40 protein-coding genes, 1 tRNA gene and 2 pseudogenes are annotated in these 50,210 nt (G+C 44.5%); 19 read left to right on the forward strand and 24 right to left on the reverse strand.

Features of this window, described 5'->3' with window-relative positions:
• Positions 1 to 90 precede the first annotated feature (90 nt).
• The 3 genes and pseudogenes from MHN09_RS14060 to MHN09_RS14070 form a co-directional block, all read left to right on the forward strand.
• Positions 91 to 447, forward strand: a pseudogene (locus tag MHN09_RS14060) (DUF6641 family protein); the annotation flags it as partial.
• A gap of 199 nt (positions 448 to 646) precedes the next feature.
• The gene (locus tag MHN09_RS14065) at positions 647 to 1,054 is read left to right on the forward strand and encodes a DUF2787 family protein (RefSeq protein ID WP_187447840.1); all 408 of its coding nucleotides are present in this window, start codon (positions 647 to 649) and stop codon (positions 1,052 to 1,054) included.
• Positions 1,055 to 1,119: 65 nt separating this feature from the next.
• The gene (locus MHN09_RS14070) at positions 1,120 to 1,416 is read left to right on the forward strand and encodes an RNase H1/viroplasmin domain-containing protein (RefSeq protein WP_080986439.1); all 297 of its coding nucleotides are present in this window, start codon (positions 1,120 to 1,122) and stop codon (positions 1,414 to 1,416) included.
• Between the two features lie 73 nt (positions 1,417 to 1,489).
• On the opposite strand, the gene MHN09_RS14075 is transcribed toward MHN09_RS14070, so the two are convergent.
• Positions 1,490 to 2,224 carry a hypothetical protein gene (locus MHN09_RS14075; protein WP_049588284.1) on the reverse strand — a complete coding sequence of 245 codons (735 nt, stop codon included), beginning with the start codon at positions 2,222 to 2,224 and terminating at the stop codon, positions 1,490 to 1,492.
• The gene (locus MHN09_RS14080) at positions 2,217 to 3,326 is read right to left on the reverse strand and encodes an ATP-binding protein (RefSeq protein WP_049588282.1); all 1,110 of its coding nucleotides are present in this window, start codon (positions 3,324 to 3,326) and stop codon (positions 2,217 to 2,219) included. The genes MHN09_RS14075 and MHN09_RS14080 overlap by 8 nt, the downstream gene beginning before the upstream one ends.
• Before the next feature lie 267 nt (positions 3,327 to 3,593).
• On the opposite strand from MHN09_RS14080, the pseudogene MHN09_RS14085 reads away from it, so the two are divergent.
• From MHN09_RS14085 to MHN09_RS14110, 6 genes and pseudogenes are all read left to right on the forward strand, one after another.
• Positions 3,594 to 4,488, forward strand: a pseudogene (locus tag MHN09_RS14085) (WYL domain-containing protein).
• Entirely contained in the window at positions 4,485 to 5,057 is a 573-nt protein-coding gene (locus MHN09_RS14090; RefSeq protein ID WP_239241150.1) for a hypothetical protein, read from the forward strand. Before MHN09_RS14085 ends, MHN09_RS14090 begins: the two are co-directional and overlap by 4 nt.
• 28 nt (positions 5,058 to 5,085) lie before the next feature.
• Complete coding sequence (locus MHN09_RS14095) at positions 5,086 to 6,738, forward strand: class I SAM-dependent DNA methyltransferase (RefSeq protein WP_239241173.1); 1,653 nt, start codon at positions 5,086 to 5,088, stop codon at positions 6,736 to 6,738.
• Entirely contained in the window at positions 6,728 to 8,128 is a 1,401-nt protein-coding gene (locus tag MHN09_RS14100) for a restriction endonuclease subunit S (protein WP_239241152.1), read from the forward strand. Before MHN09_RS14095 ends, MHN09_RS14100 begins: the two co-directional genes overlap by 11 nt.
• 5 nt (positions 8,129 to 8,133) lie before the next feature.
• Complete coding sequence (locus tag MHN09_RS14105; protein WP_239241174.1) at positions 8,134 to 11,442, forward strand: HsdR family type I site-specific deoxyribonuclease; 3,309 nt, start codon at positions 8,134 to 8,136, stop codon at positions 11,440 to 11,442.
• A 70-nt stretch (positions 11,443 to 11,512) separates the two neighbouring features.
• A complete protein-coding gene (locus MHN09_RS14110) occupies positions 11,513 to 12,343 on the forward strand; it encodes a hypothetical protein (protein ID WP_239241154.1) in 831 nt (276 codons plus the stop codon).
• 61 nt (positions 12,344 to 12,404) lie between these two features.
• Here the strand turns inward: MHN09_RS14110 and MHN09_RS14115 are convergent, their stop codons facing one another.
• The 11 genes from MHN09_RS14115 to MHN09_RS14165 form a co-directional block, all read right to left on the reverse strand.
• Positions 12,405 to 12,611, reverse strand: coding sequence for a hypothetical protein (locus MHN09_RS14115; RefSeq protein WP_239241156.1), 207 nt, complete (start codon positions 12,609 to 12,611; stop codon positions 12,405 to 12,407).
• A 183-nt stretch (positions 12,612 to 12,794) separates the two neighbouring features.
• Entirely contained in the window at positions 12,795 to 13,346 is a 552-nt protein-coding gene (locus MHN09_RS14120) for a hypothetical protein (protein ID WP_239241158.1), read from the reverse strand.
• A gap of 11 nt (positions 13,347 to 13,357) precedes the next feature.
• Entirely contained in the window at positions 13,358 to 14,506 is a 1,149-nt protein-coding gene (locus MHN09_RS14125; RefSeq protein WP_239241159.1) for a hypothetical protein, read from the reverse strand.
• Between the two features lie 617 nt (positions 14,507 to 15,123).
• Positions 15,124 to 15,210, reverse strand: a tRNA-Leu gene (locus MHN09_RS14130).
• 326 nt (positions 15,211 to 15,536) lie between these two features.
• Positions 15,537 to 16,634, reverse strand: coding sequence for a HupE/UreJ family protein (locus MHN09_RS14135; protein ID WP_239241160.1), 1,098 nt, complete (start codon positions 16,632 to 16,634; stop codon positions 15,537 to 15,539).
• A gap of 28 nt (positions 16,635 to 16,662) precedes the next feature.
• Complete coding sequence (locus MHN09_RS14140; protein WP_239241161.1) at positions 16,663 to 17,733, reverse strand: hypothetical protein; 1,071 nt, start codon at positions 17,731 to 17,733, stop codon at positions 16,663 to 16,665.
• A gap of 62 nt (positions 17,734 to 17,795) precedes the next feature.
• Complete coding sequence (locus MHN09_RS14145) at positions 17,796 to 18,374, reverse strand: Ig-like domain-containing protein (protein ID WP_239241162.1); 579 nt, start codon at positions 18,372 to 18,374, stop codon at positions 17,796 to 17,798.
• Positions 18,375 to 18,385: 11 nt separating this feature from the next.
• Positions 18,386 to 19,978 (reverse strand): DUF4331 domain-containing protein, encoded by a 1,593-nt coding sequence (locus tag MHN09_RS14150; protein WP_239241163.1) that lies wholly within the window; start codon positions 19,976 to 19,978, stop codon positions 18,386 to 18,388.
• A gap of 153 nt (positions 19,979 to 20,131) precedes the next feature.
• The gene (locus MHN09_RS14155; RefSeq protein ID WP_049588265.1) at positions 20,132 to 20,869 is read right to left on the reverse strand and encodes an anti-sigma factor; all 738 of its coding nucleotides are present in this window, start codon (positions 20,867 to 20,869) and stop codon (positions 20,132 to 20,134) included.
• A complete protein-coding gene (locus MHN09_RS14160) occupies positions 20,866 to 21,399 on the reverse strand; it encodes a sigma-70 family RNA polymerase sigma factor (protein ID WP_014977297.1) in 534 nt (177 codons plus the stop codon). The genes MHN09_RS14155 and MHN09_RS14160 overlap by 4 nt, the downstream gene beginning before the upstream one ends.
• Positions 21,400 to 21,550: 151 nt before the next feature.
• Positions 21,551 to 23,626, reverse strand: a complete 2,076-nt coding sequence (locus MHN09_RS14165; RefSeq protein WP_343300029.1) for a TonB-dependent receptor — start codon at positions 23,624 to 23,626, stop codon at positions 21,551 to 21,553.
• 175 nt (positions 23,627 to 23,801) lie between these two features.
• Here MHN09_RS14165 and MHN09_RS14170 point away from each other — a divergent pair, with 175 nt between their 5' ends.
• Positions 23,802 to 24,386, forward strand: coding sequence for an RDD family protein (locus MHN09_RS14170; protein WP_080986437.1), 585 nt, complete (start codon positions 23,802 to 23,804; stop codon positions 24,384 to 24,386).
• A gap of 102 nt (positions 24,387 to 24,488) precedes the next feature.
• Here MHN09_RS14170 and lptG read toward each other — a convergent pair whose 3' ends face one another.
• Both lptG and lptF read right to left on the reverse strand, forming a co-directional pair.
• Positions 24,489 to 25,550 (reverse strand): LPS export ABC transporter permease LptG, encoded by a 1,062-nt coding sequence (lptG, locus tag MHN09_RS14175; RefSeq protein ID WP_239241165.1) that lies wholly within the window; start codon positions 25,548 to 25,550, stop codon positions 24,489 to 24,491.
• Positions 25,551 to 26,651: an LPS export ABC transporter permease LptF gene (gene lptF / locus MHN09_RS14180; protein WP_014950603.1), complete on the reverse strand. Its 1,101-nt coding sequence runs from the start codon at positions 26,649 to 26,651 to the stop codon at positions 25,551 to 25,553.
• Between the two features lie 263 nt (positions 26,652 to 26,914).
• Here lptF and pepA point away from each other — a divergent pair, with 263 nt between their 5' ends.
• From pepA to MHN09_RS14195, 3 genes are read left to right on the forward strand one after another with little or no spacing between them, the layout of a single operon-like run.
• Complete coding sequence (pepA, locus tag MHN09_RS14185; RefSeq protein ID WP_014950602.1) at positions 26,915 to 28,420, forward strand: leucyl aminopeptidase; 1,506 nt, start codon at positions 26,915 to 26,917, stop codon at positions 28,418 to 28,420.
• 6 nt (positions 28,421 to 28,426) lie between these two features.
• Positions 28,427 to 28,849 (forward strand): DNA polymerase III subunit chi, encoded by a 423-nt coding sequence (locus MHN09_RS14190; protein ID WP_061486488.1) that lies wholly within the window; start codon positions 28,427 to 28,429, stop codon positions 28,847 to 28,849.
• Between the two features lie 35 nt (positions 28,850 to 28,884).
• Entirely contained in the window at positions 28,885 to 31,659 is a 2,775-nt protein-coding gene (locus tag MHN09_RS14195) for a valine--tRNA ligase (RefSeq protein WP_239241167.1), read from the forward strand.
• A 213-nt stretch (positions 31,660 to 31,872) separates the two neighbouring features.
• Here the strand turns inward: MHN09_RS14195 and MHN09_RS14200 are convergent, their stop codons facing one another.
• Both MHN09_RS14200 and MHN09_RS14205 read right to left on the reverse strand, forming a co-directional pair.
• On the reverse strand, positions 31,873 to 34,545 hold the full coding sequence (locus MHN09_RS14200; protein WP_239241169.1) for an ATP-binding protein: 2,673 nt from the start codon (positions 34,543 to 34,545) through the stop codon (positions 31,873 to 31,875).
• Positions 34,546 to 34,600: 55 nt separating this feature from the next.
• On the reverse strand, positions 34,601 to 35,884 hold the full coding sequence (locus tag MHN09_RS14205) for an extracellular solute-binding protein (protein ID WP_014977289.1): 1,284 nt from the start codon (positions 35,882 to 35,884) through the stop codon (positions 34,601 to 34,603).
• A gap of 187 nt (positions 35,885 to 36,071) precedes the next feature.
• Between MHN09_RS14205 and MHN09_RS14210 the strand changes: the two genes are divergently transcribed.
• Positions 36,072 to 36,920, forward strand: a complete 849-nt coding sequence (locus MHN09_RS14210; RefSeq protein ID WP_014950598.1) for an SPFH domain-containing protein — start codon at positions 36,072 to 36,074, stop codon at positions 36,918 to 36,920.
• A gap of 71 nt (positions 36,921 to 36,991) precedes the next feature.
• Positions 36,992 to 37,198, forward strand: coding sequence for a hypothetical protein (locus tag MHN09_RS14215; protein WP_039235341.1), 207 nt, complete (start codon positions 36,992 to 36,994; stop codon positions 37,196 to 37,198).
• A 56-nt stretch (positions 37,199 to 37,254) separates the two neighbouring features.
• Here the strand turns inward: MHN09_RS14215 and MHN09_RS14220 are convergent, their stop codons facing one another.
• The 3 genes from MHN09_RS14220 to MHN09_RS14230 form a co-directional block, all read right to left on the reverse strand.
• Positions 37,255 to 38,067, reverse strand: a complete 813-nt coding sequence (locus tag MHN09_RS14220; protein ID WP_239241170.1) for a choice-of-anchor H family protein — start codon at positions 38,065 to 38,067, stop codon at positions 37,255 to 37,257.
• Between the two features lie 116 nt (positions 38,068 to 38,183).
• Positions 38,184 to 38,582 (reverse strand): ribonuclease E inhibitor RraB, encoded by a 399-nt coding sequence (rraB, locus tag MHN09_RS14225; protein WP_014950594.1) that lies wholly within the window; start codon positions 38,580 to 38,582, stop codon positions 38,184 to 38,186.
• A 32-nt stretch (positions 38,583 to 38,614) separates the two neighbouring features.
• Complete coding sequence (locus tag MHN09_RS14230) at positions 38,615 to 39,340, reverse strand: 1-acylglycerol-3-phosphate O-acyltransferase (RefSeq protein WP_239241171.1); 726 nt, start codon at positions 39,338 to 39,340, stop codon at positions 38,615 to 38,617.
• A 205-nt stretch (positions 39,341 to 39,545) separates the two neighbouring features.
• Between MHN09_RS14230 and MHN09_RS14235 the strand changes: the two genes are divergently transcribed.
• Positions 39,546 to 40,685: an HD domain-containing phosphohydrolase gene (locus MHN09_RS14235; protein ID WP_075176830.1), complete on the forward strand. Its 1,140-nt coding sequence runs from the start codon at positions 39,546 to 39,548 to the stop codon at positions 40,683 to 40,685.
• 62 nt (positions 40,686 to 40,747) lie between these two features.
• On the opposite strand, the gene glnG is transcribed toward MHN09_RS14235, so the two are convergent.
• From glnG to glnA, 4 genes are all read right to left on the reverse strand, one after another.
• Complete coding sequence (gene glnG, locus MHN09_RS14240; RefSeq protein WP_187447669.1) at positions 40,748 to 42,157, reverse strand: nitrogen regulation protein NR(I); 1,410 nt, start codon at positions 42,155 to 42,157, stop codon at positions 40,748 to 40,750.
• Positions 42,147 to 43,232 carry a nitrogen regulation protein NR(II) gene (gene glnL / locus MHN09_RS14245; RefSeq protein ID WP_014950590.1) on the reverse strand — a complete coding sequence of 362 codons (1,086 nt, stop codon included), beginning with the start codon at positions 43,230 to 43,232 and terminating at the stop codon, positions 42,147 to 42,149. Before glnL ends, glnG begins: the two co-directional genes overlap by 11 nt.
• Positions 43,233 to 43,362: 130 nt before the next feature.
• Positions 43,363 to 43,980 carry a DUF4124 domain-containing protein gene (locus MHN09_RS14250; protein WP_231506564.1) on the reverse strand — a complete coding sequence of 206 codons (618 nt, stop codon included), beginning with the start codon at positions 43,978 to 43,980 and terminating at the stop codon, positions 43,363 to 43,365.
• A gap of 248 nt (positions 43,981 to 44,228) precedes the next feature.
• Positions 44,229 to 45,638 (reverse strand): glutamate--ammonia ligase, encoded by a 1,410-nt coding sequence (gene glnA, locus MHN09_RS14255; protein ID WP_168462823.1) that lies wholly within the window; start codon positions 45,636 to 45,638, stop codon positions 44,229 to 44,231.
• Positions 45,639 to 46,095: 457 nt separating this feature from the next.
• Here glnA and typA point away from each other — a divergent pair, with 457 nt between their 5' ends.
• From typA to MHN09_RS14270, 3 genes are all read left to right on the forward strand, one after another.
• Positions 46,096 to 47,928 (forward strand): translational GTPase TypA, encoded by a 1,833-nt coding sequence (gene typA, locus MHN09_RS14260; RefSeq protein ID WP_239241172.1) that lies wholly within the window; start codon positions 46,096 to 46,098, stop codon positions 47,926 to 47,928.
• Positions 47,929 to 48,289: 361 nt separating this feature from the next.
• The gene (locus MHN09_RS14265) at positions 48,290 to 48,667 is read left to right on the forward strand and encodes a response regulator (RefSeq protein WP_014950586.1); all 378 of its coding nucleotides are present in this window, start codon (positions 48,290 to 48,292) and stop codon (positions 48,665 to 48,667) included.
• A 263-nt stretch (positions 48,668 to 48,930) separates the two neighbouring features.
• Positions 48,931 to 50,106: a PatB family C-S lyase gene (locus tag MHN09_RS14270; RefSeq protein ID WP_039226147.1), complete on the forward strand. Its 1,176-nt coding sequence runs from the start codon at positions 48,931 to 48,933 to the stop codon at positions 50,104 to 50,106.
• Positions 50,107 to 50,210: the final 104 nt, after the last annotated feature.

Here is a 50,210-nt window from a genome sequence, read left to right on the forward strand (position 1 = left end):
CTATTACGCCGCCAATCAGGTGGATCGATTACGGCACAAATGGGGTGGGTCCATTACGCCGCCAATGGAATGGATCCATAGCGGTGCCAATTAACAAGACTAGAGCAACAGAGAGAGATGGCGCAATGCCTTATCGATAACAAACGTTTTGAGGCGTTTAAGGAAAAGAAAGTTAAGAACCCTGAAACAGGTGAAATCACCATTCAGCGCAGACCCACCACCGTTCGACCGTGGTATTACGATAGTGACGAATACTACTATCTTGAAATAAAAGTAGGTAATAAACCTATTGAACTTCAAAAGGGTAAACCTGCGATAGATGTTGGCGATAAAGCCAAGCTACCTGAGATTATCGATACCATTATTCAGGCGATTGAAAAAGGTGAGCTTGATAGCGCTTTACTCAAACCAGCTGTTCCTAAAAAGGTGAGGCCAAAAGGTCAATAAAAGTAGAACCGCTGAAAGGGTGATAATCAGTATCGCCCTTTCTCTTTCCGTGGTTCAGCAGTCAAAGGCTAAATGGCAAACCATCACGCTTTGTTTCTACAAGCAACTTAACGCTGCCTATACAACTAAATTAGCTTTTTACGCGACTGGCTTCGACAAAAGGCCAACCTATTTCAAATTAACATCAAGGAACCAAATTATGCGCATTCACAGCGAAGGGCTAGCTTTGCCTGTTACCCACAAGTTTACTAACGCAATAACGGTTATGCTGAACGAAAAGGGCATTTTGGGTAATAGTGTAACTATTAACTTTCGTGACCCGACTTACTCAGCCGAGAATGGAGGTTTTCATCCTGTCGAAATTAGACTGGAACGGCAGAATAACACTTGGCGCCTGTGCTATATCACAGACTTCGCTTACGTCGGGAGTGGCCCCTATGCAGAGTTAGCAAAAGACCTCGACTTTGATTTCCAAGCAGGCGTATTTCAAAACCTTTTCGGCGTTTTTCCTATCGAACAGGCAACCGATATGTATCAGATATGGGAAGGTAATTTTCTGCATTACTGGATTGAGTTGGAAGCGTTTTCGATAAACATCTCAGAATAGACTAGGCACTTTTTTTAAAACTGTAAACAGATAAGGAGCATTGAAAAACAGTGAGGATAAATATTGTGTCGAGATGTGTTTCCAATCTCAATGTTACCAGTAAGAAAGCGGCCTATTCTGTCTTTGTGGGTCGAGAGCCAGGAGTGTACGAAACGTGGAAAGAAGCTGAAGCTCAAGTCAAAGGTTACAGCGGAAACCGTTATAAAGGTTTTCCGTCACTATTAGAGGCAAGGCGTGCCTATAGATGCTTTCTCAAGGAGGCTAAGGTAGTGACTGAATCAGAAAACAAACCCCAAAAAGTTAAAAAGACAAAGCCGGGTGTTATTACCGGCGTTGACGTTCCACCTTGGAATTTGGACTAGCTAGAACGTCAAGTGCATGGAGCTGTACAGATAACCTCTGTCGTTCCATGCCGTCTATATTACAACCGCTCGGTTATTCGGTAGATAATGAGTTTATGAGCGATAGTCCAAAATGATGGACGAGAAATAGAGGTAAACCTGCCAAAATGAAGATGATTTCTGACGTTTGTACCTTTCTTTTCTGTGATAATAATATCGACAGTTGACTGGTAAGTGTTTCATGCTCTTCGTTCGTTATAAGACAAGCTTTTTTATGATTTATACACGCTAATTGTATCCAGTCAGAATGAGTTATCTTTCTCGCATCACTTAACTCTTTTGTTCCCTCTTCAGCTGAAAGGCGTTTGTATATTTTGCCTCTACAGCTACTTACGCTAATTTGGCTCGATAAAAATGATTCTGGAGTTTTTACATGCCTTGTAGCTTCGACCATAGGATAGTTGATGAAAGCGTATCCTAAATCAGTCTCATCTGAATAAAGATTAATGAATGTCTCTAGCGTTTCAAAGGAAAATTTATCATCATTGTATTCAAGATCGAAGAACAAATAAATTTCTGTGAATTTATGTCGAGATATGCCAGCTAAGGCCTCCTGATTCTTTGGTTGGGTTTTCGACTCCCGTAATAACTCAACCACGTCTAGATCAGGGTCCTCCAAAAGCTCTTCGGAAAGCTCGTAAACATCATTTCCAAAAACACAGACGCAAACCGCAGTTTCGTCTTGATCGAAAAAAGCTTTTTTCAGACTTTGATAATAATTAAGCTCGGTTTTTTCTCCCTCAAAAATCAGTAAAACGTGTCTACTCAATCCTCATTCCTCTGTATATTTTCTCTATATTATGAGCTTTCCGTAGTTCCTTATGAACCAAGCTTGAGAAAGGAGCGATTTTGTTGTCGCTAACCTCGAAATAACAATCCGGCCTGAGAAGATCATTATCGAGTAGTGATAAATTATGAGTTGTTAAAACAGTCTGACATTCTAGTTCGCTGAGCTTGTTTACAATTTTTCTCGACAGCTCAAAATGATAAAAAGCGTCAAACTCATCAATAAACGCGAACTTTATTTTTTTGTCACACAACTGCAAGTACCAATAATAAAAAATACCCAAGGATAATGTTCCCGTACTGGCTATTCTCGAAAATTCTATTGTCTTGTTCCGATACTTAAAGACAATATATTGGTCGTCTGATGCTCCCTGTACGTCGAGATTGCAATTTACACCCACTTCATTCAAAAATTTTTCGAATTCTTGGACTTTTCCTTTTCCTATTATTTCGTCTGAAAGTTTACTTGAGCTAATCCGTTGCCCTTGATATTCAGTTCGATTGAGGCTTCGAAAGAACACCATGCCGCCTACAAATTCAATAAACTTATCAAAAATATAGTTAAGTCTAGTCTCATCTAGCACAGACATACTGAGATAACGAATGATGGAGATATCAGCTCTGGATATGTCAGTTTTCAGATTTTCACTACCATCTAAATCAAAGAAAGCTTTATGACCTTCGTCTCTGTTTATTTCCGCAACTAGTTGCTTGTCTATATGGAGTGATTCATACACAAGGCTCAAATCGTCAGTTTTCCCATAGCGATATACCACCTCATGTCCTTCGATCTCAAACTCATACTCAAAGTTTGCGTGTTGCTCATCCGTATCCGCATTGAGAAAGTTATCTTTCAATGTATTTATTTGCACGGTTGAATCAGGTATGACGTGTGAAACGATATCTAATATCGCTAAACCGACATTTGATTTCCCACTCCCGTTCTCACCATAGATGACACTATGGTTTACAGTGCCGTTTTTGAGAGCATGTGTATTAAATTCATACTTGTTAGTGCTTCGCAGATCGAATTCTAGTTTGTCTTTAAAATTCCTAAATCCTTGCACCGAAAAATAAGTAAGCATCGTAGTCTCCAATATTCTGTGTCAAGATAGCACAGCTTTATCGTGCCGTAAAAAAATTACGGTACAGTTTTTATCTTTTGAATTTTAGTTGTTTCATAAGTCGCCCTACGATATTTACTCTCCTTCTTGGCCTCAACAGAAGTAGAACTTGAAGAAAGGAAGAGGGAGTTTAAGCGCCGATTCATGAGCAGTTAAATATGTATCTGCTTTACAACCGTCTCAAAATGAACCACACTGTACTAAAGTATAGAAGCGTAAACAGGGACGATGCTCGATTCAATCAGCTTTGCTCAAAAACAGCGCCTTGCCTACATCGACTTTTGCCTGTTGTTCAAAGGTGCGATTTATCGCCAGGACTTAATTAATCGTTTTCAGATCGGTTTGTCGGCAGGTTCACGCGATTTCAATATTTACAAAGAGCTTGCGCCGGATAACCTGTCTTACGATTCGCGAGAAAAGCGTTACTTCCAGACACCTCAGTTTAAAAGTGTGTTTGAGCATGATGCAAGACGTACCTTAACCAAACTCGCAAATGACATATCCGATGGGGTTGATGCAATAGGTGATATCCATTTCCCAGTAGAAGCACCGTCTAGTCTAAATGTGCCAGATATTTTTATAGTTGCTCGTCTTGTTCAGGCTATTCTGAATAACAAAGCGGTTAGTGTTATCTACACGTCACTTTCTAGTGGTTCCAATGCCAGAGAGCTCGTTCCGCACTCGATAGTGGACAATGGCCTACGCTGGCACGTTCGTGCCTTTGATCGAAAGAGTCAAAGCTTCCGAGACTTCGTGTTAACGCGCATTAGCAAAGTAACACTAAAAGACACGCCGAATGAAGATGAAAGCACCCAAGCAGATACCGAATGGCAGCGCCTTATTCCGCTTCAACTCGTGCCACATCCAAAGAATGTAGAGCACCCCCACCGCGATAGAAATGGATTATGGCATGGCGAACAAGCAATTGCTTATCGAAGTGCGAGCGGCAATGGCTGGTTACCTGTTAAGACGGTGGAATGTGGACTGCACCGAGAGCGGAACGCTAAAAGGCGCGGAGTACCAACTTTGGTTACAAAACCGGTTTACGCTAAACAACGTGCAAAACTTAGCGATTGCGCCGGGGTATGAAGCTAAAGACAACGGAAGTGGTGGTGATCAGTGATCCTCCATTGCACCAAGAAGCTTTACGCCAAGTTGCCTGAAAAAGTGAAAGTGGCAGAACAAACTGCGAGTGCTATAGGCATTCAGGCGCAGTGGCTAAACTGGCATGCAAATCTAATCACCATCCAAAGAAGACAATGTGTGATCGCGGTGCATGATGCGACACGTTTCACGTTGTTTATTCCATGCCTGACCAAGAAAGACTTCGCAAACCTCGATTGGCATTTAAACGATGTGTTTATTAACACCTTGTTGAAAAGCGACATGCCGCCTGAGCTCGTTAATGCCGCTGCGACGAACTACCAACCACTTACGTTCGATACAAACTGTAATCGTTCGGTACAAGGTACGATGAATCAGGTAGCTCAAGAAATTGATTATGGATTGTATTACAAGAATACCTCGGTAGCGGATATCAGCCCGTACCGATATAGCGCAAATTTAAGCCACAGGCCTTGCGGCGTAAAAGGTCAGAAAGAATATATTTGGCCAGATAAAGAAATGGCTCAGTTACTACAAAAATTACCAAAGAAACTAGCCGATAGTGCAGCAAATACGAACCTGCATTAGTGGCGAATGGAATAAGAATATGGACACAATGAGTAAAACAACGAAAAAGTCATCAGCGAATAAGAAAGAAATCGTGTTTGAAGAAGCATTATGGGACGCGGCCAATAAGCTCCGTGGAAGCGTTGAATCAGCAGAATACAAGCATATAGTGCTCAGCCTTATTTTTCTCAAATTCATTAGTGACAAATTCGAAGCGCAGCGAGAAAAGCTTAAAGCGGAAAGCATGGGTGACTATGTCGACATGGTCGAGTTTTACACTAAGGATAATGTGTTCTATTTGCCTGAAGAAGCTCGCTGGTCGACAGTTCAAAAGCAAGCCAAGCAAGACGATATCGCAGTAAAGATTGATACTGCTTTGCATACCGTTGAGAAAACTAACCCATCGTTGAAAGGTGCATTGCCCGATAACTACTTTTCTCGCTTGTCGTTGGACGTAAGCAAACTCGCTGCGTTGATTGACACCATTAACAACATCAAAACCGTTGCCAATGAATGCGACATGAGTGAAGAAGACCTTGTTGGACGGGTATACGAATACTTCCTCGGGAAATTTGCCGCCAACGAAGGAAAAGGCGGTGGCGAGTTCTACACGCCCAAGTCTGTGGTTACGCTAATCAGTGATATGTTAGAGCCTTACAAAGGTAAGATTTACGACCCCTGTTGCGGCTCAGGCGGTATGTTTGTGCAGTCGTTGAAGTTTATCGATAGCCACAAAGGCAATCGCAAAGATATCTCCATTTACGGTCAGGAATATACCAACACCACGTATAAACTGGCGAAGATGAACCTCGCGGTTCGGGGAATCTCTGCCAACCTCGGTGACATTGCCGCTGACACTTTCTTCAAAGACCAGCACCCAGACTTAAAAGCCGATTACATTATGGCGAATCCGCCGTTCAATCAAAAGCAGTGGCGTGCCGATAATGAGCTCACCGACGACCCACGTTGGGCTGGTTTCGAAGTGCCGCCAACAGGTAACGCTAACTATGCGTGGATCATGCTTATGATTTCCAAACTGAGTGAGCATGGCACGGCAGGCTTCGTGTTAGCGAATGGTTCAATGAGTTCTAGTACTAGTGGTGAAGGCGCTATTCGCCAGAAAATTATCGAAAACGACTTGGTCGATTGTATGATTGCGCTTCCCGGTCAGTTGTTTTACACCACACAAATTCCGGTCTGCTTGTGGTTTATCAGCAAAAATAAACGAGAAGACAAAGCGCGAGGCTACCGCAACCGCCAAGGCGAAACACTGTTTATCGATGCCCGGGAAATGGGCAGTATGATCAGCCGTGTGCACAAGGAACTGACTGCCGACGATATCGCCAAAATCGCAAACACTTACCACGCATGGCGGCAGGATAAGCAATTCATCGAACAGGCACTTGCCGAACAACTAGACGACACCCCGACACAAGAGCTTCTACAAGAGCATAAGCAGCTTAATGCTTATGAAGACGTTGCAGGTTTCTGTAAATCGGCAACCTTAGACGAAATCAAAGCCAACGATTATGTGTTAACGCCTGGTCGTTATGTTGGTGCCGCAGCTATCGAAGATGATGGAGTTCCGTTTGAAGTTAAGATGCGTGAATTAAGCCAAACCTTATTAAGTCAAATGGATGAATCGGAGCGACTAGATAATGCTATTCGTCAAAATTTAGCGGAGTTAGGTTATGGGGAATAGCAATATTGTAAGAATCGGAGATATTGCTGAAGTTTTCGATGGGCCTCACGCAACCCCAAAAAAGATTGATGTTGGACCTTTCTTTTTAAGTATTTCAAGCTTGGAGAATGGGCAACTTGATCTTTCCAAGTCAGCGCATATTAGTGATGAACAATTTGAAAAGTGGACTCGAAGAGTTACGCCTCGCGAAGGCGATGTTTTGTTTTCTTATGAGACCCGACTAGGAGAAGCCGCACTGATGCCGGGCGGCATCAAAGCATGTTTAGGTCGACGAATGGGGTTGTTGAGACCCAAGAGAAATAGAGTCTTACCTGAATACTTGCTTTATGCTTATTTATCTCCAGAGTTTCAGAAGCAAATTAAACGTAGAACAAATCATGGAGCAACGGTTGAACGAATTTCATTAAAAGAGTTGCCAGACTTCGAGATTAGAGTTCCTTCAATCGAAGAACAGCAAAAGGTAGTGCAGGTAATTAAGGCTTTCCCTCGAAAGCTTGAAGTAAACCAACAAACCAATCAAACCCTAGAACAAATGGCGCAGGCGCTGTTTAAAAGCTGGTTTGTCGATTTTGACCCAGTAGTGGATAACGCATTAGCGGCAGGCAACCCAATACCCGACGAGTTGGTCCATCGAGTCGAAGTTCGTAAAAAAGCCCATGCATTACCGGACTTTCAGCCTTTGCCAGAACATATCCGAAACCTATTTCCAAGCGAGTTTGAGCAAACAGGTGAGCCCAATGTTGGTATAAATGGATGGGTGCCTAAAGGGTGGAGTATGGCGCGACTTGGTGGTGTCATTTCAGTCAAAAGAGGAGGTTCCCCAAGGCCAATAAAAGACTATATTGTTTCAGATGGCCTACCCTGGACAAAGATTAGTGATGCTACTGGCAGTCATACACGATTTATAAAAAAGACTAAAGAGTTTATTAAGCCTGAAGGGTTATCAAAAACTACTCTATTACAAAAAGGCACTTTAATATTATCAAATAGCGCAACACCGGGGTTGCCTATGTTTTTAGATTTAGATGCCTGTGTGCATGATGGATGGTTACATTTCCCCGAAAAAAAACAACTATCTGACTTATTTTTGTTTCAGTTGTTTCAAGAGATTCGACCTCAACTTATTCAGCAAGGAAATGGCAGTGTATTCACGAATCTCAAAACGGATATTTTGAAGAATCATAAATTACCTCTGCCAACGTCAGATGTTATTGATGCGTTCGACAAAATTGTCGGTCCAATGCACATGAAACTCCATTCTTTAAGTAACTCTAATTCTTCTCTAGAGAATCTAAGAAATTATCTATTAGCCAAACTTATATCAGGCGAAATACAACTCGATTCTTCAGGAAGTAGTATCAACCAAGAGGCTGACGTACAAGGAGTGTAGCCATGCTGAATTTCACCGAAGCGCAACTGGAAGCGGCAATTATCGAGTTGCTAGAAGGGCACGGATATCCTTATGTGCCCGGCAACCAGATTTCGCGTGCGCCTACCGACATTGTTATCAGAGATGACTTGCGTGCGTTTTTAGCTAAACGGTATGCCGATGATGATATTACCAGCGGTGAAATTGACAGCATAATACGCCAAATTGAGCTTCTGCCTGCTAGTGACTTATACGAAAGCAATAAAACCTTTTGTAAATGGTTAAGTGATGGTTTTTTACTGAAACGAGAAGCGAGCAGCGAAGCAGGCAAAGCCTCCCAGAAGGACTTGTATATTCAGCTTATTGATTACGATAACGTGGTCGAATCACTGCTTCCTGCATTACTAAACGACAAACACGAAACGAGCATTATAGAACAAAACCGTCAACAAAAGGTCGCCGAGCAACAACCTGAATTTGAAATGATAGCCTCAGCCACCAAAGACAGTAATATCTATAAAATCGTTAACCAGCTTGAGATTGAAGGTGCAGAAGGCGAACTGCGCATACCTGACGGTATTCTTTATATCAACGGCTTACCTGTAGTGGTGTTTGAGTTTAAAAGTGCGATTCGTGGCGAGGAAGCAAGTATCCACGATGCTTATGTTCAGCTTACTACCCGATACCGCAGAGACATCCCCCAGTTGTTTATTTATAACGCGCTTTGCGTCATCAGCGACGGTGTAAATAACAAAATGGGTAGCTTGTTTGCGCCATACGACTTCTTTTATGCGTGGCGTAAGGTAACAGGCAACGAGTCAATTGAAAAAGACGGTATTAGTTCACTGCACACCATGTTGGAAGGGCTGTTTGATAAAGCACGTCTTCGCGATGTAATACGTAACTTTGTATTCTTTCCTGACACCTCCAAACATGAAGTGAAAATTGTCTGTCGCTATCCGCAGTATTACGCCGCCAGAAAGCTATACCAAAACATTAAAGACCACCGTAAGCCAATAGGCGACGGTAAAGGCGGTACTTACTTTGGGGCAACGGGATGCGGAAAAAGCTTCACCATGCAGTTTCTAACCCGCTTGTTGATGAAAAGTGTTGAATTTGAAAGTCCAACCATTGTGTTAATTACAGACAGAACAGACTTGGACGACCAGTTATCGCAACAATTTACCAATGCCAAAGGTTATATTGGCGATCAGTCTGTAGAGTCGGTAGAAAGCCGTTCTGATCTGCGTGCCAAACTGCAAGGCCGCAACAGCGGCGGTGTATTTTTAACCACAATCCACAAGTTCACTGAAGATACACAGCTCTTAACCGAACGTAGCAATGTGATTTGTATCTCAGACGAAGCGCACCGTAGTCAAACCAATCTCGACCAGAAACTACGTATCGTGGAAAAAGGCCCTAATGCAGGCGTGAAGCGTACTTTTGGTTTTGCCAAGTATTTGCATGACTCCCTACCTAATGCCACTTATGTGGGCTTTACAGGCACACCGGTCGACGCCACCTTGGATGTATTTGGTCAGGTCGTCGACAGCTACACCATGACAGAGTCTGTTAAAGACGAAATCACCGTGCGCATTGTGTATGAAGGCCGTGCCGCCAAAGTGGTATTGAACAACGCAAAATTAGAAGAGATTGAAGCCTATTATCAGCAATGCGCCGAAGACGGCAGTAACGAACACCAGATAGAGGAAAGTAAGAAGACTTCAGCGAATATGACCTCTATTCTGGGTGATCCTGACCGTATTGAGGCTCTGGCGAAAGACTTTGTGGCGCATTACGAGCAGCGACTCTCAGAAGGCTCAACCATTAAAGGCAAAGCTATTTTCGTGTGCGGTAGCCGTGAAATCGCTTGGCAGTTCTATCAATCACTGCGAGACATAAAGCCCGAATGGTTTGAAGTATTGGAGTGCGAAGCCGGTGCTACGCTCACAGAACAGGAGAAGAAAAAGGTTAAGCCCATGGAACGGGTAAAAATGGTAATGACCCGTGGTAAGGACGATCCTAAAGTACTGTGGGATTTACTCGGCACCAAGGACGACCGTAAAGAGCTTGATCGCCAATTCAAAAATGAAAAGTCCAATTTCAAAATCGCCATTGTGGTGGATATGTGGTTAACCGGTTTCGATGTGCCATTCCTAGACACGATTTACATCGACAAACCCATACAACGTCATAACCTGATCCAGACGATATCTCGTGTTAACCGCAAATACGAAGGCAAAGACAAGGGCTTAGTCGTTGATTACATCGGTATAAAAAGCCAGATGAATAAAGCCTTGGCCCAATATGCCAAGACAGATGAAACCAATTTTGAAGATATAGCCCAGTCTGTCGTGGTGGTGAAAGACCACCTAGACTTGCTCGCTAAGCTAACCCACGGCTTTGATGCCAGCGATTACTTCACTGGTAAACCTATTGCGCAGTTAAACTGCTTAAATAACGCCGCTGAATTCGTACTACAAACTAAAAAGCTCGAACATCGCTTCATGGCGTTGGTTAAGCGGTTAAAAGCAGCCTACGACGTCTGCTGTGGCAGTGAAAAGCTAAACCAGAAAGAACGAGACCTGATCCACTTTTATCTTGCAGTGCGTTCCATCGTGTACAAGTTAACCAAAGGCAATGCGCCAGATACCGCGCAGATGAATGCCAAAGTACGCGAAATGATCACCGAGGCATTAAAGGCTGATGGCGTTGAAGAAATCTTTAAGCTTGGACAGGGGCAGGACGGTATCGATATCTTCGACGATGATTACCTCGCTAAGATAGAAAAGATAAAGCTGCCCAATACCAAAATAAAGTTACTTCAGCAGATGTTGGCAAAAGCCTTGGGCGAGTTCAAAAAGGTCAATAAAACTAAAGCGTTTGATTTCTCAGAACGGTTTAAATCACTGGTCGAAAAATACAACGAACGCAAAGAAGAAGATGTGCTGGTGAGCAATGTACTGGAAGATTTTTCAGACGAAATCATCAACATGTACAACGACCTCAAAACCGAAATGAACTCCTTTGAAGACATGGGCATCAACTTCGAGGAAAAAGCGTTCTACGACATCCTGCTTGCCTTAGCGGCTAAATATGATTTCAACTATCCAGACGATAAATTATTGGAGCTAGCCAAGGCAGTAAAAGAAGTTGTGGACGACAAAGCCAAGTACACTGACTGGAGCCAGCGCGACGATATAAAAGCCGAGTTGAAAGTGGATTTAATCATTCTACTAGCCAAGCACGGCTACCCACCCGTTGACCGCGATGAAGTGTATAAGGAGATCTTCGAACAAGCGGAGAATTTTAAGAAGAATAGGGGACAGGTCTAAATAGTAAGACTTGTATAGTCTTGTTCGTTGTGGACTTGCATCACTATTACTGGGTAATTAAAGGATTTTTATGGCGAAGGAAAATACGAGTAGAGAGATAAGTAAAGGGTTTTACTGGTTACTAGGCTTGGTATTCGGTATTGCGCTGATATTTATGATCATTGTTTTTGGATTGTATTTCTTTACTTTTTCCGGCGAACTCGGCACTCAGGAGATGTTTGCACAGTTCGGAGATTTCATTGGCGGCTTGCTAAACCCGATTTTCTCCTTTCTGACTATAGTCCTACTCATTGGCTCATTGTTTTTGCAAAGGCAAGAACTGGGTAAAGTAGTTGAAGAGTTGGAGCTTACTAGAGGCGTCCATCAGTCTACAGTAAACATGAGTCTATATGAGCATTTACTTGAAGATTTTCAAAAAGAAGGTTCCGACACCAAAATGTCAGCCTTAAATTTCAAGGAATATTTGGATGAAAAGCTAACTCTAGACATTTCCCATAGCAATATCTACGAGATTGGAAACTTTACGCTATTTGAAATTATTTCCAATAATGGGCTTATGGATATTGCCAAGGAAAAAGGTTACTTAGCCTCTAGAGCATCAGCCACTGGTGACAATGTGACAGCATCCAGGGATTTTAAAGAAAAATTAGATTTACTTGACGCAAGTATAAAAACCATAGTTGAAAAACTTACCCAGGTAAGAGGTTTAGGATGCCCCAAATTGAGAGCAAGTGAGTTACTTGGGTTTTGTGAAGAGATTTTGGAGGACTACTACTATTCTAAGCATATCAACAAAATGGCTAAAACGAATCTGCTCAAGTACGCTCGTTTCAATGAGCTCTTGGCTGCGGTTGAAGACTACCCTGAGAATCCGATTCCTAAGGGTATAATCTCAACGTAAGTTGACTAAAAAAGCCTGACTAAATGCTAATAATATTAATATCTAAAAAACTAACTAAAACTTAGTCACTTACGCGAAAAAGGCTTGAACCATCAATTTTGGTCGCTTGACCATTTTCATAGCTGCCGAGATACTTACAGGGTAATGTTGTATTGTAAACTTCATCTTCATCAATACGATATAAAATCTGGCTAGAAAAATTATAAACGTATTCCCCATCAAATGTCCCTATGTGATTGCCTCTTGCATCATAAACTTGCTTATACATTCGTGCTCCTTTTTGACCCTAAAAATAAGCGAAACCTCGCGATTTAAGACTTTTTCTATATCGTCATAACGTCATTTAAAGTGTAAAAAACTAAATATTAGCTACTGTTAATAACCGTAACAACTATTAGCTTCTCAAACACAAAAAGTAGAAATAGACCAGTTTTAATGCCGCTTAAAGGCATCAAAATTCCTTATTTCTATCTCTTTGATTCTTAATTTTTGCTTTTGCTGTATTAGCATATAAGTCGGTCAGGGCTCCATACGTGTGCTTGAGTGTAAGACCAAGAAGCCCTAACTGGATCACTGTGATTGCACCCAGTAAAACATATAGAGTTCCTCTGAAATAACTTATAGCGGTCAATGACCATTGAAATAGTCCCAGAATTTCTTTTATGAATGGAATGCACAAGGATAGGGCAATGATTATTATGGAAATAATCATAGTACTTATAAACCCTGTAAGGGTTTTGGAGTCTTCAACAGCCTTTTTTAGTGCAGCTTCTCGCCCTGATGAGTCCGAATTCTTAGCAACTATTGCTGAACTTAATGCTCTTGGGTAAGTTATTGCTAACCATGCTCCAGTCACGCCGAAAATTATAGATGCGACAGTTCTTATGTTCTCAAAATATTTTTCTTGAACTGAATAGTCGATACTCTTTCCAGCTAAAAATAAGAGCACTGCGAATACAATCGAAATTAGTACTCCTGCAATAACCCCAATTTTCTTAGTCATTGCATTCACTTTTAAGCGACCTGTGATGAAGAGGTTACTTCTCTCAAAACAGGTAATAAAGAAATCAGCTCACTTCTTCTAGAGTTTATTGAAGCTTTAAGGTTCTCCATATCTAACAGCTGACCCGGAACTACCCATTCAACGTCGATATTTATTTTACTTTTCGCATATGACTTACTTAGCCATTCCTTTTCATCAGCACCGAAAGTATTGTTCTGAGGAAATTTAAATCCGACATCTTGCCAACTGCCGTTATCTACACCATTTTCGTAATCCGAAATTATTCGCGCTAGTTCAGATTCTGAAGGTCTGTAGTTTAACTCATATGATAAGGGAATCTCGTGTGGCATGGTGTTATCCTTACTAGTGATTCCCACCAGATTTAGTAGCTTATCGATAGTGCCATCGTGGCTAGCTTGCGATCTATCTAGACTTATTCGTCTTATAATGCCTCTTATTTGTTCTCTATTTTGTATAATTAAGTCCCGCTTTGCTGGGTTTTTATGAAGAGTTCTAGTAAAGCGGGGAACAAGGTTGGGGCTTGGACTATTTGTACCCTGTGCATAGCCCAGAAACGTATCATTTTGGTCAAACCTCACGTAGCGACTTTCGGTTTTAAGGAATGACTCGAGCCAGTATGAAAAGGGTTTCATCCCTGTGCGTGGAGTTCCAAAAGTAATTGTGGCTAATGAATTTTGGCTTGGAATAAACCAAAAATACGTTGCATACCCTGGTATTGATTGTGCTGGTAAATTCCCTTTGTGTAGAGCTCTTGCACTTAGATTGTCGACGGCAGTGGATGGGTCTAGTGCATAGACTGAATCGCCTGATTCATGAGTTTTATTCCACATCGCTCCAAAATAATCACCAGTTACGTTGTCATGCTTGATGCTAACTAGGTACGTTTCTAAGAACTCCATATCAAAATTGGGACTTACTTCATACGTGCATGTATTCTGAATAAGCCGCTGATCTGAGTTGGACCAATTGAAAATATTGTTTATTACTTCCGTAAAGGAGCCCATTTCAGGAGTTCTTGCTCGCTCTCTATATATTCCACAATGTTTTACTTTATGAAACCTAATACTTGCTTTCTCAACCACGATGAAACTCCCTTTCAATTTCTTGCTTGATTGTTTCAGATTTACCGATTTTTTCATAGTGCCAGCGAGCTGGCCTATCCGTTTACAATAACGATGAAGAGATACTTAATCAACGTATGTTCAAATCAATACGTTTGTTGTTTATCAAAAAATTGAAAAAGGCTTTTTATTATCTACATCCCCGTTTCTCATACCCGGAAGCCTACTCCCTGAATCATTCCTAAGCGAGTTCAACGTTGTTAGCTATAGCTTGTCTTCTCCTGAATTTAGGCTGGAGATTTTCTTTATCAAAACTAAAACCAGGTTAAGCATCTACAAACATCCCAGGCTTAACATGGATGAAAAGCTGATCGAATATTCCTGCACTGAAGTGCTATTACGTTCAAGCTCGTTCCCGCATGTAGCTAGTATTTTTCGCAATTATGTCTAAGCGAATAAAGCGTTCGTGTGCGTCGGAATCTTCGAGCATTAATCTCTACGGTGGTTTAGGAGTATTAGGTTTATGTTGAACTGGTTCGGATATTCCTTAAACAGTTTATCTCGCTACAATAGTAAGAGAAGTGCCATGCGTTGATTATTGAATTAACTGCTGAAAGAGGGCTATGTAGGGACACAAAAAACCGACTCAAAGGTCGGTGTGTTCAGGCTAATCGCCTTGCAAAGAATTTGAAGGATGGTACCAGAGGCCGGACTTGAACCGGCACGCTATTTCTAGCAACGGATTTTGAATCCGTCATGTCTACCAATTTCATCACTCTGGCATCAAATTTTACTATTTGCGAAGTGTAAAAACTTTGCAAATCTTTGCAAGCATATATTAGCTTGTTTTAGTCAAAAGGCGCTTACCTTTCAATGACTTGCCTTAGTTTGATTGTTAGACACTATCAGTTTTGAATCCGTCATGTCTACCAATTCCATCACACTGGCATTGTGTATGATTATCAACGTGGTGTTGATGCATGGCATTATAGCGATGCGGCGCGCCTATACAACAACTTTTTAAGCTTTTTGTGATTAAGTGCCGAAAGATTGTTCAAAAGCGTATTTTGCTTTATCTATTTCTTATTAATCAACAGAACGAGCATTTCTACCAACGCTGAAGCGTCCAATTAATCGCTACTACCGCGATTACTGACGATGCAATTGGCATTATGGCTTTTGAATATAACCTTACGTTTCTAAGTAAGATAAGTAAGGGCAATAGCAGCGTGACTATGGCAAGTTGACCCAGCTCTACCCCTATATTAAAAGCGAATACATTCATTACCAAGCTGCCCGACTGGGCATTAAGGTCGCCAAACACGCTCGCAAATCCCATTCCATGGAGTAGGCCGAACCCAAAGGTAATAAATCCTAAACGCATGATGATAGGGTACACATTGTTAAGCGCAGTTATAGCCACTGATATAGCAATGCCTAGCTCAACAATACGGCTATCTAGCGTAATAAAATCCAGTGCTGTGGCAGTTAATGTAATCGAGTGCGCTAACGTAAACGTGCTTACTAATATCACCGTACTTTTTATAATGTGCCTTTTGCTTTGCTCTTTCACCCAGCTCTTATTCTCCCTGTAAAGATTAACGGTGAGCAACGTAGCAACCAAAAACAGTATATGGTCTAGCCCAATGAAAATGTGCCAAATTCCCTGATAAACCATCTCCCCAAACTGCGAAGTCCAGCTGTTTCCTGTAGCAGAAATAGTAACATGAGAGCGTTCATCACTTAGCACATAAACACTTGTGTGATCGTTTAACGTTACCGTTGTGAGTAGCTTGTGGGTGGGAAAATCGCTAACTATGCCAGTGTATTGTATCGATACTTCGTTTACATATACGCAATTTACCGACAGCGGGTATACCAGTAATGACTCTGCAGATATATCTCGTATAGAAGGGGGAGCAATACTAACCGTACATCGCGTTTCGCTACCTCGAATCACTAGGTGGTTTTGGATATAGTCGTTCGCCATAGTGTGGTTTCTGTTGACTTCACCCCAGGTCAAGTTACCGTCATTATTGCTATCTAGCCCTGCTGTTTGCCCTATATCTTCAGGCTTTAGCAATAGCTCGCCAGACAAAGTGTTATTTGAATCATTTGTAAGCGTTAAATAGCCGTTGCTCAGTTCGTGGGATTGCGTGAAAACGCTGAAGGCGGCGAAGATGAAAAGTGTGATAAATCTAATCATGACTCGTTTACTGAAGGGCGGGAGAACTTTAAGCATTGGTCGATACTTCATTAGCACGGCGAGCGCGCTCTAGGAGGTTTTTGTCATCTAATGACTGTGCGTATTGCCAGTTTATTTCGGCAAATTTAAGCGCCAGTGGGTAATTGGGCTCAATCTCTAAAAAGTAAGTGGCGACCTGTGCGGCGTGAGAACTGTCTTCTCGCCACACTCGAATTTCCATGTTCTTAGCAAGTTGAGTTTGTACTTCAGAGCGCACAATACCTTGCGCTCGTTCCGCAATGGCCCATTTAAGTAGCAAGCCATCGTCGGCTGTCAATATATCGGGTACGGAGTTGCTAAACCCAGAACTCACTGCCTTATAGTTATTCAACGCAAAATGTGCGTCGGCCCAAACTAACATTGCGCTTATAGGTAGCTTTTTGAATTCTGTTTGTGACAAATGCTCAAGCGCGGCTTCAGCGTTACCAAGTTGAAGCGACATGTCTGCGAGTACTTCATAAAACCACTGGCGCTCCGCAGGTCTCACTGTACTCGTGTAGGTCTCAAAAGCGCTAAGCTTTTTCAAAAATTTTACGTCTTTATTTTGTGAAAAATCAGCGTTAACCATACACGTGAAAGCGATTAAAAAACTTGTTTGCCCTACCAGCTTTTCACAGTTTTCTTTCGCCTTTTTAGCGTTACCTTGCTGAACGTTTATATCTGCCAACAATAACTGTGCAGCTGGAGAGCGAAAGCGGGCTATTTGATTGAGATGTTGCTTGGCTTGTTCGAACTTATGAATGCCTTGAAGTAGTCGAGCTTCTAAAACAACTAAACGCTCTTTTTGACCTGCGTTCAACGAATCGAATTTTTGTCGCATTATGTTCGTGAACCTAACAATACGCTCTCTCTCATCACCTTTTGCTTGAAGGTATCTACTTGAAGTTAAAATTTTTTCCGCTTCGTCGATACTTGCTATGGATAGCTGCCTAGGCTGCCACGTTGCGATGACGGTATCATAATTGAATTTTTCAGACTGAGCAGATACCGAACAGACTGTTAGGGCTGACAATACGCTCATTATAGGGAGTATGAGAGTACTGCTTCTCATCAACTTCATCAGAACTTCCTTTATAAAAGCCGTCCTTGGCTTTACGGTTGACACTGTGTACTGACCGCTCGTTATTGACCAATCAATAAATCATCGAACGTGGTGTCGTCAGCATCTTGGGTGAACTCGCGCCCGTTAATTGGCAGAGGTTCATCGGTTGGTGCTTGATTAAAGGCGTCACGGGTATAGCTAGAGAACGATAACTGCTGTGCCTCAATCGTAACGCTAACAGTAGCGGTAACTTCTGGATTTACGCCGTCAGAAACGGTGAATGTGAAGCTATCGCTACCTGTTACCTGAGCGTTAGGTGTGTAGGTAAAGCTGCCATCAGCATTAACTTCTGCATTACCTAACGTACCGTTTTCACCAAGCCCGAAGGTAAGTGCATCACCATCGTCATCGGTTGCTGTCAGCGTGCCATCAAACGCAATATCTGCTTGCGTCGTTAGCATTTCATCAATGGCTACGGGCGCTGCATTTTCTTCTGGCGCTTGATAATCGTTATCGTCATCACTATCGAAACAACCAGTTAGCGCTAGCACCAATCCAGAAATGACCCACAACTTATGTTTCTGCAAAGGGGCTTGACCCGACTTAACAAACGCGGGGGCATTTGGATTCTTGTTAAATAACCTAATCTTCATAGACATGATGGATCTCCTTATTCAGAGCCAGCAAGTGGTGTTTTTAGGTAAGGAAACGATGAATCAATCATGCTTGCATCTACAGGTGCACCATCAGTGAAAGGTACATTACCTACGCTGGCGTCCTCTGGTGTACAAAGGCCAAGGTCTGTATCTTCACCTGCTACCGGGATGGGATAACACAAACGGCCCATAACAACGCGAAGGGCAATATCAACCACGTCATCACCTGGGCGGCGACCGTTCGGGAATCCTGCTAAGTCATCGCCTGCCACACCAAATGCTGACTGCGATTCGGCTGGCGTTGCTGGGATCCCTGTGTTTAGGCGCAGCATTTCTGATGCTGTTACAGTTGCTTGCTGGTTAACGCCAGGGAAACCTGTAAGGAACGCTGTTACTAAGTCCATACGCGGGAAATTCGTCGGCGCAAGGGTCTCAATATCCGTACCCAGCGTAGTATTCACTGCATCTTTAAACAGAATGTTCAGTAGTTCTGGTAAAGAAGGGTGGGTTACATAATCAGCGAATTGACCGTCTGCACTTGGATGAGAAGTAGAGAATTTGTCTTTATCGCCAATACCGATAACAAGCTCATTTACTAGCGGGCTACCTAAACGAGACACTTGAGTCATCGCACCACCATTAGTCTCAGGTTTCGCAAAAGTAGCATCTGGGTTTAGGATACGCGCTTGCGGCAAGCTTGCCGTGGTCCAACTACCAATTACGCCATTACCTTCACCTGTAACACACGCCTTAGGTACTTCAATAGATAACGCTGTCACGTTTTTATCGGCTAAGTCATCATTCATGGCACTTTGCGTTATACCGCCAGGAAAACCTTCACCATCGCCTGCGCCCGGTGCGCTGTCGCCCTCAACAGGTACATAATTTACCAGGTCGAATGTTTTGCCCAAGTTAACAACGAAGGGGTCTTTACGCTGACCAACAAACACTTTGGCCATGTCATCGCAACCAGGGATGCTGAACGAATAAATAAAGCTTTCAGCATAGCGTACGTATTCCGCTTCACTGGTAAAGGTTTTATTACCAATGTAATCAAGCGGCTTTTTAAACATATCGCCCATGGCGGGATTAAGAGTAGTGCGCGTGCCTGTCTGCATGTCGCCACTCACCATAGTAAGGCTGTACATTTCCGAGAAGTTTGCTGCGCTTGAATCGTCTGCGCTGATACCGCCTACATTTTTAAGCGGTACTTTCACCATTTTCTGTTCGCCTTCAGGGCCTATAGGCAAGGCGATACCTTCGTTATCGGCAGCAAGCATATTGTTAAACTTAAAAACAAAGCTTAAGTCTTCAACCGCGTCGCCATCGCTATCAATATGAATCGCGTAGTGCGCATTCGGGTCCATTGCAAAGTAGTTAGGGCCACCATAGGCATCTTGCAGTGGAATATAATTTGCTATGAAAGTCACATAATCTTCACGGCCTTGTTCATAGCTATTGAAAGCATAAAAGTCGGTGCTATCTAACGCTGGGTGGCGAGTGATATTAGGTGCTTCTCGGTGACTTGACGCTATTGCGCCAGCAGTTACGGCTGCACATGTCACGGCGACAGCCAGTGACAAAGTTTTGCGTTTGAATTGGATCATGTCGAGTCTCTCTGCTTTTTTATGAGTTCAAGAGACCAAACGACTGAGGTTTCACCTTAGATGCAAAAATATTTAAAAAATTAAAATAAAGTTTTTATAAAAAGTAAAAGGCCACGTTTCGTGGCCTTTTGGTGTGCTGCTTTGTGCGTAAAATTACACGGAAACAATCGGCGCTATATATAGCACTTCCGTTGGTGCGCCTGTTACCGAGCCGCCTGGTGCTTCTAAGCTCACTGCTAACGCCGCGATACTTTGATCTAGCAAGATATCTGGTGTCGCGCGCGTGTCGCCATTAACTTCAGGCATCAAGCCGAGAGAAATTGGTGCTTCGCCGTTTGCCGGCACCATCCAAAGCTCATAGTCTTTGTCTGCTAACGCCACAAATGCATCGGTGACCTTAACATTCATGGTTGTGTCAGATACTTCTATTACCCACAATGGCGTGTTATCAGCATTATTGACTACGGCAATATGGGAAACCTCTGGGGTAGGCACAGGTTGCATCAGGAAAAGCAATACGGCTAACACCAATGCAGCAGCTGTGGATATGAACGATAAGTTCTTCCAGCGTTTCTGCTTTTCTTTTTCAAGATCAACTACATTGTCGCTACTGGGTATACTATTAGTAGTCTGACCGACAAACTCTGTATCATTGGCCGCTTTGTGGCCAAGCTTCACTTGTATGCTCTCCCACACGCTGTCAGGTGGTGTCACCGGAGGCAAGGTTTCAGCAAATCCAGTAAGGTATTGCTCCCATTGTGCGGTTGCATCGCTAACAGCCTGATACTGCATCATTAACTTTTGATAGCGCGTACGCGCTTTGCCGCGCAGCGTTCCAACTACATATTCAGCGGCGAGGGCGTTTAATCGCTCTTCTTTTAAATAATTCATAGTGATAGGCACCTCTGCAAGCTTTGCAAGCCTCGTCTTATCCAGCTTTTAATGGTTCCAAGTGGTGACGCCAAGTGAGTTACCACCTCTTGATGCGACATACCATTCACATAGGCTAAATGGATAGCCTGACGCTGCGGTCCATCAAGTTCATCTAAACAAGAGGCCAATTTTGCTTGCTCTGCCTCTAACTTTATTGATTGCGTGGTTTCCATACCTGACGGTGCGTCATCATTTAATTCGACTTCATTTCTTACGTTGTGATAGCGGATTAAATCGAGCGCACGATAGCGAGCTATACTGACCATCCAGGTAAGTACCGTACCTTTGCCTCGTTGATAATTACCGGCGTTATGCCAAATTTTTATATAGGCGTCTTGTGTGGCTTCGTCAGCGAGTTCAGGGCGTTTCAAAAGCCTTAAAGCAACAGCGTAGAGCTGTGGACTGGTTATCTTATAAAGCTCTGCGAACGCTTTTTTGTCGCCGTCTGCGGTTTTACACAGCAGAGGAAACAGAGTTTCGTGTTCCATTGTTGCTCCTATTTTTATCGTTGTAGCGCGGCCATTTGTTTATTGCTCTAACTATTTGGCGGCTACTTTTTAAAGTAGCATGTTTTATATACAACTGCCTGAATGGTTACCTAATCAATAGACAGACCCCAAACAGTAAAGCGTTTATGTATTAATACTTTACTGAAAAGGTAAGGCGAACATTTCTTGGCTCTACAGGGTGATAATGCAAATCCTCAATCCCTTCCTCTGGCTCTCCGGGCAGCCTAGATGCGTAAAAATAATCAATATCGTGATCGTCACTGTCTAGGGCATTGAGTACTTCTAACGTTACGTCCCAAGTTGGCTGGCGATAGGCAACTTGAGCATTCACTAAAAATGTTGACGGCGGTGAAATTTCATCGAAGCTTTCTACGGTGCGAGAGCTTAGGTAGCGGCTTCGTAAGGTATAGCTGAACCCTAGTTGGTTACTTCTTTGATAGTAGGTTAGCCCTGCACTCACCACACCTGGCACGGTGCCATCGATGTGGCGACCTTCGCCTTCAACGCTGTCGCTAAATCGGGCTTTGGTCCACGCAGCTTCAATGTCTGTTGTTAGGTGATGGCTTATCCAGTAGTAGGCACTCACTTCAATGCCGTGTCTCTCGGAGGGGCGACTGGCTTCAGTAAAGCCTGCATCACCAACATATACCAGCTCGCTATCAAGCTCTAGGCGCCACAAGGCAGCAGACAGGTTATAGGTTTTGTTATCGGTATAGTTAACGCCCGCTTCATAGCCAAGGCTCTTTACTAACAAGGGAGCAGCTTCGGTGGCGTCACCACTTACCGGGTCTATATTAATGGTGGCTCCCCGTGCATCGTTGGAATGAAAGCCCTGCCCAACGTTGGCAAATGCGGTAAGTTGGTCTGATACACTGTACTTCAAGCCTGCTTTAAGGGTAAATAAACCGTCACTTTCGCTTCCTGAATTAGCACCAAGATTACTGGTAACGTCCACATCTAAGTAATCGTATCTGCCTCCTAATGAAAGGCTTAATGCGTCACTTAGCACAATGTTTGACTGGGCAAAAAGTGCATAGCTGTTACTGTCTATTTCGTCTTCTCGAATAGTGCCAAAGCGGGTTAAGTTTTGGGTGCGATACAAACCCACGTTTTCAATATCGTCGAAACGCCACTGGCCGCCTAAGGTAATACTGCTTCCATCCGTAAGCGCCAAGGGAAGGGTAGTGAATATTTCACCACCATAAATTTTTCGGTCGTCGGCCTGTTCGAATTGATCGCCTCTCTCTGGGTTATCAAGGAAGTAAGTGAAATTAGAAAAAAGGCTAAGCGTTGTATCTATGGCATACAGTGAAGCATTCCATGTATCACTGGTATAGTTTGCGGAGAGACTATAGCGAGACGAATCGCCGCCAACTTGGGTGTCGATAGAGCCAAGACGGTCTATTAAGCCGCTTTCAATAGCGCGCTCAGGTACTTGGTCAGCACCGTTCCAGCTATTATCATAGGCCATTCCTGTAATGGTGAGTTGGCCGTCTAACAAAGGCGTAATATAACGAATATGGGCGTTTTTCTTTTTTACATCTTCGTCAACGTCAGTCCACGGGCCGTCATAGGTTTGATATTCCAACGCTGTAACAACGCGGTTCTCTCCTGCTTCAAAGTGATTTAATGCAACAGCGCGCTTGAACCCATATTCTCCTAAACCTAAGAACAACTGGTTTTGCTCAAGTGAATCTCTTAAATTGAAGAATGCCCCGCCAGCGCTAGAAAAATCGCCGATGTTGGCATAATAGGTGCCTTTGAAGTAGCTTAGATTGTCGATAAATTCGGGAATAATAAAGTTAAGGTCACTGTAGCCTTGGCCATGTCCGTGGCTTCGCATGTTCACAGGCATACCGTCTACACTCACCGTGAAATCCGTGCCATGGTCGAGGTTAAAACCGCGCAGGAAGTACTGGTTGGCTTTTCCCGAACCACTGTGTTGGGTCACCATCATGCCCGGGATGAATTCGAGTATTTCACCGGCGCGCAACATTGGGCGTTCAATCAAGGTGTCACCAGACACCCATCCCTGCGAAGCCGAGATAAACTCTCCGTCTTTTACAGATGAGTCACCACGTACTCGAATATGCTCAATATCACCTTCGGGGTCGTCTAACGCCATTGCAGCGCCCATACCAAGCGAAAATGAGCTAGCGAGAAGTGTTGTTACCAGAGTTTTTGCTGTCACCGTATTTACGTCCATTATCCGTTTGTAATAGCAATAACGATTAACAATGGTTAATGGATGCAAAAAGGTGGAAATCATTTTTCTTTGCTTATTGCGCTATTAAATGCCGTTAACTAAGGCTTATGTTGTTTAAGCGTTGTGGCGCTTGTGTCAAAATAAACGCTGTTGTTAATGAAGTGAAGAGAAGCCCGTGGCGAGACACGACAGAAAAGCCAAGAAGAAGTCCCCATCATCAAATCCTCTAAAAACGAAGGATGATAAAAACACGCCCAACTCAGAATCAGGTAGTTCATCACTTGAGCGAGCGGGGTTTGTGCGACGCTTGTTGGCAATGATTTACGATACGCTCGTGGCTACTGCCGTAGGGATGTGTGCTGCTATGGTCATGATAGTAACGCTGGTGGTTATGCTGAAAAATGGCGCGCTTGACCTACAAGGCTATGCTGAACCTGCCGATCTGATTCAGGCCTCTTTTGGTTATAAGCTGCTTATTCAAACGTGGGTGGGCTTGTGGATAGCTGGGTTTTTCTTGTGGTTCTGGCGCAGGGGCGGGCAAACCCTAGGCATGCGTGCATGGCGTTTGCGAATTTACAGCACGGTTGAAGAGCCAATGACCTGGCCACGCTTGTTCATTCGCCTAATAGCATCGTTAGGTGGTCTAGGCACCTTACTTGTTTTGTTTGATTTTAAAAATAAACAATCACTGCAAGACCGACTGGCAAAGACCGAAGTGCTGAAGCTGACCAAAGAAGCGAACGACCACAAGAGCTGGTAAAGGTGCTTTGTAAGGCGCTAAAAAATCGCAAAAAAAGAGGCTGTAAGGCCTCTTTTTTTTATTAGTTTTGACTATTGAATTAGATGAATGCTGATAGCTTGATCAACGCCTCAACATTACCCCTGCAATGGCCGCAAACAGTAAACTAGGCAGTAAGGCGCCAAGGAATGGTGGCAGCTGATAGACTAAACTCACTGGCCCAAATACTTCGTTAAGAATAAAGAAACCGAAGCCTGTCAGTACGCCCATGATCACGCGAGCGCCCATTGTAACGCTACGCAGCGGGCCAAAGATGAACGACAATGCCATTAACAGCATTACGCCTACCGAAATAGGTTGGAATACCTTGCGCCACAAGGCGAGTTGATAACGAGAAGGGTCTTGATCGTTATTTTCTAGGTAGTTCACGTAATCCAGCAGCCCAGTAATAGATAAAGCCTCTGGCTTAACTGCAACAATGCCTAATTTGTCCGGCGTCAGTGTTGAATTCCAACGCATGCGGTTATTTTCATCTACCGTAACATTCGTTTCAGTAAACTTGGTTACTTCAACGTCGCTTAGCCACCAACCGTCGCCGTCGAAGGCCCCATTTTTAGCGTGAGTAATGCTCTCTAGCGACAAGTCAGGGTTAAAGCTAAATATGCTCACATCTTTGAGAGAGTCTTGGCTTAACACCTGACCTATGCTTACGAATCGGTCGCCATCCTTTGCCCACACCAGCTTATCGGAAGAAAATAAACTACCGCCTGAAATGGCTTCAGTTCTTATCTGTTTTGCCTTGGTTTCACTGTACGGGGTTACCCACTCGCCAACGGCCATCACTAAAAAGATCATTACAAGGGTCGACTTCATGGCTGAGTTTATGATGTTCCAGCGGCTCATACCTGCGGCCTGCATCACTACCAATTCGCTATTGCTAGCCAGTACGCCCATACCAATAAGGCCGCCTAGCAAGGTTGCCATAGGGAAGAACTGCTCTAAGTCGCGAGGCAAGCTTAGCAATACGTAGATAAAAGCGACCAGCATGTCATAGTCGCCTTCGCCAATTTTTCGCAGCTGTTCTACAAATTTAATAAGCGCGCTTAAGCCAATAAGTACACTAAGCGTAACGGTAATAGTGCCTAACAGCGTGCGGGCGATATATAAATCGAGGATCTTAAACATCTACTTTTTCCCCAATATCCAAGCGCGCAGCTCTGTGCCGGTTTTTCTGTCTCGCACAATCAACATGACACCAATGATCAGCATGATGGTGTGCACCCACCATAAGCCAAGCTGAGGTGGCATTTTGCCGTCTTCTAACACTCGTCTACTTGCCAGTAGCAACAAGAAGTATCCCAAGTAAAGCAGGATGGCAGGGAACATTTTACCAAAGCGGCCCTGACGCGGGTCGACTGCGCTTAGCGGCACAGCAATCAGTACTAAAAATGGAATGGAAAGCGGTATGGCAATACGCCACTGAAGCTCGGCTCTGGCTTCAATACTGTCGTCTTCCCAAAGTTCGTTAGTAGGCAGTACGCTTACCTTACGACGAGTTTCGTCAGCAGGTTTATCGGCAATCTGAATTTGGTATTCGTCAAATTCTACTTTGCGGAAAGCCTTTTCAGATTGCTTTCCTTCGTACTGTACCCCTTCTTTCAATACAAGGTTTCGCGTGCCGTCAGGGTTATTAGCCACTTCACCAGTTTGCGCATACACAACGCGCACGTCGCCTTCGCTATCGTCTGTTTGATTTTGCGATAAAAACACACGTTGTAGCTTATCGTTATTGTCTACATCGTGAACAAAAATAACCGCTTTTTCGTTACCGGTTTGCTGGAATCTACCTGGCATTAGCGCCGATATTCCCGCCTCATTTCTGGCTTTTTCTCGCAGCTGATACTCGTTCTCTGCAGCCAATGGCGCGAAATAAAGGGTAATTGCGCCTGTGACTATCATGATAAGTACAGACAAGAACAGCATTACCCGCGTTACATACCATTCACTGATACCACAGGCTCGCATTACGGTCATTTCACTGTCTACATACAGCCTGCCATGTGCCAGCATAATACCCAAGTAGGCGCTGATAGGCAGAACTAATGAAGAGAGGATAGGGGCATATAAACCTAGGAAGCCAAGCACTAGCCCAGCGGGAATATCACCGTCCGAGGCGTCGCCCAAAACGCGCACAAATCGCAAGGTGACAAAAATTGCCATTAGGATAAAGAAAATCGCTAACTGAGATTTCAGCGTTTCCTTAAGTAAATAGCGGAATATCAGCATCTCAGCCCTTCCGGAAAATTAGGAATTTTAGTGAAAGAAAGCACAATTTTGTTTAAACTTACCGTTTTTACAAGTTTTGCCTGCAATCATAAACCGTTTGCATGGTGTTTTGACGCAAATTTAACCTATATTCAATAGGTCTTTAAGCGTGAATTGCAGCGAACTAAAAAGTTATGCTGCGTATTAAAACATAAAGCAGCGCGAAACGTTACGTGATTTTAGTCATCGTGCAAACCATAAACGACGAAAAGCGAGGTGATATCGTGGAGTTTAGTGTAAAAAGTGGCAGTCCTGAAAAGCAACGCAGCGCATGTATTGTTGTGGGTGTCTTCGAGCCGCGCCGCCTAACGGCAGTGGCTGAACAGCTAGACGAAATCAGTGAAGGTTATATCAGCAACTTGTTACGCCGCGGCGACCTTGAAGGTAAAGCCGGTCAAATGTTGTTGTTACACAACGTGCCAAATGTACTGAGCGAGCGCGTGCTTCTAGTCGGTTGTGGTAAAGAGCGTGAGCTTGATGAGCGTCAGTACAAAAACATTATTGCCAAAACCATTCAAACATTGAATGAAACAGGCTCAATGGAAGCGGTATGTTTCCTTACCGAGCTTCACGTTAAAGGTCGCGATACCTACTGGAAAGTACGTCAGGCAGTAGAAGCAACTGAAGACACGCTTTACACCTTTATGCAGCTTAAAACCAAGAAAGGTGAGCCACGTCGCCCACTGCGTAAAATTGTATTTAACGTACCTACACGCCGTGAACTTACCGTTGGTGAACGTGCAGTTGAGCATGGTTTAGCGGTTGCTCGCGGTGCGAAAGTGACCAAAGACGTGGCTAACATGCCGCCAAACATCTGTAACCCAGCGTATCTGTGGCAGCAAGCGCAGGAGCTTGCCAGCCAGTACGACAGCGTAACCGCTGAAGTCGTTGATGAAACCCAAATGGCCGAGCTTGGTATGCAAGCGTATTTGGCTGTTGGCCGTGGTTCAGACAATGAAAGTATGATGAGTATTATGCATCATCGCGGTGGCCCAGCTGATCAAGCCCCAATTGTGCTTGTAGGTAAAGGCCTTACGTTCGATTCAGGCGGCATTTCAATTAAGCCAGGCGAAGCCATGGATGAAATGAAGTACGACATGGGTGGTGCTGCAGGCGTACTGGGTACCATGCACACTATCGCGGCGCTGAATCTGCCCATTAACGTTATTGGTGTATTGGCAGGCTGTGAAAACATGCCAGATGGCAAAGCGTACCGTCCGGGTGACATTCTAACGACTATGTCGGGTCAAACCGTTGAAGTGCTAAACACTGATGCCGAAGGCCGTTTGGTATTGTGCGACGCACTAACCTATGTAGAGCGCTTCGACCCAGAGCTAGTGATTGATGTAGCCACGCTAACTGGCGCAGCGATTATCGCACTTGGTCACCATGCAACAGCTGTAATGAGCACGCACAACCCGCTTGCTCATGAACTACTTAATGCGTCAGAGCAAAGCTCAGATCGCGCATGGCGTTTACCACTATGGGACGATTACCAAGAGCAGCTTGAAAGCCCGTTTGCCGACATGACGAACCTAGGTGGTCGCCCAGCAGGGTCAATTACGGCGGGTTGTTTCTTGTCGCGCTTCACTAAGAAATACAACTGGGCTCACCTTGATATTGCCGGTACGGCATGGCGCAGTGGTAAGAACAAAGGTGCAACAGGCCGTCCAGTGCCTATGCTGTCTCAGTTCTTAATGAACCGCGCTGATATCAAGTTAGAGGACTAATCATTCATGCCACAAGTGATATTTTATCAACTTACCAGCAATGACAATGGCGTGGCAGGCCGCGCCAGCGAAGTTATTGCATCAGCGTTTGCCAATAAGCAAAAGATTAGCGTGCTGTGCGATACACAGGCGCAGGCTGAAGAAGTTGATGAATTGTTGTGGCAGCTGCCGGCTGACCGCTTTGTGCCTCATAACCTTTATGGTGAAGGGCCGCAATCAGGTACGCCGGTGGAAATTTGTTGGCGGCCAGAGCAGGTAGCCAGACGACAAATGGTGGTTAATGTGGGGTCCGGTATGGTGCCTTCACCCAACCAGCATCGTCAAATCATCGACTTTGTACCCGTGGACGAGAACGCCAAACAGGCCGCGCGGGTAAGATACAAAAACTATCAGCAAGCTGGATGCAATATGCAGTTTAAATCTGCATAAGTCATTCGCGTTTAGCTTCAATTTGAGAGTGTGTAATGGATAAAACCTTCGAACCGCAGTCCATCGAGCAGCAATGCTACAAGTCATGGGAAGAGGCGGGTTTATTTAAAGCTTCAGGTAGCGGCGACCCTTATTGTATTTTGCTTCCGCCACCAAACGTTACCGGTAGCCTTCACATGGGCCATGGTTTCCAACAAACCATTATGGACGCCTTAACCCGTTATCACCGCATGAAGGGCGACAATACGCTATGGCAAGTGGGTACTGACCACGCCGGTATTGCAACCCAGATGGTGGTAGAACGCCAACTTAACGCACAAGGCAAGACGCGCCACGATTTAGGTCGCGAAGACTTCATCAAAAAAGTGTGGGAATGGAAAGAGCACAGCGGCGGAACGATCACCGGTCAAATGCGCCGTCTAGGTACGTCTCCTGACTGGTCTCGTGAAGTGTTCACCATGGACGAAGACCTGTCTAAAGCCGTAACTGAAGTGTTCGTTAAGCTACACGAAGAAGGCCTTATTTACCGCGGTAAGCGTTTGGTTAACTGGGATCCAGTGCTTCACACAGCAGTATCTGATCTTGAAGTACTAAATGAAGAAGAAGACGGCCACATGTGGCACATGCGCTACCCACTTGCAGATGGTAGCGGTGAGCTAGTGGTTGCGACAACGCGCCCTGAAACCATGCTTGGTGATACAGCGGTTGCGGTACACCCAGATGACGAGCGTTATCAAGGCTTTATCGGCAAAGAAATTAAGCTACCGATTACTGGCCGTTTAATTCCAGTTATCGCCGATGACTATGTCGATCAAGAATTCGGTACAGGCTGCGTTAAAATTACCCCTGCTCACGATTTTAACGACTACGATATGGGTAAGCGTCATAACTTGCCTATGATCAACATTCTTACCGACGATGCGAAAATTAATGATGATGCGCCAGAAGCATATCGCGGTTTAGATCGCTTCGACGCCCGTAAGCAAATTGTATCCGATTTAGACGCGCAAGGCGCTTTGGTTAAGATTGAGCCGCACAAGCTTAAAGTGCCTCGTGGCGACAGAACGGGCGCGGTTATCGAACCATACCTAACTGACCAGTGGTATGTAGCGGTTGAGTCTCTTGCTAAACCAGCTATTGAAGCGGTGGAAAGTGGCGAAATTCGCTTTGTGCCAGAGAACTGGAACAAAACCTACTACCAGTGGATGCACAACATTCAAGATTGGTGTATTTCGCGTCAGCTGTGGTGGGGACACCGCATTCCTGCGTGGTACGATGAAAACGGCAACGTTTTTGTTGGCCGCACCGAAGAAGAAGTGCGTGAAAAACACGGCCTTGGCAGTGACGTAACGCTTTCACAGGACGACGATGTACTAGATACCTGGTTCTCAAGTGCACTATGGCCGTTCGCCACCATGGGGTGGCCAGAAGAAACGCCAGATCTAGAAACCTTCGTGCCGTCTTCAGTGCTAGTCACCGGCTTTGACATCATCTTCTTCTGGGTTGCCAGAATGATCATGATGACCAAGAAGTTTACTGGCAAAATTCCGTTTAAAGACATTTACATTACTGGTCTTATCCGCGATGAGAACGGCGATAAAATGTCAAAGTCGAAGGGCAACGTGCTTGACCCAATCGACTTGATTGACGGTATCGATATTGAGTCGCTAGTCGCTAAACGCACTGCTGGCATGATGCAGCCTCAGCTTGCTGAGAAGATTGCCAAGCGTACTCGCAAGCAATTCCCTGATGGTATTCAGGCGTACGGTACAGACGCATTGCGCTTTACCTTTGCAGCTATGGCGTCAACCAGCCGCGATATCAACTTTGATATGGCGCGTGTTGAAGGCTACCGCAATTTCTGCAACAAAATTTGGAATGCATCGCGTTTCGTATTGATGAACGCAGAAGAGCACGATACAGGTCGTGACGGTGGCGAAATGGTACTTAGCATGGCCGATCGCTGGATTTGGGCTAAGTTCCAACAAACGCTGGTTGAGTTTGAAAAAGCGCTTGAAGACTACCGTTTCGACATTGCTGCGCAAACCGTTTACGAGTTCACCTGGAACCAGTTCTGTGACTGGTATCTAGAACTTACTAAACCTGTGCTTAACAATGACGCCAGCACTGAAGCTGAAAAGCGTGGTACTCGTCATACGCTTATTAACGTGCTTGAAAGCTTGCTTCGCTTGTTGCACCCGCTAATGCCATTTATCACCGACACTATTTGGCAGCGCGTTGTGCCACTAAGTGCACTTAAAGTGGAAGAGGGCGCAAGCATTATGGTTCAGGCATTCCCTGAAGTTGATGCAGCGAAACAAGACGACAAAGTGCTTGCTGATATCGAGTGGGTGAAGAAGTTTATCGTGGGTATTCGTAATATCCGTGGTGAAATGGATATCTCGCCAAACAAACCACTTAATGCGCTACTTAAAAACGTAAGCGACGAAGACGCGCGTCGTCTTGATGCGGCTAAGGCATTCCTCGATAAGCTTTCGAAGCTTGAAACCGTGACTATATTGAAAGACGGTGAAGAAGCGCCAGCCAGCGCAACAGCACTTGTGGGTGAGATGGAAATTCTTATCCCAATGGCAGGGCTTATCGATAAAGACGCAGAGCTAGCTCGTATTACTAAAGCCATGGAGAAAATCGAGAAAGACGTATCTCGTACTCGTGGCAAGTTGGGTAATGAGAAGTTCGTAAGTAATGCGCCAGAAGCGGTAATTGAAAAGGAACGCGCTAAGTTGGAAGAGGGTGAAAAAGCCCTAGCCAAACTTAAAGAGCAGTTCGAGACCATTAAAGCGCTTTAAGGGCAGCCCCTAGAATGGGGGGGATCGATACAAATTAGAAGGGTTACCGAAAGGTGGCCCTTTTTTATTCGCGATTAAACCGGCCCTAAAAATAGCGGGTTTGTTCGAAAGCCGTTCCTGCATTCTCACTCTTCGCTATGAAGCTTGCCAGCGCCTACTGAGCGGGTAACTATTTATGCGAATTGGTATACGAGCCTATCTTTACGTTGGCGTTTAGAGCTGTTTGCCTAAGTACTGTTTTAACATGCCTATCAATGATTTTTGCTTTATTGGCTTGGTGAGGTAGTCGTTCATACCCGCGTCTATCGCGCTTTGTTTATCTTCCTTCATTGCATTAGCCGAAAGGCCGATAATAGGTACGCCAGTAAAGCCTTTTTCGCGGAGTTGTTTGGTTGCTTCATAACCGTCCATCACCGGCATTTGTACATCCATCAATATTAGGTCGTACTGCGGGGCATTTTCTACTTTTTGCACGGCTTGCTTGCCGTCTTCTGCAATATCGAAAGTAAGCCCAAGATTGGTAAGCATTTCTCCGGTGACGAGTTGATTTATATTATTGTCTTCCACTAATAGAACGTGGCCTTCTAGCGACGTTGCTTCCGCTTCTTCACTAAAATGAAGTCCATCATAACTTGCATCTTTAGATATCACCTGATGAACAAAACGCTCAAATTGCGCAGGTGTGAATGGATGCATGATAAGTGGGCCTCTCCATAGCGTGTCATATTTAGCTTGTAGCGCGCTGCCTGCACTCTCCATTACCAGGCCTACCGACTTCCCTTTTTCTAGTAAGGCGTTTAACCAAGCAATATTCTGTCTGAACTCACTGAACTCATGGATATCTACAATGATATGTTCAGGTAAAGCGGCGATATTTTTGGCTTCTTCTATTGATAGCGTTGATTTAGTCGGCAGCTGTATCTGGTTGCAATACGCCGCAGGCAGCAATGCTACTTCAGTAACATAAAGGCTATCAACAGGTAGCTGAGGTGTTTGTTCAAGCACGCCTGGTTGGTTTTTGAATGCTTTCAGCGGTAGTTCAACTTCAAACGTACTGCCTTTTCCCATAGTAGAAGTGGCATCAAGGCGGCCGTTCATAAGTTCAGTAAGCTGGCTTACAATCGCAAGGCCTAGGCCGGTACCGCCATATTTTCTGTTGGTTGAACCGTCTGCTTGAGTGAAAGGATTAAATATTCTATCTAGCTGGGCTGTACTCATACCTATGCCGGAATCGGTGATTCGCATGGTAAGGTTTAACACGTTCCCTTTTTCGTTCAAGTTGCCGTCAAACTCAATATCTATACGCCCTTGCTCGGTGAACTTCACAGCATTGTTGCCTATATTCATAATTATTTGCGCGATACGCAGTGGGTCGCCAATTACTTGCGGAGGTATCTTTGGATTTACCGTAAAGTGCACCGATAAGTTCTTTTCTTTTGCGCGTAGTGCAATGACTGCAATGAGGTTGTCGAACAGTGAATGCAAAGAAAAACTCACTTCCTCAATCTTCAATTTACCCGCTTCAATTTTTGAGAAGTCGAGAATATCGTTAATTACGCTCAATAATATTTGCCCAGAATACGCTGCCTTGTCGAGATACCCTTTAACAGTAGTGGACAGCTCTTGCTGTTGCGCCAGTTCTATTAGCCCGATAATGCCATTCATCGGCGTGCGGATTTCATGACTCATATTGGCTAAAAACATACTCTTTGACGCGGTTGCTTGCTCCGCTTTTATTTTCGCCTCAGTAATCGCTTTATTTAAGCTTTCAAGCTGAGAGTTCATGGTTCTTGCTTCATCTAGCAGTTTTTCTGTCTCTCGGTTTTTATCACTAAAAACAAGCGCCGCTTTTGCTAGCTTGCCAATCTCATCTTTTCGGCTGCTGCCAGGAATATTGGAAATTTGTACGCCTTGGGCAAGTTTGTTGAAAACTTGAGTGATAGAGCGGATAGGGCCCAATATGCGAAACATGGCAAACAGCGCTGCTGAGAGGGCGAGTAGAATGGCAACAAGAGAAAATAACTCTCCGTTACGCTGTGTGCTTTCAGCCAGTGTGTAGGTGCGTTGAGTCGCAATTTCAGAGTCTGTGGTTACTTTTTTGGCCAGCTCACCGCTTAAATAGAGAAATTCATTGGCAGACCCCGCCATGACTACGTTAACCAAGAATAAATTACCTTGGGTTATCTGGGTTAGCTTAACGAAATCGGCTTTAATTTTTTCCGACAATCGCTCCACTCTTTCCTGAAGGGATGTATTTTTCGTTAGCGTTAATTTTCGTAGTGAATCTGCGGCTTCGTTGAATGCTCGGATAAAACCCATGTCGGGTTTCATCAGATATTTCAACATCGCATTTTCTGCCCGAATAAGAAGCGTCTTTGCCTGTTCTTCAGAGGCAGCAGAGATATCTCCGTTTGTTTTAGCGTCACTCAGTATCTTTTCCAGTAACGTAATATCAGATAGGGTGCCTCTTGCTATAAGGTTATCTCTTTCAGAGCGCGCATCGACAACTTGGGTAAAATTCTCCTGATAGGCGTTAAGGTGCTCCTTCATTCTTGAAAGGATATGGTTGTCTTCCTGTATTTCCTTGTCTTCGTCTACCAGGGCTAACTTGTCGAGTTTGGTGTTAATAGTCACCATGAGTCGACTGAAGCGAGTAATGGCTGATTTACTCGCATTCTCTTTGAATATGAGCACGTTGCGCTGTAAGTCCAGCACATCCCGTTCAAGTTCCTTAACAAGTGCAACATCAACTACTGCCTTTGACGCTGATGCCACGCCTTTGTTTAGGACTTCTTGGTTTTCTCTAGCAATAAACCCCTGTGCCAATATAAGCGCTATAAGAGCGAGTAGCACGGTGATAAGCTGAATTCGAATTGACGATAACATGTGAACTAAAAAAGCCTTATTCCATTTACGTTATGGGTTTTTACTTAACGCAACATTATGCAGTGATGAATTCGTACCACTTCTGCAAACTGTATTCGTAGGTTGGCATAACGGTATTCCATACGGCAACATTACTAAAACGCTCTTCATAACTCCCACCAGTGCGCTGGGCGCCTTGTCTAACACTAATATTTCCGTCGGGCCCTTTTAGCGGCTCTGATGCTACTTGCCCTTTGTACCAGTAATTCCATTCGGCGTCTGAAAGATATTGAGCTGAACGTTTAGGGTTGGAAATATAGTAGCCTTGTCTGGCAATAAATGCGCCAGGCCACCCCGACAGCCACCAATTCATATACTCATAAGCCACGTCCTTTATTCTACCTTGTGTGGCAGAGGACATGCACATTACACCGTGCCATCCGCGGTAGCCTTCTTTCGGTGCTGCAAACGTAACCGGAATATCTTGACCGTTCAGCGCAGAGACCGCAGGCGAGAACATGCTTTCGATTGCAACCCGTCCACTTTTCATGAACTCAACAGACTCAGGGACCGAGGTCCAGAATCCATTGAAATGGTTTAACTGAGTCAACTCTATAAGTAAGCTAAACAAATCATCAAGTTCATACTCGGTCATGGCACCGATATCTTGGAATTGAATGAACCCTTTAGCTTGTGCGGCAAGTGCTAAATCGAAAAGTCCGATAGTGGGGTCGTTAACTATGCCCACTTTTCCTGAATAGCGACTGTCTAAAAGCCAGCCCCAGCTTTCTTCTTGCCCTTGCAGTTCGTTGGGTAACTTTGATGTGTCATAGCCAAAAGAGTCAACATTGTGCACATAAGGTAAAAAACTAATTGTGTCAGTATGGTTTGCGCCCAGAGTGCCGTCGTCCTGTACATTAATAATTTTATGCGGTGCGTCGCCAGCGCCCATTCGCGCGTTCTCGGTAAGTTTTCCGGTCTTGCTTAAATCGTTTATTTCTTCCCAATACTGAAGGCGTTTCTTCTCTATGGGCTGAATAGCGTGAGCGCGCCACAATACATTAATGCTATTAGACCACTGCTCATAAAGGTCGAATGACGTGGGGTTCATCGACGCCTTTTGAAGAACGGTTGCACTGCCACCTGGCTCAAACTCAATATTAATGCCTAAGTCTTCCATGGCGCGCTGACGAATGGCTTCCTGAAGCGTGACATGGGTGCCTAATACGCGCAGCGTCGGTTTTTCTTTTCCGATTGAAAAAGGGGTAATGCCCGCAGTAAGACCAAAGGCGAGACCGCCCTTTAACAAGGTACGGCGCTGGAAAGAAGAAGCGACGTTTTTATCTGAGTTTGAAGGCATTAACGTACGTCCATAGTAAACGATGACCCTCCATTATTCTGGCATCTATTTCATAGAGTTACCAAAAAATGTTACCCCATAGTTAAAAATAAAATGTTGCTTTGACATATTTGGTAACACATCAAAATTAGCGAGTAGTTAAATTTTGTATTATAAAGATATCAAAATGATATCAAAGGTGAGTGGTATGAAAGAAAAGAAAGGGTTTTCGGTAAATGGTTATTTGATGATCTGTGTTTTGCTAGTCGCACAGGTTGCTACGTTTTTCTATGCAGTGTCGGGTAACCCCGAAGCTGGTGTAATTCTAAGCGTTTTAGTGGGAAGTTTGTGGTTGGGCTATTTCATGGTGCAACCCAACCAAGCTAAGGTCATGACGTTTTTCGGCAGCTATGTAGGTACTGTCTCTGATGTTGGATTACGCTGGACAATTCCTTTGTTCCGTAGAGCTAATATTTCTTTGCGCATAAGAAACTTTGAAAGTGCCAGAATTAAAGTTAACGACAATCAAGGAAACCCCATTGAAATAGCCTCTATTGTCGTGTGGAAAGTGAGCGATACTGCTGAAGCAATGTTTGACGTAGACGATTACGAAAGTTTTGTGCGAATTCAAAGTGAGTCCGCGATCCGCAATATGGCAAGTAGCTTTCCTTACGATCCGCGTGACGACGAGCAAGCGGAAGTCGCACTTCGTAGCCACCCAATAGAGATATCAGCGCGTTTACAAGAAGAGATCCAAGCTCGCCTTGCGAAAGCTGGGATCACAATTTTGGAGTCTCGTATCAGCCACCTTGCCTACGCGCAAGAAATCGCAAGTGCCATGCTTCAGCGTCAACAAGCATCAGCTATTGTGGCTGCCCGGAAGCAAATTGTAGATGGTGCTGTGGGAACCGTAGAAATGGCACTTCAGCGATTAAATGAAAAGGGTGTAGTAGAGCTTGATGAAGAGCGTAAGGCGACGATGATCAGCAATTTATTAGTTGTGCTGTGTGGTGATAAGTCGACGCAACCGGTTATTAATACAGGTACAATCTACTAGCTCGTTTTTTTAATTTAAGTTTGAAATTGTAGTGCCGCAGCAATGCACTGCGGCACATAAGGTTTGTAATTTTGGCAAAGAAAAAAGCGTATCCACTTAGGATAAATGAAAATGTACTTGCCGCCATGGAGCGATGGGCTGCCGATGACTTGCGCAGTGTAAATGCGCAAATAGAGTATGTATTAAGACAAGCGCTAGTGAAGCAGGGAAGAGTGAAGCTGGTAGAAAAAGTGGTAGTCGAGGTTGAAGAAATAGACTCCACTCAAAAAGATAACTGAACGCGAAATAGCAGGGTATCAGCTATCTTTTCGATATGATCGTCACTAGCTAAGGCTTAGATATTCCGCTTGATTCTGCGTCTAACAAGTACAATGCCACCTAATAGACACAGTGGGAGTAAAGACCATGCTCCGCCATGCTCTTCTACTATGACTACCGTATCTTCAACCACATATTCATTATTTTCACTTTCAAGGGGAAGATAGGCGAGTGCACTGTCATCATAGGCATCGGTATACGCCACAAGCATTTCGGTATCTGCATCATAAAGCTCTAATAGAATGTCGTACTCACCCGGCGGATAGCCAGAAACTAATGTGCTTTCAATGGTAAAGGTATCTGTTGAGTCTTCTGAGTAAATGTAAAATTCAGACGACACGTGAATAGACTCGTACACGTCGTTTTTGCCCAAATACAAGACCGCGTATACTGGCGCGCGAGTGAAAATGGTGTCGGCGTCAAACTCAATCGAAAACGTAGAGTGATAACCATCGTAATCAATGTCTTGCTCAAGTGTTACCCAGCTTTCATAAATCCAAAACTCATTAATACTGCTGACTACGATATCGCTAGAGGACTTACTCACGGCTAAATGCTGTTGATGCTTACCCGCCTTGGGAAGGGACTGTTGATTAGTCTCAACGTCATCAACAGATTGAGAGATTGTTTCTTCGCTTGTCAATGCACCTGAGGTTTTAGGCAGCAGCGATTCAGCGGCAACAAATGGTTTGTCGTAACGGTATTCGTTAGAGGTAACGTTTTTGTTTTGTGCGCTATTTTCGGTACTGGCATGCACAGGTGACATAAGCGCAAGCTGTAATGTTGCAATAGCAGAATATGTAGTAAGTGAGAAAAGTAGCTTTTTCATCTGTCCATCCTTTTCCAATCGATAATGACAGAGTCATTGTTGACGGAAAAAGATGAACAAAAGCTGAAGGGGAACTTAACGCCTTCTCAGTTAAAACGGTGAGGGTGCCTTAGAGATCAGTCGTCGAAGTAGTGATCTTCTTCTTCGTATTCACCTTCTTCACGCGGCTCGAAGTAAGTACCCCAACCGTCGTAGGTTACATCATGCTTGTCGGCAATTTTAAGCAAGGTGTCAGAGTCCGCATTAAGCTTTTCAATATCTAGCTTTCGCTCTGCAACTGCGTCGAAGCAGAAAATGGTTTCGCCATCATCAAGAATAAGCTCTTCTGCGTCGGTGACTTCAAAACCAGCTTTAAACGCATCAACAGCTGCCTTTTCTAGCACGTCGAAGTCAGTGCTGGCGAAGTGGTGCTCAATGGTATAGTCGGCATCGGCTTGGCTGCCGTCTTCTAGAAGGGCATCAATAGTTTCTTGGTTAAACTCGTACCACTCTTCTCTTTCATCGAACTGGGTCATAATAAACACTCGTTAGCAATTTTGACGCAAGTTTACCTGCTTTTTTCCAGTTCATCGACCTGTGTATTAAGCGCATCAAACTTTTGTTTCATTTCATCGTTAAAATGCACCATCCACTCTTTAATTGTCTTGTCTTCGCTCAAAGCCTGAGGGGCAGCTATATCAATAAGCACAATGCCGTTATTCCAACGGTTCCATTTTACTTTATTGTGCAAATTGCTGGCGGTTACCATGACAACGGGTTCGTTGGTGGTCTTAGCTAGTCGAAACGCACCTTGCTTAAAAGGTAATATGCCTCTGCCATAGCTTCGTGTACCTTCTGGGAATAGCCATACCGACGTTTTCTTTTTCGCAATGCGTTTTGCAGCAATATCAAGTGTATTACGGGCTTTACCGGAATTCTTTCTATCAATCATGATATTGCCTGACAACCAATAAATTTGGCCGAAAATAGGGATCCACTTTAAGCTCTTTTTGCCAATGGTTACCACGCCAGGCAGTGCAGCTTTACAGATAGTGATAACGTCGAAACTGTTTTGGTGATTGGCAATGAAAACGTAGGGTTCGTTAATTTTAACCGCAGGATCTTTCTTTATAATAATTTTGAGACCTACGACCTTAGCCATAAGTGAATACATACTACCCGCAATATGCACGTTATCTTTGTGAAAAGGTCGTGCGATACAAACAATTAGCAGAACAATGTTAATGAGTAAAAAAGCGATAAAAAGTGCCGGAATGCGGAATAAAGCGATCAAAACAACTCCTAGATACAATTGACGCGCGCAGTATAGATGAAGTTTCAGCGTACACTTGTCCGATGAGTTTTTACAGTGCGGAAGGTATAGTTGAGCAATAAGTTGGAAAAGTGGCTATGTTTCTCACCTTTAGTATGAGGAAATTTTGCCGATACCCAATTACAATAATAAAAAGCGCAATCGAACCTAACTCGGTAACCACTATATGCAGACATTTACTCCAGACGACCTAGAAGAAGATATTCTTGCTGACCTTATGGAGGAAATAAACGAACTCTATGAATCAAGTGAACAAACCTTGATTGAATTAGAGCTTCGTCCGGAAGACAACGAATTGCAGCGTGCTCTGTTTCGCTCAATCCACACCATTAAAGGTGATTTAGGCCTCGTTAACTTCTCTCCCATGATCCCGCTTTTGCAGCATGTAGAGGACTTGCTAGATTATTTGCGCAAAGGGCAGGTGGCGTACACGAGTACTATGAGTGACTTGGTATTGCTTACAATGGACAGAGTAAAAGCCTTCGTAGAGGCTGTAATGGCCAATGGCAAAGCCGAGTACGATGACAATCTTCACAATCAGCTGGTTTTAGCTATCGGTCGTGTGACACCTGAAAATACTGCTGAGCATGAAAAACGCCTTACCGAAGCGGTCTTATTACTTAACCCAGCGTTAGATATTGTTGCGGATGAAGACGACCCACAAAACGTTCAGATAAAGCCCCCTACGTTAGCGGCTACAGGTATCCCTAAAGATATTAGTAGTGAAAAGAAGCAAGATATTCTATTTTTCCGCGACTTAATGCAAACCATTGAACGCCGCTCTAACTACTGGTCTGGTCGTGGTGATCGCATTGCCAAACTCGCTATGTATATTAACGATGTGGCCGAAAACCCTATCGACGAAGATCAGCTTGCCGTAGCCAGCTATGTACATGACTTCGGAATGGCCTTCATGCCATTGAAGCTTCTGCACAAAGGCGATGCGCTAAGCGATATCGAATTTAATCTTATGCGCTCTCATGTGTATAAAAGTGCCCGTTTGTTAGAGCACCTAGATCAATGGGATATGGCGCGCAAAATTGTGATGCAGCACCATGAACGCACTGATGGAACAGGTTATCCATTGGGGCTAAAAGAAGACGATATATGTGAAGGTGCGAAGTTACTTGCCATTGTTGATACCTACGATGCAATGACACACCCAAGAGCGCACAATGAAGATAACGTACTTTCCAAAAAAGAGGCGGTGATAGAAATAAATCGAAGCGCCAAAGGCCAGTTTAGTATGAAGTGGGTAAGGCATTTCAATCAGGGAATGACGGCGCTACTGACGAAAGGACATTAGGTAGCAAGCCGCTCATAAGCTAGCAGTGAGTTCCCTGCTAGCTTACGGCGTAATCACTAGGATTAGTTCACACCCAATTCTTTTAACTTTCTTGTTAGGGTATTTCTTCCCCAACCCAAGCGTTTAGCCGCATCTTGTTTGTGGCCATGAGTGTGCTGAAGTGCTCGCTCAAGCATAATACGCTCAAACGTCAGCATCGCGTCGTTAAGAATATTGTGATGGCCGTCGCGAAGCTGTTTATCGGTCCAGCTTGCCAACAAATCTGGCCATTCACCCGATTCAGCGCTAGGTTTTTCGATACTGCTATCGCTGTGAATTTCCGGTGGCAGATCGCTGGGCAGCACTTCTTGACCACTCGCCATTACCGTTAACCAGCGACACACGTTTTCTAGCTGCCTTACGTTTCCAGGCCATGGTAGCTGAGACATTACGCGCTCAGCGTCTTTCGATATGCTTTTAGCTTCTACATCAAGTTCTTTGGCTGCTCGGCGCAAGAAGTGACGGGTCAGTAACGGAATATCTTCGCGGCGCTCGTTGAGCGATGGAAGGTGTACTCGAATAACGTTTAAGCGGTGGAACAAATCTTCCCTAAACTTACCTTCAGCAACCCTTTGTTCTAAATTCTGGTGAGTTGCAGCGATGATGCGTACGTCCACACTCACTGATTGATGGCCACCGACACGATAAAACTGACCGTCTGCAAGCACGCGTAAAAGGCGGGTTTGTACATCTAACGGCATATCACCTATTTCATCTAAAAACAGTGTACCGCCGTCGGCTTGCTCGAAGCGGCCTTGGCGAGCTGCCTGGGCTCCGGTAAACGCGCCCTTTTCATGGCCAAATAGTTCTGACTCTACAAGGTCGGCAGGAATGGCGGCCATATTGAGGGCGATGAAAGGTTTACTTGCTCTTGGGCTGTGCCTGTGAAGGGCGTGCGCGACAAGTTCTTTACCCGTACCCGATTGCCCGTTAATAAGCACGCTAATTGAAGAGCGCGACAGGCGACCTATGGCACGAAATACTTCCTGCATGGCAGGTGCTTCGCCAATAATTTCCGTTACTACGTCTTCAACTTGCGCTTTAGATACGGTGGACTGCTCTCTGGAATGTGCCAGCGCCCGCTGGGTTAAGGTGACAGCCTCGTCGATATCAAATGGCTTTGGCAAATACTCAAAGGCACCTTTTTGATATGCGTTAACTGCGCTGTCTAAATCCGAATGCGCCGTCATAATGATAACGGGGAGCATAGGGTGCGAAGCATGTACTTCGTTCAGTAACGTCATGCCGTCCATTTGTGGCATTCTTATATCTGAAATGATGACTTCAGGGGCTTGGCCGCTTTGAAGTTGAAGCAATAAATCTTCAGGGTTTTCAAAACTTAAGCAGCTGATATCTGCTGCTTGTAAGGCCTTTTGCAGCACCCAACGAATAGAACTGTCATCATCGACAATCCACACAGACTCATTCGTCATCGTCTGTCTCCTTACGATCTATTGGTATGTAAATTACGAACTCAGTGTGACCAGGGTAGCTATCTACATCTATTTTGCCGCCGTGGTGGTTTATAAGGGTCTGTGAAATAGACAAACCCAACCCAGAGCCATTTTGCTTGCTTGTGACCATAGGGTAGAAAAGTGTGTCTTTTACTTCAGCCGGAATACCCGGGCCGTTATCAATAATTTTTATTTTTGCTACCAGCGCGTGACGCTTCGTTTGAATTGTCATTTGGCGCTCTATTCGCGTAATTAACCTAATTTGTGGGTTGGGGGTTTGGCTCTCGGTTAATGCCTGAACGCTGTTGCGCACAATATTGAGCACCGCTTGCTGAATCATGTCAGGGTCTAACATAAGCGGTGGAATGCTGGGGTCATAGTCGCGAACTATGGTAATGGGATTGTCTGAGTCAAAGCGCATTAAGCTGCGTATTTTTTCAAGCGCTTGATGCACGTTGCTTTCTTCAAATCGAGGTAGTGAATTTGGTCCAAGCAATCGATCAACTAAGTTTCGCAGACGGTCAGACTGCTCTATGATCATGCTTGTAAATTCTTTATGCTCGTCAATCAGCTCTTTTTCTAATAGCTGTGCTGCACCGCGAATACCACCAAGAGGATTTTTGATTTCGTGTGCAAGGCCGCGAACCAATTCCCGTGCTGCGTAATGCTGCGCGTTTTGTAAAGTTTCTCGAGAAATTCGCTTTTGCTGGTCAATCTTTTTAACTTCAAATAGCAGTCGTGGGCCGTCTTCGAAGTGCAAGTTGGTAACGGTTAGGTCGGCAGATACATAGCGGTTATCTCGAAAAGCCAACTTAATTTCGTTTTCGGTGAAATCTTCACCTTTTCTGATGGCAGCTTTAAGTCGGGTGGTTTCTATTGTGCCCGGCAAGAAAAAATCTTGAAGTGGATGCCCAATAAGTTGTTTTAATCCAGTCTCAAACAAAGCTTCACCAGCGTGGTTGGCATAAACAATCGTAAGTTTGTTGTCTACCATTACCAGTGCGGTATTTAGGCTATTGATTAGCTGTTGTGTTTCTAACTCGGTGGAATGCATCCGAGCTCGTCTCCTTTGCACCATAATTGTGCATTGTAGCTTGCAATGATGCGTTGCGCGAATAAAGAGCTCAAGAAGAAATGTTCACTGAACCTCTATGGTGCGCATACATAACAGTGGTTGCACGCTATTAGTTATTAATTAACGCCGATGCCTGATGCAGGTAAAGGGTTTGTAGTGGAGACGATGCAAGAGTCTTGCCCGTATTGTTCGTGAGTTCAACTTTATAAGTATGTGCCCCACGATGGATACCAGTAAGCTTAAAGACGCCTGAACTATTGCTAGCTAATGGGGCGTCGTCAAAGATTAATCGGTAGATTGGCGCTTTGGGTGCACCAGGTTGTGCGGCAGAAATAGTGAATTCGCCCAAGTTATTGCGAATTGTCGCTTCTGGTGCAGGTGACTTAATGACTACGCGATAGTTGGGCTTGGGGGCAGCCGGCTTCGCAGGGGGAGGTGGGGTAACCTTTGCCGCGGTTACTACGTTTTGCGTTTTTACATCGAAAGCTAGGGGTTCTGCGTTTTGCTGCGGCTTGTCGGTGTAAGTCACAGAGCCGTCTTTACCTACCACCTTGTATATGGTCATTGGAGAGGTAGCTGCGGCTGATGTTGCATTGCTGCTTTGTCCGGTTTCGCTTTCTTGTGCTTCTTGCTGGGTACTTTCTTGGCTCAGCATTTCCGCTTGCACAGGCAGTAAGCCATTGCCGCTACTTAGTAATAGCGAAATTAAGCAAATGTGTCGCGTCATGTAGTGCACGTGTCGTTACCTAATCAATGTGGTTTTGGCTAGCTGGCTAATTCATATAGCTTGCTATGTTTGGCTTATGGATAATCTTTCTAGTTGTATGCAGATGCAAGCGGGCAAAGCCCTGTGCGCAGTTGATGCAGTATGAAAGAGTATTCGTTAGCATAGCTATAAAAACATAGTAGATAAATTGTACGCATAAAAAAAGCCCGCAGAGCGGGCTTTAGTATAAATTACTATACAGTGCGAATTTACAAGCTGTAGTACATGTCGAACTCAACAGGGTGAGTAGTCATGTTAAGTTTCGTTACTTCTTCAGACTTAAGATCGATGTATGCATCAATCATGTCGTCAGTCATAACGCCACCAGCTTTAAGGAAGTCACGGTCGTTATCAAGAGCTTCAAGTGCCATTTCTAGCGAGCTTGCAACTGTTGGAATTTCAGCAGCTTCTTCTGGCGGTAGGTCGTACAAGTCTTTATCCATTGAATCACCAGGGTGGATCTTGTTCTTAATACCGTCGATACCCGCCATAAGCATAGCAGTGAACGCTAGGTATGGGTTAGCTGTTGGGTCAGGGAAACGTACTTCAATACGACGTGCTTTATCGCTAGTTACGTGAGGAATACGAATAGATGCAGAACGGTTACGTGCAGAGTATGCAAGCATTACCGGTGCTTCGAATCCAGGAACCAGACGCTTGTATGAGTTAGTAGAAGCGTTAGCAAACGCGTTGATTGCGCGCGCGTGCTTGATGATACCACCAATGTAGTAAAGTGCTTCCTCAGAAAGACCTGCGTACTTGTCACCTGCAAAGATGTTTACGCCATCTTTAGAGATAGATTGGTGACAGTGCATACCAGAACCATTATCGCCAACAAGCGGCTTAGGCATAAAGGTAGCTGTTTGACCGTATGCGTGTGCAACGTTGTGAACAACATACTTGTAAACTTGAATTTCGTCAGCTTTCTTAACTAGCGTATTGAATTGGCAAGCAATTTCGTTTTGGCCAGCAGTTGCTACTTCGTGGTGGTGCGCTTCGATAACAAGGCCCATCTCTTCCATAACTAGACACATTGCAGCACGGATATCGTGAGCAGAGTCCACTGGTGGTACTGGGAAGTAACCGCCTTTAACGCCAGGGCGGTGTGCCATGTTGCCGCCTTCAAACTCTTCGCCAGAGTTCCACTTTGCTTCAGAAGAGTCAATCTTGTAGAAAGAACCCGCCATGTCAGTGTGGAAGCGTACGTCATCAAAAAGGAAAAACTCTGGCTCTGGGCCGAAGAAACATGTGTCACCGATGCCAGTTGATTTTAGGAATTCTTCTGCACGACGAGCAACTGAACGAGGGTCACGCTCATAACCTTCCATTGTTGAAGGTTCAACGATGTCACAACGGATGTTTACTTGTGTCTCTTCAGCGAAAGGGTCAACTACGCAGCTTGTTGCGTCTGGAAGAAGAACCATGTCTGATTCGTTGATGCCTTTCCAGCCAGCGATTGAAGAACCATCGAACATTTTACCTTCTTCGAAAAACTCTTCATCAACAACGCTCGCAGGAATAGATACGTGTTGTTCTTTACCCTTTGTATCGGTAAAACGTAAATCTACAAACTTCGCTTCACTTTCTTTAATCAGCTCTAATGCCTTTTCTACTGACATCGTGTCCTCCAGGTTTAATGTAAAAATGCGGAATGATCAGCTTCACTCCAACAGTGGCAAAAGTGAAAGCGATTATCATGCCATCTATATGTATACCGATTTCTGTGGCATAGACGGGCATCTATCACTTCCGTTTGAATTAAATTGCATTATATTGGTGCAATGTTGCACCAATATGGCGTTTTGTGCTCATTTGTACGTCAATCAGCCTAGATTACTTTGTAGCGTATAGCCACCAAATATGATCAATTAGGTGCAACGGGGCTGGTTATTTGTTGAACAAGTGTTTGAAAACCAATAAAACTCGTTTCCATCAAAAAAAAGATGCGCAAACGTCGTGGTTTTTCTGTACAATCCGCGCAAATTTTTCTATCTGCATTTTTTTGCAACAAATCTAACGCATACTCCTTTCCACTGAATTGAAGTAGACGTTGATTTACACAGGCTCTATATAAGCATGAATACCACTGATATTAATAAATTGCGTAACATCGCAATCATCGCCCACGTTGACCACGGTAAGACCACCCTGGTAGACAAACTGTTACAGCAGTCTGGCACCCTTGAATCTCGAGGCGAGCAAGAAGAGCGCGTAATGGACTCGAACGACATCGAGAAAGAACGTGGCATTACCATCCTAGCTAAGAACACAGCGATTAACTGGAACGACTACCGTATCAACATCGTAGACACTCCAGGACACGCTGACTTCGGTGGTGAAGTAGAGCGTGTAATGTCGATGGCTGACTCTGTACTTCTACTTGTAGATGCGCAAGAAGGCCCGATGCCACAAACCCGTTTCGTTACGCAAAAGGCATTTGCTCAAGGTCTTAAGCCAATTGTTGTTATCAACAAAATCGACAAGCCTGGTGCGCGTCCTGATTGGGTTATGGATCAAGTTTTCGACCTATTCGACAACCTAGGTGCAACTGACGAACAGCTAGATTTCCAAGTTGTTTATGCGTCTGCACTTAACGGTTGGGCATCACTAGATGCAGATACTAAAGAAGACGATATGACGGCATTGTTCCAAACTATCGTTGACCAGGTTTCTCCTCCTGATGCAGATATCGACGGCGCATTCCAAATGCAGATCTCTCAGCTTGACTACAACTCATACGTGGGTGTTATCGGCGTAGGTCGTGTTAAGCGTGGTTCTGTTAAGCCAAATCAACAAGTAACGGTTGTTACTGCTGATGGCAAAAAGCGCAACGGCAAAGTAGGCTTAGTTTACGGCTACCTTGGCCTTGCTCGTCACGAAGTTGAATCTGCGCACGCGGGCGACATCATTGCAGTCACAGGTCTTGGCGAACTTAAGATCTCTGACACCATTTGTGACGTCAACACTGTAGAAGCACTTCCTCCACTTACGGTTGACGAGCCTACAGTAACCATGACGTTCCAGGTAAACACCTCGCCGTTTGCAGGTAAAGAAGGTAAGTATGTAACGTCACGTAACATTCTAGAGCGCCTTAAAGACGAACTAGTACACAACGTTGCACTGCGCGTTGAAGAAATGCCTGATCCGGACAAGTTCCGCGTATCTGGTCGTGGTGAACTTCACCTAGGTATTCTTATCGAAAACATGCGTCGTGAAGGTTACGAGCTTGCAGTGTCACGTCCAGAAGTAATTCTGAAAGAAGTTGACGGCGCAACGCAAGAACCATACGAAACCCTGACTATCGACTGTGAAGAACAGCACCAGGGTTCAATCATGGAACAGCTTGGTCTGCGTAAAGCAGAAATGACTGACATGTCTCCAGATGGTAAAGGTCGTGTACGTATCGACTTTATCATTCCAAGCCGTGGCCTAATTGGTTTCCAAACAGAGTTCATGACGTTAACGTCGGGTTCTGGCTTGCTATATCACACGTTCGATCACTATGGTCCGTACAAAGGCGGTATCATCGGTAAGCGTAAGAACGGTGTTCTAATCGCTAATGCAAACGGTAAAGCACTAACTAACGCTCTGTTTAACCTTCAAGAACGCGGTCGTCTATTCATCGGTCACGGTGTTGAAGTGTACGAAGGTATGGTTATCGGTATTCACAGCCGTGACAACGACCTTACTGTAAACGCCCTTAAAGGTAAGCAGCTTACTAACGTTCGTGCATCAGGTACTGACGAAGCGCAAACACTAGTTCCACCAATCAGAATGTCACTTGAGCAAGCGCTTGAGTTCATCGATGACGACGAACTAGTAGAAGTAACGCCTGAATCTATCCGTATTCGTAAGAAGCTTCTTACAGAAAACGAGCGTAAGCGTGCATCACGTGCACCTAAGTCTTAATAGCTTCTAAGACTTACATTGATTTTGAAAATGCCAGCGTCAGCTGGCATTTTTTTTCCATTTTGCCGATGAGTTTGGCCTGCAATCTTTCAACTCGTGTCTCAACTTACACACCGTCACTTCCCATCAAAAAAGCTGCTTTCTAGCATTATCACTAAAACGTTAGAAAAAGTTTAAATATCGACCAAAGGTTAGTGGTCAAAAGCGTTCAGAGATTCTATGCTTGGAAAATCAGTCCGCATAGATCAATACCCAGCGAGCATTAATCTATGCGGATTGGTACAATAGACTGATGCCTTAACACGTGAGCTAAGTCGTTGTAATATTTACGGCTAATGACCTAACAAAAAGGGGAAGGGTAGTGTTTTCTGTAGCAGTAGTTGAAGATGATCCTATCACGCTTGACCTTATTACTGACGCGTTGGAAACGCAGTTAGACGCCACCGTGTATCCATTTACACGTAGTAAATTTGCAAGGGATTTTTTGCTGCAACAAACCGCAGAATCTATCAGCTTGATCATCAGTGACCAAGTAATGCCGGATTATGATGGACTAAGTCTTCTAAAAACCTGTCAGTCTTCGGGGTTGGACGTTCCATTTTTACTCATTACTGCCGACCCTAACAAAGAGTTAGTGATAGAAGCGCGTAAACTTCAGGTTACCGGTTTTCTTGCTAAGCCACTCAATATGGAAGAGCTAGTTCAAAAATCGAGAGAGGCGGTGTCGCAGGCCAGCTAAGCCTGTAGGTTGTTTTTCATTTTATGTATCGCACGCTAAAGGTGTGCATGAGAGCCAAAAATCTACTTCGTGGTTAACGATGACAACGTAAAACAGGTTAGGACAGCAAAGCGCAATTTACCTTTGGCTTTAACGTGTTAATTTATCTCTATTAAAGTACATTTCGATATAGAAAATTCGGGTTAATTCATCTCACGCCCCTAGTTTATGAGGCGCTAAAATTCTACACTGGTGGCATAAGTTTTTATGCAACAGGATGTAATGTGAGCGCCTTATTCGATAATACCCCTCCCAGAAAAGACACGTTTTCGTTCAAATGGCAAAAGTACAAAGGGAAAGACATCATTCCTGCGTGGGTTGCCGATACTGAGTTTCGTTGCGCGCAGCCAATTCTAGACGCCATTTCGGGTCAGGTTGAGCATGGCAACATGGGTTACATACTGCCTGCACATCACGAAGGCGCCATTCAGGCTGTAGTGAGATGGCTTAAAGATAAGCATAATTGGGAAATTCAACCCGAGTGGCTAGTGTGGACACCAGGCGTTGTGCCAGCGTTTAACGTAGCGTGTAAAGCCTATTGTGAACCCGGTGATAAAGTACTTATTCAAACACCTAATTATCCGCCTCTACTGGCTGCCCCAAAGCTAAATGGTCTCGAACGGGTAGATATAGGCACGGTAGTGCAAAATGACGACGGCACAAGTTCTGAAACTATCTCGAGTGTTGAAGGTGCGCGCTATACGTTAGATTTTGAAGCATTAGAAAGAGAAGCGGCTGATCCTAAATGTAAGCTGTTTATTCTTTGTAACCCAATGAACCCGGTAGGTTCGGTGCTTACTAAAGCTGAATTAGATCGCATTGCCGAGATCTGTAACGCGAACAACGTTAAGCTATGTTCTGATGAAATCCACTGCGACCTTATTCTAGAAGATGGCAAGCAGCACATACCGGCGGGCCGCGAGTCCAACCTTGCTGAAAATAGCGTTACGCTAATGGCTGCCAGTAAAACATTTAATATTGCTGGTTTGGGAACGTCTTTTGCCATCATCCCTAATCGCCAGCTGCGTCAGGCATTTACCAATGCCGCAGCGGGCATCGTACCTTGGGTTACTGTATTGGGCTTAGCGGCTACAGAAGCAGCATTCACTCAATGTGATGAGTGGCATCAGCAGCAACTTACCTACTTGCGTGAAAACAGAGATATGGTGTTTAACACAGTAAACAGCATTGACGGGCTTAAAATGCTCAAAGCCGATGCGACGTTCCTTGCGTGGGTAGACGCCAGTGGACTAGGTGTAGAGAACGTCCAGCAGTGGGCCGAAGAGAAAGGCGTAGGCCCGTCACCAGGCATCGATTTTCACAAGGCGGATCATTTCAGAATTAACTTTGGCTGCAGTAAAGCGATGCTCCAGGATATTCTGCAACGCCTCGCCAGCTAAAAATAGGGGTCAGAGTCTGAGGTATCCCCACAAATAATATTGCGATATCAATAAGATAAAAAAGATAGGAACATTCATGACGTTTGGTGATCAGATCAATCGCC

Origin of the sequence: Alteromonas sp. MmMcT2-5, from assembly GCF_022348315.1 — a bacterium.
Lineage (GTDB): Bacteria > Pseudomonadota > Gammaproteobacteria > Enterobacterales > Alteromonadaceae > Alteromonas > Alteromonas macleodii.

Bases quoted from the DNA above. Each gene is read 5' to 3' on its own strand.
- MHN09_RS14065 (WP_187447840.1), top strand. From the start codon at position 647: ATGCGCATTCACAGCGAAGGGCTAGCTTTGCCTGTTACCCACAAGTTT.
- MHN09_RS14080 (WP_049588282.1), bottom strand. From the start codon at position 3,326: ATGCTTACTTATTTTTCGGTGCAAGGATTTAGGAATTTTAAAGACAAA.
- MHN09_RS14095 (WP_239241173.1), top strand. From the start codon at position 5,086: ATGAGTAAAACAACGAAAAAGTCATCAGCGAATAAGAAAGAAATCGTG.
- MHN09_RS14100 (WP_239241152.1), top strand. From the start codon at position 6,728: ATGGGGAATAGCAATATTGTAAGAATCGGAGATATTGCTGAAGTTTTC.
- MHN09_RS14110 (WP_239241154.1), top strand. From the start codon at position 11,513: ATGGCGAAGGAAAATACGAGTAGAGAGATAAGTAAAGGGTTTTACTGG.
- MHN09_RS14115 (WP_239241156.1), bottom strand. From the start codon at position 12,611: ATGTATAAGCAAGTTTATGATGCAAGAGGCAATCACATAGGGACATTT.
- MHN09_RS14120 (WP_239241158.1), bottom strand. From the start codon at position 13,346: ATGACTAAGAAAATTGGGGTTATTGCAGGAGTACTAATTTCGATTGTA.
- MHN09_RS14125 (WP_239241159.1), bottom strand. From the start codon at position 14,506: ATGAAAAAATCGGTAAATCTGAAACAATCAAGCAAGAAATTGAAAGGG.
- MHN09_RS14135 (WP_239241160.1), bottom strand. From the start codon at position 16,634: ATGATTAGATTTATCACACTTTTCATCTTCGCCGCCTTCAGCGTTTTC.
- MHN09_RS14140 (WP_239241161.1), bottom strand. From the start codon at position 17,733: ATGAAGTTGATGAGAAGCAGTACTCTCATACTCCCTATAATGAGCGTA.
- MHN09_RS14145 (WP_239241162.1), bottom strand. From the start codon at position 18,374: ATGTCTATGAAGATTAGGTTATTTAACAAGAATCCAAATGCCCCCGCG.
- MHN09_RS14150 (WP_239241163.1), bottom strand. From the start codon at position 19,978: ATGATCCAATTCAAACGCAAAACTTTGTCACTGGCTGTCGCCGTGACA.
- MHN09_RS14155 (WP_049588265.1), bottom strand. From the start codon at position 20,869: ATGAATTATTTAAAAGAAGAGCGATTAAACGCCCTCGCCGCTGAATAT.
- MHN09_RS14160 (WP_014977297.1), bottom strand. From the start codon at position 21,399: ATGGAACACGAAACTCTGTTTCCTCTGCTGTGTAAAACCGCAGACGGC.
- MHN09_RS14165 (WP_343300029.1), bottom strand. From the start codon at position 23,626: ATGGACGTAAATACGGTGACAGCAAAAACTCTGGTAACAACACTTCTC.
- lptG (WP_239241165.1), bottom strand. From the start codon at position 25,550: ATGTTTAAGATCCTCGATTTATATATCGCCCGCACGCTGTTAGGCACT.
- lptF (WP_014950603.1), bottom strand. From the start codon at position 26,651: ATGCTGATATTCCGCTATTTACTTAAGGAAACGCTGAAATCTCAGTTA.
- MHN09_RS14190 (WP_061486488.1), top strand. From the start codon at position 28,427: ATGCCACAAGTGATATTTTATCAACTTACCAGCAATGACAATGGCGTG.
- MHN09_RS14195 (WP_239241167.1), top strand. From the start codon at position 28,885: ATGGATAAAACCTTCGAACCGCAGTCCATCGAGCAGCAATGCTACAAG.
- MHN09_RS14200 (WP_239241169.1), bottom strand. From the start codon at position 34,545: ATGTTATCGTCAATTCGAATTCAGCTTATCACCGTGCTACTCGCTCTT.
- MHN09_RS14205 (WP_014977289.1), bottom strand. From the start codon at position 35,884: ATGCCTTCAAACTCAGATAAAAACGTCGCTTCTTCTTTCCAGCGCCGT.
- MHN09_RS14210 (WP_014950598.1), top strand. From the start codon at position 36,072: ATGAAAGAAAAGAAAGGGTTTTCGGTAAATGGTTATTTGATGATCTGT.
- MHN09_RS14220 (WP_239241170.1), bottom strand. From the start codon at position 38,067: ATGAAAAAGCTACTTTTCTCACTTACTACATATTCTGCTATTGCAACA.
- rraB (WP_014950594.1), bottom strand. From the start codon at position 38,582: ATGACCCAGTTCGATGAAAGAGAAGAGTGGTACGAGTTTAACCAAGAA.
- MHN09_RS14235 (WP_075176830.1), top strand. From the start codon at position 39,546: ATGCAGACATTTACTCCAGACGACCTAGAAGAAGATATTCTTGCTGAC.
- glnG (WP_187447669.1), bottom strand. From the start codon at position 42,157: ATGACGAATGAGTCTGTGTGGATTGTCGATGATGACAGTTCTATTCGT.
- glnL (WP_014950590.1), bottom strand. From the start codon at position 43,232: ATGCATTCCACCGAGTTAGAAACACAACAGCTAATCAATAGCCTAAAT.
- MHN09_RS14250 (WP_231506564.1), bottom strand. From the start codon at position 43,980: ATGACGCGACACATTTGCTTAATTTCGCTATTACTAAGTAGCGGCAAT.
- glnA (WP_168462823.1), bottom strand. From the start codon at position 45,638: ATGTCAGTAGAAAAGGCATTAGAGCTGATTAAAGAAAGTGAAGCGAAG.
- typA (WP_239241172.1), top strand. From the start codon at position 46,096: ATGAATACCACTGATATTAATAAATTGCGTAACATCGCAATCATCGCC.